Source organism: Nocardioides allogilvus (assembly GCF_003047285.1).
Taxonomy (GTDB): domain Bacteria; phylum Actinomycetota; class Actinomycetes; order Propionibacteriales; family Nocardioidaceae; genus Nocardioides; species Nocardioides allogilvus.
Window position 1 is genome coordinate 1 of record NZ_PZYX01000008.1, and the last position, 56,374, is coordinate 56,374.

At 70.5% G+C, this 56,374-nt stretch carries 53 protein-coding genes (1 of these 53 cut by a window edge); 18 read left to right on the forward strand and 35 right to left on the reverse strand.

Features of this window, described 5'->3' with window-relative positions:
* Positions 1-216: 216 nt before the first annotated feature.
* The 3 genes from guaA to C9J87_RS12620 all read right to left on the reverse strand — a co-directional run bounded on the left by guaA (position 217) and on the right by C9J87_RS12620 (position 5,400).
* Positions 217-1,788: a glutamine-hydrolyzing GMP synthase gene (gene guaA / locus C9J87_RS12610; protein WP_107705695.1), complete on the reverse strand. Its 1,572-nt coding sequence runs from the start codon at positions 1,786-1,788 to the stop codon at positions 217-219.
* Between the two features lie 277 nt (positions 1,789-2,065).
* Positions 2,066-3,787: a GMC family oxidoreductase N-terminal domain-containing protein gene (locus C9J87_RS12615; RefSeq protein WP_010833968.1), complete on the reverse strand. Its 1,722-nt coding sequence runs from the start codon at positions 3,785-3,787 to the stop codon at positions 2,066-2,068.
* Entirely contained in the window at positions 3,784-5,400 is a 1,617-nt protein-coding gene (locus tag C9J87_RS12620; protein WP_010833969.1) for a succinic semialdehyde dehydrogenase, read from the reverse strand. The genes C9J87_RS12615 and C9J87_RS12620 overlap by 4 nt, the downstream gene beginning before the upstream one ends.
* A 101-nt stretch (positions 5,401-5,501) precedes the next feature.
* Here C9J87_RS12620 and C9J87_RS12625 point away from each other — a divergent pair, with 101 nt between their 5' ends.
* Positions 5,502-5,975 (forward strand): hypothetical protein, encoded by a 474-nt coding sequence (locus tag C9J87_RS12625; RefSeq protein ID WP_107705696.1) that lies wholly within the window; start codon positions 5,502-5,504, stop codon positions 5,973-5,975.
* Between the two features lie 12 nt (positions 5,976-5,987).
* Here the strand turns inward: C9J87_RS12625 and C9J87_RS12630 are convergent, their stop codons facing one another.
* Positions 5,988-7,667 carry a glycerol-3-phosphate dehydrogenase/oxidase gene (locus tag C9J87_RS12630; RefSeq protein WP_107705770.1) on the reverse strand — a complete coding sequence of 560 codons (1,680 nt, stop codon included), beginning with the start codon at positions 7,665-7,667 and terminating at the stop codon, positions 5,988-5,990.
* A 180-nt stretch (positions 7,668-7,847) separates the two neighbouring features.
* Here C9J87_RS12630 and C9J87_RS12635 point away from each other — a divergent pair, with 180 nt between their 5' ends.
* Complete coding sequence (locus tag C9J87_RS12635) at positions 7,848-8,687, forward strand: pseudouridine synthase (protein WP_198652352.1); 840 nt, start codon at positions 7,848-7,850, stop codon at positions 8,685-8,687.
* Between the two features lie 16 nt (positions 8,688-8,703).
* Here the strand turns inward: C9J87_RS12635 and C9J87_RS12640 are convergent, their stop codons facing one another.
* The 5 genes from C9J87_RS12640 to C9J87_RS12660 form a co-directional block, all read right to left on the reverse strand.
* On the reverse strand, positions 8,704-9,627 hold the full coding sequence (locus tag C9J87_RS12640) for a methylenetetrahydrofolate reductase (protein ID WP_107705698.1): 924 nt from the start codon (positions 9,625-9,627) through the stop codon (positions 8,704-8,706).
* Between the two features lie 9 nt (positions 9,628-9,636).
* A complete protein-coding gene (locus C9J87_RS12645; RefSeq protein ID WP_107705699.1) occupies positions 9,637-11,022 on the reverse strand; it encodes an HNH endonuclease signature motif containing protein in 1,386 nt (461 codons plus the stop codon).
* 129 nt (positions 11,023-11,151) lie between these two features.
* Positions 11,152-11,961, reverse strand: a complete 810-nt coding sequence (locus tag C9J87_RS12650) for a phosphotransferase enzyme family protein (RefSeq protein WP_157953188.1) — start codon at positions 11,959-11,961, stop codon at positions 11,152-11,154.
* Positions 11,958-13,106, reverse strand: a complete 1,149-nt coding sequence (locus C9J87_RS12655; RefSeq protein WP_107705701.1) for an MFS transporter — start codon at positions 13,104-13,106, stop codon at positions 11,958-11,960. Before C9J87_RS12655 ends, C9J87_RS12650 begins: the two co-directional genes overlap by 4 nt.
* 7 nt (positions 13,107-13,113) lie before the next feature.
* A complete protein-coding gene (locus tag C9J87_RS12660; protein ID WP_010831798.1) occupies positions 13,114-14,220 on the reverse strand; it encodes a GuaB3 family IMP dehydrogenase-related protein in 1,107 nt (368 codons plus the stop codon).
* Between the two features lie 42 nt (positions 14,221-14,262).
* Here C9J87_RS12660 and C9J87_RS12665 point away from each other — a divergent pair, with 42 nt between their 5' ends.
* The 3 genes from C9J87_RS12665 to C9J87_RS12675 are packed head-to-tail and all read left to right on the forward strand — an operon-like array spanning position 14,263 to position 17,252.
* Positions 14,263-15,270 (forward strand): AraC family transcriptional regulator, encoded by a 1,008-nt coding sequence (locus tag C9J87_RS12665; RefSeq protein WP_010831797.1) that lies wholly within the window; start codon positions 14,263-14,265, stop codon positions 15,268-15,270.
* Between the two features lie 39 nt (positions 15,271-15,309).
* Positions 15,310-16,434: an MBL fold metallo-hydrolase gene (locus tag C9J87_RS12670; protein ID WP_107705702.1), complete on the forward strand. Its 1,125-nt coding sequence runs from the start codon at positions 15,310-15,312 to the stop codon at positions 16,432-16,434.
* Positions 16,431-17,252, forward strand: coding sequence for an SDR family oxidoreductase (locus C9J87_RS12675; protein WP_107705703.1), 822 nt, complete (start codon positions 16,431-16,433; stop codon positions 17,250-17,252). The genes C9J87_RS12670 and C9J87_RS12675 overlap by 4 nt, the downstream gene beginning before the upstream one ends.
* Here the strand turns inward: C9J87_RS12675 and guaB are convergent.
* On the reverse strand, positions 17,237-18,739 hold the full coding sequence (gene guaB, locus C9J87_RS12680; RefSeq protein WP_010831794.1) for an IMP dehydrogenase: 1,503 nt from the start codon (positions 18,737-18,739) through the stop codon (positions 17,237-17,239). The genes C9J87_RS12675 and guaB overlap by 16 nt on opposite strands.
* Positions 18,740-18,785: 46 nt before the next feature.
* Here guaB and C9J87_RS12685 point away from each other — a divergent pair, with 46 nt between their 5' ends.
* The 3 genes from C9J87_RS12685 to C9J87_RS12695 all read left to right on the forward strand — a co-directional run bounded on the left by C9J87_RS12685 (position 18,786) and on the right by C9J87_RS12695 (position 22,287).
* Positions 18,786-20,339: a hypothetical protein gene (locus tag C9J87_RS12685; protein WP_156887138.1), complete on the forward strand. Its 1,554-nt coding sequence runs from the start codon at positions 18,786-18,788 to the stop codon at positions 20,337-20,339.
* Positions 20,340-20,410: 71 nt separating this feature from the next.
* Complete coding sequence (locus C9J87_RS12690) at positions 20,411-20,947, forward strand: SigE family RNA polymerase sigma factor (RefSeq protein ID WP_010831792.1); 537 nt, start codon at positions 20,411-20,413, stop codon at positions 20,945-20,947.
* Positions 20,941-22,287: a hypothetical protein gene (locus C9J87_RS12695; RefSeq protein WP_107705704.1), complete on the forward strand. Its 1,347-nt coding sequence runs from the start codon at positions 20,941-20,943 to the stop codon at positions 22,285-22,287. Before C9J87_RS12690 ends, C9J87_RS12695 begins: the two co-directional genes overlap by 7 nt.
* A gap of 60 nt (positions 22,288-22,347) precedes the next feature.
* On the opposite strand, the gene groL is transcribed toward C9J87_RS12695, so the two are convergent.
* The 3 genes from groL to C9J87_RS12710 form a co-directional block, all read right to left on the reverse strand.
* Positions 22,348-23,970, reverse strand: coding sequence for a chaperonin GroEL (gene groL / locus C9J87_RS12700; RefSeq protein WP_010831789.1), 1,623 nt, complete (start codon positions 23,968-23,970; stop codon positions 22,348-22,350).
* Positions 23,971-24,062: 92 nt separating this feature from the next.
* Positions 24,063-24,356 (reverse strand): co-chaperone GroES, encoded by a 294-nt coding sequence (gene groES, locus C9J87_RS12705; RefSeq protein ID WP_010831788.1) that lies wholly within the window; start codon positions 24,354-24,356, stop codon positions 24,063-24,065.
* Between the two features lie 186 nt (positions 24,357-24,542).
* Positions 24,543-25,580, reverse strand: a complete 1,038-nt coding sequence (locus C9J87_RS12710) for a hypothetical protein (RefSeq protein WP_107705705.1) — start codon at positions 25,578-25,580, stop codon at positions 24,543-24,545.
* Positions 25,581-25,642: 62 nt separating this feature from the next.
* Here C9J87_RS12710 and C9J87_RS12715 point away from each other — a divergent pair, with 62 nt between their 5' ends.
* Positions 25,643-26,827: a class I SAM-dependent methyltransferase gene (locus tag C9J87_RS12715; RefSeq protein ID WP_107705706.1), complete on the forward strand. Its 1,185-nt coding sequence runs from the start codon at positions 25,643-25,645 to the stop codon at positions 26,825-26,827.
* Here C9J87_RS12715 and C9J87_RS12720 read toward each other — a convergent pair.
* From C9J87_RS12720 to C9J87_RS19680, 6 genes are read right to left on the reverse strand one after another with little or no spacing between them, the layout of a single operon-like run.
* Positions 26,824-28,605, reverse strand: coding sequence for a glycoside hydrolase family 3 N-terminal domain-containing protein (locus C9J87_RS12720; protein ID WP_107705707.1), 1,782 nt, complete (start codon positions 28,603-28,605; stop codon positions 26,824-26,826). The genes C9J87_RS12715 and C9J87_RS12720 overlap by 4 nt on opposite strands.
* 22 nt (positions 28,606-28,627) lie before the next feature.
* Positions 28,628-29,236: an MBL fold metallo-hydrolase gene (locus tag C9J87_RS12725; protein WP_010831784.1), complete on the reverse strand. Its 609-nt coding sequence runs from the start codon at positions 29,234-29,236 to the stop codon at positions 28,628-28,630.
* Positions 29,236-30,321 (reverse strand): S-(hydroxymethyl)mycothiol dehydrogenase, encoded by a 1,086-nt coding sequence (locus C9J87_RS12730; protein ID WP_010831783.1) that lies wholly within the window; start codon positions 30,319-30,321, stop codon positions 29,236-29,238. Before C9J87_RS12730 ends, C9J87_RS12725 begins: the two co-directional genes overlap by 1 nt.
* Before the next feature lie 16 nt (positions 30,322-30,337).
* Positions 30,338-30,937, reverse strand: coding sequence for a hypothetical protein (locus C9J87_RS12735; protein ID WP_036490098.1), 600 nt, complete (start codon positions 30,935-30,937; stop codon positions 30,338-30,340).
* Entirely contained in the window at positions 30,934-31,536 is a 603-nt protein-coding gene (locus C9J87_RS19675; RefSeq protein ID WP_157953189.1) for a hypothetical protein, read from the reverse strand. The genes C9J87_RS12735 and C9J87_RS19675 overlap by 4 nt, the downstream gene beginning before the upstream one ends.
* The gene (locus C9J87_RS19680; protein ID WP_157953190.1) at positions 31,533-32,150 is read right to left on the reverse strand and encodes a hypothetical protein; all 618 of its coding nucleotides are present in this window, start codon (positions 32,148-32,150) and stop codon (positions 31,533-31,535) included. Before C9J87_RS19680 ends, C9J87_RS19675 begins: the two co-directional genes overlap by 4 nt.
* A gap of 164 nt (positions 32,151-32,314) precedes the next feature.
* Between C9J87_RS19680 and C9J87_RS12750 the strand changes: the two genes are divergently transcribed.
* Together C9J87_RS12750 and C9J87_RS19995 are read left to right on the forward strand one after the other, a co-directional pair.
* Entirely contained in the window at positions 32,315-32,752 is a 438-nt protein-coding gene (locus C9J87_RS12750) for a hypothetical protein (protein ID WP_107705710.1), read from the forward strand.
* Positions 32,752-34,269 carry a hypothetical protein gene (locus tag C9J87_RS19995; protein ID WP_198652346.1) on the forward strand — a complete coding sequence of 506 codons (1,518 nt, stop codon included), beginning with the start codon at positions 32,752-32,754 and terminating at the stop codon, positions 34,267-34,269. The genes C9J87_RS12750 and C9J87_RS19995 overlap by 1 nt, the downstream gene beginning before the upstream one ends.
* 10 nt (positions 34,270-34,279) lie before the next feature.
* Here C9J87_RS19995 and tsaD read toward each other — a convergent pair whose 3' ends face one another.
* The 10 genes from tsaD to glmS form a co-directional block, all read right to left on the reverse strand.
* Entirely contained in the window at positions 34,280-35,326 is a 1,047-nt protein-coding gene (gene tsaD / locus C9J87_RS12760) for a tRNA (adenosine(37)-N6)-threonylcarbamoyltransferase complex transferase subunit TsaD (RefSeq protein WP_010831777.1), read from the reverse strand.
* Complete coding sequence (locus C9J87_RS12765) at positions 35,323-35,781, reverse strand: GNAT family N-acetyltransferase (protein ID WP_010831776.1); 459 nt, start codon at positions 35,779-35,781, stop codon at positions 35,323-35,325. Before C9J87_RS12765 ends, tsaD begins: the two co-directional genes overlap by 4 nt.
* Positions 35,778-36,425, reverse strand: coding sequence for a tRNA (adenosine(37)-N6)-threonylcarbamoyltransferase complex dimerization subunit type 1 TsaB (gene tsaB, locus C9J87_RS12770; protein WP_198652347.1), 648 nt, complete (start codon positions 36,423-36,425; stop codon positions 35,778-35,780). Before tsaB ends, C9J87_RS12765 begins: the two co-directional genes overlap by 4 nt.
* A 14-nt stretch (positions 36,426-36,439) precedes the next feature.
* Positions 36,440-37,327 (reverse strand): tRNA (adenosine(37)-N6)-threonylcarbamoyltransferase complex ATPase subunit type 1 TsaE, encoded by an 888-nt coding sequence (gene tsaE, locus C9J87_RS12775; RefSeq protein WP_107705712.1) that lies wholly within the window; start codon positions 37,325-37,327, stop codon positions 36,440-36,442.
* On the reverse strand, positions 37,324-38,355 hold the full coding sequence (locus C9J87_RS12780; RefSeq protein ID WP_107705713.1) for an alpha/beta fold hydrolase: 1,032 nt from the start codon (positions 38,353-38,355) through the stop codon (positions 37,324-37,326). The genes tsaE and C9J87_RS12780 overlap by 4 nt, the downstream gene beginning before the upstream one ends.
* Positions 38,356-38,365: 10 nt before the next feature.
* Positions 38,366-39,493, reverse strand: coding sequence for an alanine racemase (gene alr, locus C9J87_RS12785; protein WP_107705714.1), 1,128 nt, complete (start codon positions 39,491-39,493; stop codon positions 38,366-38,368).
* Positions 39,494-39,513: 20 nt separating this feature from the next.
* Entirely contained in the window at positions 39,514-40,890 is a 1,377-nt protein-coding gene (locus C9J87_RS12790; protein WP_107705715.1) for an NAD(P)H-hydrate epimerase, read from the reverse strand.
* Positions 40,891-40,978: 88 nt separating this feature from the next.
* A complete protein-coding gene (locus tag C9J87_RS19685; RefSeq protein WP_157953191.1) occupies positions 40,979-41,542 on the reverse strand; it encodes a LysM peptidoglycan-binding domain-containing protein in 564 nt (187 codons plus the stop codon).
* Between the two features lie 80 nt (positions 41,543-41,622).
* Positions 41,623-41,976 (reverse strand): holo-ACP synthase, encoded by a 354-nt coding sequence (locus C9J87_RS12800; RefSeq protein WP_010831769.1) that lies wholly within the window; start codon positions 41,974-41,976, stop codon positions 41,623-41,625.
* Between the two features lie 24 nt (positions 41,977-42,000).
* Entirely contained in the window at positions 42,001-43,857 is a 1,857-nt protein-coding gene (gene glmS, locus C9J87_RS12805) for a glutamine--fructose-6-phosphate transaminase (isomerizing) (protein ID WP_107705716.1), read from the reverse strand.
* Between the two features lie 64 nt (positions 43,858-43,921).
* Here glmS and coaA point away from each other — a divergent pair, with 64 nt between their 5' ends.
* On the forward strand, positions 43,922-44,890 hold the full coding sequence (coaA, locus tag C9J87_RS12810; protein ID WP_036490081.1) for a type I pantothenate kinase: 969 nt from the start codon (positions 43,922-43,924) through the stop codon (positions 44,888-44,890).
* A gap of 6 nt (positions 44,891-44,896) precedes the next feature.
* On the opposite strand, the gene glmM is transcribed toward coaA, so the two are convergent.
* From glmM to rplM, 3 genes are read right to left on the reverse strand one after another with little or no spacing between them, the layout of a single operon-like run.
* Positions 44,897-46,243, reverse strand: coding sequence for a phosphoglucosamine mutase (glmM, locus tag C9J87_RS12815; RefSeq protein WP_010831766.1), 1,347 nt, complete (start codon positions 46,241-46,243; stop codon positions 44,897-44,899).
* Between the two features lie 9 nt (positions 46,244-46,252).
* The gene (rpsI, locus tag C9J87_RS12820; RefSeq protein ID WP_010831765.1) at positions 46,253-46,762 is read right to left on the reverse strand and encodes a 30S ribosomal protein S9; all 510 of its coding nucleotides are present in this window, start codon (positions 46,760-46,762) and stop codon (positions 46,253-46,255) included.
* Positions 46,763-46,779: 17 nt separating this feature from the next.
* Positions 46,780-47,223, reverse strand: coding sequence for a 50S ribosomal protein L13 (gene rplM, locus C9J87_RS12825; protein ID WP_107705717.1), 444 nt, complete (start codon positions 47,221-47,223; stop codon positions 46,780-46,782).
* 260 nt (positions 47,224-47,483) lie between these two features.
* Between rplM and C9J87_RS12830 the strand changes: the two genes are divergently transcribed.
* The 5 genes from C9J87_RS12830 (at position 47,484) to C9J87_RS12850 (ending at position 53,601) form a co-directional block, all read left to right on the forward strand.
* Positions 47,484-48,794: a citrate synthase gene (locus C9J87_RS12830; protein WP_010831763.1), complete on the forward strand. Its 1,311-nt coding sequence runs from the start codon at positions 47,484-47,486 to the stop codon at positions 48,792-48,794.
* A 136-nt stretch (positions 48,795-48,930) separates the two neighbouring features.
* Complete coding sequence (locus C9J87_RS12835; RefSeq protein ID WP_010831762.1) at positions 48,931-50,088, forward strand: S1C family serine protease; 1,158 nt, start codon at positions 48,931-48,933, stop codon at positions 50,086-50,088.
* 69 nt (positions 50,089-50,157) lie between these two features.
* Positions 50,158-51,309: an acyl-CoA dehydrogenase family protein gene (locus C9J87_RS12840; RefSeq protein WP_107705718.1), complete on the forward strand. Its 1,152-nt coding sequence runs from the start codon at positions 50,158-50,160 to the stop codon at positions 51,307-51,309.
* Between the two features lies 1 nt (position 51,310).
* On the forward strand, positions 51,311-52,450 hold the full coding sequence (locus tag C9J87_RS12845; RefSeq protein WP_010831760.1) for an acyl-CoA dehydrogenase family protein: 1,140 nt from the start codon (positions 51,311-51,313) through the stop codon (positions 52,448-52,450).
* Positions 52,450-53,601 (forward strand): acyl-CoA dehydrogenase family protein, encoded by a 1,152-nt coding sequence (locus tag C9J87_RS12850; RefSeq protein ID WP_107705719.1) that lies wholly within the window; start codon positions 52,450-52,452, stop codon positions 53,599-53,601. Before C9J87_RS12845 ends, C9J87_RS12850 begins: the two co-directional genes overlap by 1 nt.
* A gap of 34 nt (positions 53,602-53,635) precedes the next feature.
* Here C9J87_RS12850 and C9J87_RS12855 read toward each other — a convergent pair whose 3' ends face one another.
* Together C9J87_RS12855 and C9J87_RS12860 are read right to left on the reverse strand one after the other, a co-directional pair.
* A complete protein-coding gene (locus tag C9J87_RS12855; protein ID WP_107705720.1) occupies positions 53,636-53,914 on the reverse strand; it encodes a hypothetical protein in 279 nt (92 codons plus the stop codon).
* Positions 53,911-54,138, reverse strand: a complete 228-nt coding sequence (locus tag C9J87_RS12860) for a hypothetical protein (RefSeq protein WP_107705721.1) — start codon at positions 54,136-54,138, stop codon at positions 53,911-53,913. The genes C9J87_RS12855 and C9J87_RS12860 overlap by 4 nt, the downstream gene beginning before the upstream one ends.
* 295 nt (positions 54,139-54,433) lie before the next feature.
* Here C9J87_RS12860 and C9J87_RS12865 point away from each other — a divergent pair, with 295 nt between their 5' ends.
* Positions 54,434-55,252, forward strand: a complete 819-nt coding sequence (locus C9J87_RS12865; RefSeq protein WP_157953192.1) for a hypothetical protein — start codon at positions 54,434-54,436, stop codon at positions 55,250-55,252.
* Between the two features lie 3 nt (positions 55,253-55,255).
* Here C9J87_RS12865 and C9J87_RS12870 read toward each other — a convergent pair whose 3' ends face one another.
* Positions 55,256-56,374 carry the 3' portion of an ABC-F family ATP-binding cassette domain-containing protein gene (locus tag C9J87_RS12870; RefSeq protein WP_107705723.1) on the reverse strand. It continues 570 nt past the right edge of the window, so 1,119 of the gene's 1,689 nt are visible here — the last part of the coding sequence; the start codon falls outside the window, past its right edge; its stop codon occupies positions 55,256-55,258.

Genomic DNA, 56,374 nt, shown 5'->3' on the forward strand with positions numbered 1-56,374 from the left:
CAGATCAACTCCACAAACGCCTCACGCACTTCAACCGGGAATGTCTTCGGCATACAACGCTCCTTCAAGCGTTGCTTCGACCATATGAATCCGCCACGTGGACACCCCCTGACTGTTCGGTAGGGCGGCCAGGAACCGTTCCAAGCCTGGATCACTCCACGGCCAGCGCGACCGGGAGGTCGGCGACCCAGAGGTCGAGGTGGTGGACCGCCCGGCTCACTCCCACTCGATGGTGCCCGGCGGCTTGGAGGTGATGTCGATGGTGACGCGGTTGATGTCGGCGACCTCGTTGGTGATGCGGGTGGAGATCTTCTCCATCACCTCGTAGGGCAGCCGCGCCCAGTCGGCGGTCATCGCGTCCTCGGAGGTGACGGGCCGCAGGACGACGGGGTGGCCGTAGGTGCGGCCATCGCCTTGTACGCCGACGGAGCGGACGTCCGCCAGCAGCACGACCGGCATCTGCCAGATCTCGCGGTCGAGCCCGGCACGCGTGAGCTCCTCGCGGGCGATCGCGTCGGCCTCGCGGAGGAGGTCGAGCCGCTCGCGGGTCACCTCGCCGATGATGCGGATGCCCAGGCCGGGGCCCGGGAAGGGCTGGCGCCAGACCATCGTGGAGGGCAGGCCGAGCTGCTCACCGACGGCGCGCACCTCGTCCTTGAAGAGCGTGCGCAGCGGCTCGACGAGCTCGAACTGCAGGTCGTCGGGCAGGCCGCCGACGTTGTGGTGGGACTTGATCGTGGAGGTGCCGGCGCCGCCGCCGGACTCGACGACGTCCGGGTAGAGCGTGCCCTGGACGAGCCAGGCGGTGGCGTCGCCGCCGGCCAGGCCGCCGAAGACGCGGACCTCGGCCGCCTCGAAGGTGCGGATGAACTCGCGCCCGATGATCTTGCGCTTCTCCTCGGGGTCGTGGACCCCGGCGAGCGCGTCGAGGAACTGGTCGGCCGCGTCGACCACGTCGAGGGCGTCGAAGACCTCCTCGAAGTCACGCTTGACCTGCTCGGTCTCGCCCTTGCGCATCATCCCGTGGTCGACGTAGACGCAGGTGAGGCGGTCGCCGATCGCGCGCTGCACGATCGCGGCGGCGACGGCGGAGTCGACACCACCGGACAGGGCGCAGATGGCGCGTCCGTTCTCACCGATCTGCTCGCGGATCCGCTCGACCTGCTCCTCGACGATGTTGACCATCGTCCAGGTCTGGCGACAGCCGGCGATCTCGTGCAGGAAGTGCTCGAGCACCTGCTGGCCGTGCTCGGAGTGCAGCACCTCCGGGTGCCACTGGACGCCGGCCAGGCCGCGGGCGACGTCCTCGAACGCGGCGACCGGGGTGACGTCAGTCGAGGCCAGGACCGTGAAGCCCTCGGGGGCGCTGGCGACGGAGTCACCGTGCGACATCCACACGTTGTGGGTCTCGGGGATGCCGGCCAGGAGCGTGCCGGGGGTCGTGACGGAGACGGGCGTGCGGCCGTACTCACGCGCACCCGTGTGGGCGACCTCGCCGCCGAGGCCGCTGGCCATCAGCTGGAAGCCGTAGCACATGCCGAAGACCGGTACCCCCGCCGTGAAGATGGCGGTGTCGATGCCGGGCGCCCCGTCGGCGTAGACCGAGGACGGGCCGCCGCTGAGGATGATCGCCTTCGGCTTGCGGGCCAGCATGTCGGCCACCGGCAGCGAGTGCGGAACGATCTCGGAGTAGACCCTGGCCTCGCGCACCCGGCGGGCGATCAGCTGGGCGTACTGGGCACCGAAGTCGACGACGAGGACGAGGTCGTGGTCTGGGTTCGCGGTCACCCGCGGAGTCTATTCGGAAATAGCACCAGGGCCTGACCGGGGATTGACGGCTGAGCGTCAGGCCGGGCCGCAAACCACCGGGAGAAATAGCACCAGGGCCTGACCGGGGAGGGAGGATGGTCAGGCCCTGGGTAGTCCCGAGCCGCTGCTGGACAGAGCCTGGAACGAAAGACCCGGCCACTGGGAGGGAGCGTTGCTTGCCGGGTCTCTCTCCTTGGCAACGACCCCCACCACGGTGGGTTACGCGGTTATTGCGGAAAGTTCCGCGCGAAATGGCTCAGCTGACGCCGACGATGGGCAGCCGCAGGGCGGCGGGCGCGTCGACGGGCACGACCGGGTTCTTGGGCTCGACGGGCGCGATCTGCTGGTAGGCCGAGCCGAGGGCCGGCCTCGGGTCGGCCTCGCCCTTGTTGGGCCAGAAGGCCATGGCGCGCTCCGCCTGGGCCGTGATCGTCAGCGACGGGTTGACGCCCAGGTTGGCCGAGATCGCCGAGCCGTCGGCGATGTGGACGCCCGGGTGCCCGTACATGCGCTGGTAGGCGTCGACCACACCGGTCTCGGGGCTGTCCCCGATCGTGCAGCCGCCGATGAAGTGCGCCGTCAGGGGCCGTTCGAAGGGCTCGCCGATGTTGCCGCCCGGCTCGCCGTTGATGACCTTCGCCATCCGGCGGACCGCGTCGTAGGCGACCGGGATGTAGGTCGGGTTGGGCTCGCCGTGGCCCTGCTTGGACGACATCCGCCAGCCGAAGCGGCCCTTGACCCCGACGGTGGTGATCGAGTTGTCGAGGGTCTGCATGACGAGGGCGACGATGGTCCGCTCGGACCAGTGCTTCATGTCGTAGAGGTCGAGGGCCTCGCGTCGCTTCTTCCACAGCTCCTTGCCCCACGTCTTGAGGCGGGCCTCCCCCGGCACGTCATCAGCGAGGACGGTCTGCATGAAGGCCATCGCGTTGGAGCCCTTGCCGTAGCGGACCGGCTCGATGTGGGTGTGCTCGTCGGGGTGGAAGGACGAGGTGATCGCCACGCCCTCGGTGTAGTCGGTGGAGAGGTCGGGCGCCAGCGCGCCGAGGATTGCCTCGGAGTTGGTGCGGGTCAGCACTCCGAGCCGGTCGCTGACCTGCGGCAGGTCGCCCTCGCCCTTGAGCTTGTGCAGGAGCTTCTGGGTGCCGAGCGCGGCCGCCGCGAAGACGACCTGGTCGGCGGTGAAGGTCTTGGTCGCCGTACGCCGCGAGAGCTTGGCCTTGGTCCACCGCGTCTCGATCGTGTAGCCGCCGTCGGCGCGCGGGGCCACGCGGGTGACCGTGGTCAGCGGATGCACCACGGCGCCGTTCTGCTCGGCGAGGTAGAGGTAGTTCTTCACCAGGGTGTTCTTGGCGTTGTGGCGGCAACCTGTCATGCACTCGCCGCAGCCGATGCAGGCGTTGCGCTCGGGACCGGCACCACCGAAGTAGGGGTCGGAGTGCGAGACGCCCTGACGATCGGACTGGTCCTGGGGACCACCGAAGAACACCCCGACCGGAGTCGGGTGGAAGGTGTCGGCCACTCCCATTTCCTCGGCGACCTGCTTCATCACCTCGTCGGAGGGTGTGTGCCACGGCGTGTCGACGACGCCGAGCATCCGCTTGGCCTGGTCGTAGTAGGGAGTCAGCTCGGACTTCCAGTCGGTGATGTGCGACCACGACGGGTCGCGGTAGAACGCATCGAGCGGTTCGTAGAGGGTGTTGGCGTAGACGAGGGAGCCGCCGCCGACGCCCGCGCCGGCCAGGATCATGCAGTCCTTGACCATGTCGATGCGCTGGATGCCGTACATCCCCAGCGCCGGCGCGAAGAGGAAGCGCTTGGCGTCGAAGGAGGTCGCGGGGAAGTCGCCGTCCTCGAAGCGGGCGCCGGCCTCGAGCACGCCGACCTTGTAGCCCTTCTCGGTCAGCCGCAGCGCGGTGACCGAGCCGCCGAAGCCGGAGCCGATGACCAGGACGTCGTAGTGCACCGGCTCGGTCATGCCCGGCCCAGCTTCTTCAGCACCCGCAGGCTGGCCGTCAGCACCTTGGCGTTGGCCTTCTCCGACATCCCGAACACGGGCGCGATCGGGATGACCCGCTGGGTCGCGACCGACTGGGCCTCGGTGTAGCGGTGGATGCCCTCAGCGCCCTGGCGACGGCCCATCCCGGACTCGCGCATGCCGCCCATCGGCGCCGCGAGCGAGCCGAAGGTCGCACCGTAGGCCTCGTTGATGTTGACGGTGCCGCACTTGATCTGGCGGGCCAGCTCGCGCCCCCGGCTGCCGTCCTGGGTGTAGATCGCGGCGTTGAGGCCGTAGGTGCCCTCGTTGGCGCGGGCGACGGCGTCGGCCTCGTCGTGGAAGCGGTAGATCGACACGACGGGCCCGAAGGTCTCGTGGCCGAAGCAGGTCATGTCGGGCGAGACGCCCTCCAGGATGGTCGGCTCGAAGTAGAACGGGCCGAGGTCGGGACGGGCCTTGCCGCCGGTGAGCACGCGCGCGCCCTTGGCGACCGCGTCGTCGACGTGCGCCTGCACGGTGTCGAGCTGGTCCTGGGAGATGAGCGAGCCCATGTCGACGGTCCACTCGAGGCTGGCGCCCAGGCTCATGGCCTGCGTGCGTGCCACGAACCGGTCGACGAAGCGGTCGTAGACCTGGTCGGCGACATAGAGGCGCTCCATCGAGACGCAGAGCTGTCCGGCGTTGGAGAAGACGGCGCGTACGGCGCCCTCGGCCGCCTTCTCGACGGAGGCGTCGCGCAGGACGAGCATCGGGTTCTTGCCGCCGAGCTCGAGCGAGCAGCCGATGAGGCGCTCGGCGCACTGGGCGGCGATCAGCTTGCCCGTGGCCGTGGAGCCGGTGAAGCAGATGTAGTCGGAGCCCTGGATGATCGGGGTGCCGAGCTCGCGACCGGGGCCGGCGACGACCTGCCAGAGGTCGCGCGGCATGCCGGCCTCCTCGAGCAGCTTGATGGCCAGCAGCGCGGTCAGCATGGTCTGCGCGTCGGGCTTCGCGACCACGGCGTTGCCCGCGAGGATCGCCGGCAGCCCGTCGCACACGGCCATCGTGAGCGGATAGTTCCACGGCGAGATGATGCCGACGACGCCCTTGGGCACCCGGTTGATCTCGGCGCGCGTCAGCGTCGGGAACATGCCCGGGACGCGGCGGGTGTCGAGGTGGTCGTGGGCGGTGCGCGCGTAGTAGCGAGCGGTCAGCGCGAGGTGGGCGACCTCGAGGAAGGCGTCCTTGCGCGACTTGGCGGACTCCAGGCCCACCAGGTCGAGGAGCTCCTCCTGCCGCTCGAGCAGCAGGTCGTGGTAGCGCAGCAGCACGGCGGCGCGCTCGTCGATGGACGTCTTCGCCCAGGCCGCCTGCGCCTTGCGGGCGCGCACGAATGCCTCGGCCACGTCGTCGGGGCTCGACTGCGGGATCACGGCCAGCGGCTGGCCGTTGAGGGGTGAGTCGAGAGGGGTCGCGGCACCCGTGGACGTCAGGACGCGCTCGGTCAGAGCGGCGACGTAGTCAGGCTCGAGGGCGTAGGACGCCCGCGGGTCGTGCTCGGGGTCTGCGGGACCGTCGACGAGGTGACCGGAGGATGAATTCTGCTCGCTCATGTGTCGAGCGTAGGCCGCACTCCCACTCACTGCTACCCGTCAGTCACATTGTCCCGCCATTTGACATATCAAAGATCTTTGTAAACGACTAGGGTCGCGCCATGCTTTCGTCCCTGCGCACCGTGGTCAGCGCCGTCATGAGCTCCCTGGTGATCATGGCCGTCGCCCTGTGGTTCGTCCTGCCCCGCCGCACCGAACTGCCCGACGTGCTGTGGCTCGCCGTCGTCGCGGCGCTCGGCGCCGGCGCGGCCAGGCTGATCCGGTCCGTGGGCTTCCGGGCTCCTGCCATCGCACCGGGTGCGACGAGCGAGGAGTCCGCCGAGCAGGCGCGGAAGGCGTTCCAGTCGGGCACCTTCAGCCGGATGGCGATCGCCGAGACTCCGGCGATCGCCTCGATCGCGCTCGCCTTCGTCGCCGACGAGGGCGGCCTCGTGCTCTACCTGCTGGGGGCCGTGATCTCGCTGGGGCTGCTGGCGACGTACGTCGTGCCGTCCGCGGCCACCATCGCGCGCACCCAAGAGAGCCTGGAGCGCGACGGCGGCCGCGTCGACCTCACGACTGCACTGGGCGCCTGAGCGCCTCTCCCCTCAGACGATGTCGGGCGCCTGCACGCGCGCCTCGTCGGCCTCCTGGTCGGTGATCTTGAGCTGGGACTGGCGCTCCGCCTCGACGCGGCGCAGGTAGTGGTCGACCTCCTCGTCGGCGCGCTCGATGCTCCAGCCGAGCTCGCCTGCCATCAGGTCGGCCGCCGGGCGTGCGGAGGCGATGCCGCGGTCGAAGGTCTCGATCGAGATGCGCGTACGCCGCGTGAGCACGTCGTCGAGGTGACGCGCGCCCTCGTGGGTGACGGCGTAGACGACCTCGGCAGCGAGGTAGAGCGGGGCGCCCTCGAGCGGCTCGGCCAGCTCGGGACGGGACCGGATGAGCTCGAGCACCTCGTCGACGAGGCCGCCGTAGCGCCCGAGCAGGTGGTCGATCATGCCGATCTCGATGCCCGACTCGCGGGAGAGGGCGACGCGCTGGTTGGTGCGCGCCTCGTAGCCCCAGGCGCCGACGAGCGGAACCCGCTCGGTGATGCTGGGGGGCGCGACCCGGAAGTCGCCCCCTCCCTGTGGACGCAGTGCGTGGTCGACCGCGTCCTTGGCCATGACCCGGTAGGTCGTGAGCTTGCCGCCCGCGATCAGGACCAGGCCCGGCACCGGGTTGGCGACGGTGTGCTCGCGCGAGAGCTTGGTCGTCTCGCCGAGGTCGCCCTTGGGGCGCTTGACGACGGGCTTGAGGAGCGGCCGAAGGCCGGCATAGACACCGACCACGTCGCGGTGGTCGAGCGGGTCCTTCAGCAGCGCGTTGAGGTGGCCCAGGACGTAGTCGATGTCGGTCTTGCTGGCTGACGGGTGCGCGAGGTCGAGGTCCCAAGGGGTGTCGGTGGTGCCGATGATCCAGAAGGCACCCCACGGGATGACGAACAGGACCGACTTCTCGGTCTTCGTGATGAAGCCGCAGTCGGAGCGGATGCGGTCGCGCGGGACGACCAGGTGGATGCCCTTGCTCGCGTCGACGTCGAGGGTCGCGTCGCCGCCGATGAGCACCTGGACCTCGTCGGTCCACACCCCGGCGGCGTTGATGACGACCTTGGCGCGGACCTCGAACTCGACGTCGTTCTCGAGGTCGAGCGCGGTCGCTCCGACGACGCGGTCGCCCTCACGCAGGAAGCCGGTGACCTTGCAGCGGGTCGCGATCTGGGCGCCGTTGTTGGCCGCGGTGCGCGCGATGGTCATCACGAGCCGCGCGTCGTCGACCTGGCAGTCGTAGTAGCGGATCGCGCCGTGCAGCTCCTCGGTCTTGATGTCGGGCGCCATCCGCGAGAGCTGCTTGCGGAAGATGTGCTTGTGACGGGGCACGCCCATGTCGTACTTGCCCGTCATCGCCATACCGTCGTAGAGCGCGACGCCGGCGCCGACGTAGGGCCGCTCCCACGCGTGCTTGAGCGGGTAGAGGAACGGCACCGGCCGCACGAGGTGGGGGGCGAGCTGCGTGAGCAGCAGGCCGCGCTCCTCGAGGGCCTCCTTGACCAGCGCGAAGTCGAACATCTCGAGGTAGCGCAGCCCACCGTGGACGAGCTTGGAGCTGCGCGAGCTCGTGCCCGAGGCCAGGTCTCGCTGCTCGAGCAGGCCGACGCTCAGCCCGCGGGTGACGGCGTCGAGCGCCGCGCCCGCGCCGACGATGCCGCCGCCGACGACCAGCACGTCGAGCTCGGTGGTCATCATCGCCGAAATCGCACTCGCGCGGTGGTCGGGACTGAGTTGGTAGGTCACGTCGTCATCTTGTCAGGCCCTAGCATCGCCACGGTGCCCCCTCTTTCGCCGTTGCCCGCCCGCCACGGCCTGAGCGCGGCGTGGGTGCGGACTCCCGATCGGGTGGCCGCGCCGTCCCCACCGTGGCCGACCATGGCCGCCTGGCTGAGGGACAAGCTGCCGGCGCACGTCGACGTCTCCGCCTTCCTGGCCGCAGAGCGCTTCGTGTACGGCGACGGCAGCCCGGTCCTCGCCGACGATCCCTACCGCCCGCACACCTTCGTGTGGTTCCACCGGGACCTGCGCGACGAGGTCGAGGTACCCGGCTCCTTGACGATCGTGCACCGCGACGAGCGCATCATCGTGGTCGACAAGCCGGCGTTCCTGTCCACCATCCCCCGCGGCCAGCACGTCCTGCAGAGCGTCGTGGTCAAGCTGCGGGACTCGCTGGGACTGCCCGAGGTCTCGACGTTGCACCGGCTCGACCGGGTGACCTCGGGCCTGCTGCTGCTGGCCGTCGAGAAGCGCTGGCGCGGGCCCTACCAAGTGATGTTCGAGCACGGCACCGTTCGCAAGACCTACCGCGCGCTCGCGCCCTTCCGCCCCGACCTCGAGCTGCCGGTGACCGTCCGCAACCACATCAGCAAGACGCGCGGTGAGTGGCAGGCCGCTGTCGTCGAGGGTGCTCCGGTGAACGCGGAGACGCTCGTCGAGCTGGAGTCCCGGGTGGGCGACGACCTCGCGGTCTATCGGTTGACGCCCCGCACCGGGCGCACCCACCAGCTGCGCCTGCACCTCCACGGTCTCGGCATCCCGATTGTCGACGACCCGCTCTATCCCGTCGTCCACGAGACCGACATCGACGACTTCTCCCGACCGCTCCAGCTGCTCGCGAGCGAGCTGGCGTTCACGGACCCGGTCGACGGCACCGAGCGGTCGTTCGTCAGCTCTCGGCGACTGCCGCTGCTGCCGGAGCCGGACGCCCTGGGCTGATCACGCCCCTGGTCGGTCAGAGGACCTCGGCACGCACCCGGTGCGCGAGGGTGACCGCGGCATCGATCTCGGCCTTGCGGATCGAGACGCTCTCGACGCTGAATCCGAAGGGCATCCCGAGCGAGCGGCAGAACCCCGCGAGGTCGTGGGCCGTGGCCAGGCAGTGCGCCAAGGACGCCTCGAGGGTGTCGTCGCTGTGACGCAGGGAGTTCTCCATCCATCGCGGCACCTGCACTCCCAGCCAGCGCAGGAACTCGAGCGTCCTGAGCGATCCGCAGACGGACAGCGTGAAGATCACGGGCGCCGGCTCGGTCCCGCTGTCCCGGCACGCGTAGTAGTAGTCGGAGACCAGGTTGCGGGCGGCCTGCGCGTCGTAGACGACCTGGGTGATGAAGAACGAACAGCCCCGCTCCGCCTTGGCGAGCAGCCTGGCGTGTTCCTCGGCTCCCGCCGCGTGACGCTCGGGGATCGCTACGGCCCCCAGGAGGACCTCCGGTCTCGAACGACCCCGCAGCTCCTGGGCGTCGGCCAGGGTCGTCTGCACCGCGAGCTCTCGTGAGGCAGCCCCGACGAAGACGGTGGACACCCGCTCCGGGTCCTGGTCACGCAGCCAGGTCTCCAGCTGGGGTTGGGTGTACTTGCCGACGCAGCGATAGACGACGACCGACCGCTCCCACGCACCCAGGTGGTTCGCGAGGTAGTCGGCAGGATCGATGGTCGGGAGATAGGGGAAGGGACGGCTCTGGTCGGTCCGGTCGCTCTCGTCGACGATGTCGTAGAGCAACAACCCGTCCAGGTCGAGCGCGCCGAGGCGTTCCAGGGTGACGTCGGCGATCCGCTGCGCCTCCTCGGGAACGACCGAACGTCGCGGCGGGGTGAGACCGAACAGCAGGTATCCGCTGTCCCGGCGGGCGAGTCGGGCAGCCAAGTGATCAGGCACAGCGGCAGCCTATTGGCGGTTGACCTGGTGTCGGCAGCCTGTGCCTCTGCGGTGGTCGGTGGGGGTGACGTCGGTGGTGCCGTCGGGGTCGCGGAGGAACTGTTGGCCGTGGGGGTCGGACCAGAGCCAGGTGCCCCTCTCGAGGGGCGTGTAACGCCACCCGGCGTGGGTCTTGAGCTGGTGATGATGGCGACACAGGGGCGCGATGTTGCAGTCGCACGACGTGCCGCCCGTGGTGGGGTCGTGGTGGTCGAACGGGACGATGTGGTCGTGGTCGCAGGCCCGGGCGGGTCTGGTGCACCACGGGAAGACGCAGGTCCCGGCGATCAGGTCGGCGCGGAGGCGGGTGCGGGTCTTGATCTGGTGCACGGACGTCTGGTCGTGGTCGGCGAGGTCGAGCACGGGCTGGATGCTCAGGTGGGTGTCGGTCCGGCTGCACCAGTCGCGGACGAGCTGGTCGAGCACGGCGCGGTCGCGGGTGAGGTTGCGGGCCACGGGGTCGAGGCCGACGAGGTTGGTGTCGGTGATGTGCAGCACCAGCTCGGTCCGCTTGCTTGGGGCGGGGGCGTCGTCGCCGGCGAGGAGGGCCAGCGCGGCGGCGGGGTCGGCGAGGATCCCGATGGCACGCGATCGGCGTACGTCGAGGGACTCCGCCGGCAGGCCCAGGGCCGCGTCCCTCGCGGCGATCGCTGCCGCGACCCGGGTGGCGGCGCGGTCGAAGTCGAACAGGTCCTTCCAGTCACCACGGATGGCCATGTCGGCGATCCCGGTGTGGTTGATCGAGGCCTCGTCGAGGCGCACGAACCGCCGGTCCAACGCTTCGAGCTGGTCGGCCTCGCGCTGCTCGGGGTAGAGCCGCAGCATCGCCTCGTCGATCTTCTTCTCCAGCGCGACCTCACCGATCTTGTGCGCGAGGTGAGCCACGTGGGTGTCGATGTGGTCCGACACGTCACGCGGGCGACCCATGATCGAGCGCGCGAGCATCCTGGCCTTCGTCGGCTCGACCTGGCCGGCGAGCACCCGGTCCCAGAGCCGCGGCAGGCGGTGTCGCACGATCAGCGCATCGCGGATCAGGCACGACGCGGCGTTGGTGGACCGCCCGATCGCGCCACCGAACGCCGCCGGGGCGTCCCACCGCACCGAGGGGATGAACGGGTCGTCGAACCCGTCCGGGTCACCGACACAACCATTCGCGCAGCCGCCGCCGAAGTCCTCACCCGGCAGACCCGTGGTCGGGCAGCCGTGGATGCACGCACCACTCGCCTTCTCGTCTGGGTGGGCATCGGCCCACTCCGCTGCCAGCACGAACACCCGCGTCTGCGCCGACCGCAACGTTGCGGTCGTCTCCCGGAGCTCCGCGATCATCGCGGTGGGAGTGACGGTGTCGGTGGCCATAACCCATTCTCCCTCGAACATCTGTTCGAGTCAAGAGGTTTCGGTCGTCCTTTTCGCGGTGCGTGGGGCCTCACGAGGGCCGCTGGTGGCCTGCGAGGAGGGCCGTGGGCTGAGGGGCGCTTGCGCGACTCAACGGTCGCGTTGCCCCAGGTGGGCCACGAGCTCCTGATGGAGCGCAGGCTCCTCATAGCCGCCGACCAGCAGGCTCGCCAAGATCTGGAGACGACGTAGGTCACGGCAATCGGCCAACCGGAGTCGGTCGATGGGACCGGGATAGGCGGCCACGGCGTCGTCCGTGATCGTCATCGAGGCCAAGTCCCACTCCAGTGGCCCGACGCACACGTCTTCGAAGTCCGTCCACACCGGCCCGCCCGGGGTCATGAGGACGTTGCCGGTGTGGGCGTCTCCGTGCAACGGGCGTTGCGGCCAGGTCAGCGCCAGTGGAACCAGCTCGCCCGCGGCCCGGTGCAGCATCGGATCCGAGGACACCGTCAACGCCGTGGCGATGTCCGTGAGCGGGCCGACCAGCGGCGGCAGGTCGCCGGGGTAGGCGTCCAGCGCCGAGTGCAGTCGTCCCAGCATCGCGCCGAACTGAGCTGCCGACACCACGGTCGAGTCGTGCTCGGCCCAGTGCCACAACGACACCTCCAACCCTTCGGCCATGTACGGCCCCGCGTCCGCCCACGGGGCGACGACCGGTAGCCCGGTCGCCGCGAGGTAGTTCGCCACGGACACCTCGCGCTCCAGCCACGGCCAGGGGTCAGGACGCAGCTCACGCCCGATGGTGACGACGCGGGTGACCACCGCGGCAGGCCGCAGCCGCACCCGCACGCTGTGGCCCTCGGCGATCACCTCCGGGTCGTCGGCGGGCAGTCCCAGCGCTCGCGCGCAGGCGACTGACGCCGACACAGCATCTGCGGTGCTGGGTGCCGAAGTCATGCCGTCACAGGCGTACGGCGGGTGCTCAGCCACCCCACCCAGATGGCCCCGACGACGGCGAACCCGGCGCCGGTCATCAGCGCTGCGGGGATGCCCCCGGACCGGGCGACGAGGCCCAGGCAGATCGGGCCGAAGCCCAGCCCGAGGTCGATGAAGGCGGAAGCGGTCCCGGCGGCCGCGCCGCGCTCGGAGGGGGCGGCGGTGGCGAAGATCGCGGAGAAGAACGCCGGCGTCGAGAACGTCACCCCGACCGCGGTGATCACCACGCCGACCATCAGCCCGACGGGCGTCAGCCACAGCGACATGACACCGAGCCCCACCGCCATCGCCAGCAGCGAGGCCATGCCGAGGGGCAGCGCCGGCAGCCGGTCCGGTACCCGCGCGAACACGATGCGGCAGACCACGACGACGAGGCCGTAGACCAGCAGCGCCAGCGACGTGTTGCTCATGCCGACCTGCGCGCTGTGCAAGGACGCGAAGGCGAGGAAGCCGCCGACCGCGGCCAACGAGGCGAAGAACCCGAGCGAGGCTGGGATGCCCGGGCGGTGGATCAGCTTCCCGTGGCCGACGAGGGAGCGATCGCGCGCGGGTTCTCCGATCAGCAACGTCAGGCCGACCGAGACCGCGCAGAACACGGCGGCGCCGGTCCACGCGACGTCGTACCCCCATCGAGAGAGGAGCGCCTCGCCCAGCGGCGGCCCCAGCGCGAGCCCGAGGTAGAGCCCGAGCGAGTTGTAGGAGACCGCCTCGCCCATGCGCTCCGGCGGGGCGATGTCGGCGAGCAGCGCGAAGGACGCCACGAAGAACGCCGCCTCGGCGACTCCCTGGAGCAACCGGATCGCGACCAGCGCCTCCAGCGAGGCGACGAACGGGATCAGCAGCATGCCGACGCCCGCGAGCACCGCGCCGAAGATCATCAGTGGGATCCGGCCGCGGCTGTCGGACAGCCGCCCGACATGGGGCCGGCACAGCAGCGCCGTCACGCCGAAGGCGCCGAACGCCAGCCCGGCGCCCGCCTCGTCCGAGCCCACCGGACCGGTCGTGTAGAGCGGCAGGGTGTGCACGGCGACGCCGACTGCCGTGAAGTACGCCAGGTTGGCCACTCCCAGCAGGACGAACGGCCGGTTCAGCAGTCGGGTCTCCACCTGGTCATCAGCCGATGACGACCTCGACGCGCTGGAACTCCTTGAGCTCCGTGTAGCCCGTCGTGGCCATCGAGCGGCGCAGCGCGCCGATCAGGTTCATGGTGCCGTCGGCGACCCGCGAGGGTCCGAAGAGGATCTCCTCGATCGTGCCGACCCGCTCGAACTCGACGCGCTCGCCGCGCGGCAGCTCGGGGTGGTGCGCCTCGCCGCCCCAGTGGAAGCCGTGGCCGGGGGCGTCGGTCGCACGCGCCAGCGGCGAGCCGACCATCACGGCGTCGGCGCCGCAGGCGATCGCCTTCGCGACGTCGCCCGAGCGGCCGATGGAGCCGTCGGCGATCACGTGGACGTAGCGACCGCCCGACTCGTCGAGGTAGTCGCGACGGGCCGCGGCGACGTCGGCGACCGCCGATGCCATGGGTACGGCGACGCCCAGCACCGTCCTCGTCGTGTGAGCCGCTCCCCCGCCGAAACCGACGAGCACCCCGGCAGCGCCGGTGCGCATGAGGTGCAGCGCGGCCTGGTAGGTCGCGCAGCCACCGACGATGACGGGCACGTCGAGCTCGTAGATGAACTCCTTGAGGTTCAGCGGCTCGAACTGCGAGGAGACGTGCTCGGCGCTGACCGTGGTGCCGCGGATGACGAACATGTCGACGCCGGCGTCGACGACGGCCTTGGCGAACTCCTTGGTCCGCTGGGGCGACAGCGAGCCGGCGACGGTGACGCCTGCCTCGCGCATCTCCTTGAGTCGGGCGGTGATGAGCTCGGCCCGGATCGGCTCGGTGTAGATCTCCTGCATGCGTCGCGTCGCGTCGCTGCCCCGGAGCCCGGCCACCTCCTCGAGCAGGTCGGACGGGTCGTCGTACCGCGTCCAGAGGCCCTCGAGGTTGAGGACGCCCAGGCCGCCGAGCTTGCCGAAGGCGATCGCGGTCGCGGGCGACATCACCGAGTCCATCGGCGCGGCCAGCACGGGCAGCTCGAAGCGGTAGGCGTCGATCTGCCAGGCGGTGCTGACCTCTTCGGGATCGCGGGTGCGCCGCGAGGGCACGATCGCGATGTCGTCGAAGGAGTAGGCGCGACGGGCGCGCTTGGCTCGGCCGATCTCGATCTCAGTCACTGCCGCAGCCTATCGGCAGAACAGCCACCTATCGTGTGCGGCATGGGGCCGATGATCCGGACCGCGAGCCTGCGCGGCTTCGCACCGCTCATCCGCGAGCTGGGCGGCGACCCCGCAGCGTTCCTCGCCCGGTTCCACCTCCCTGCGGACGCCCTCGACTCCGACGACGGCCTGATCGGCATCACCGAGCACGACCGAATGCTCGATGCCGCCGCCGACGACCTGGACTGCCGTGATCTCGGCCTGCGGCTGGCCACGTCCCAGGACCTCACCATCCTCGGTCCGCTGGCCCTCGCCATCGAGTCGTCACCGACGGTCGCCGACGCGCTGCAGTGCGCCTCGCGGTTCATGTTCGTGCACAGCCCCGCGCTGACCGTGGCCCTCGAGCCGGACCCGCGCGGGGCGCGCGGTGTGGTCGCGCTGACCTACCGCAAGGACCTCCTGGAGTCGCCCTACTCGCCGCAGGCGATGGAGCTGGGCCTCGGGCTGTTCCACCACGTGGCCGACCAGATGATGGACGGGATCACCGGGCTCAGGTCGGTGGAGTTCCCGCACCAGCCGCTCTCCCCCATCCGTCGCTACACCGAATTCTTCGGGGTCGACGTCAGGTTCGGCGCGCCCACCGCCGCGCTGCGGATCGAGCGGCGGGTGCTCGACGCGCGATTCGCCGGCGCCGACGACACCATCCGCGAGGTGGCGCTCGACTACCTCGCGCGCCACTACCCCGAGCCGACCTCGCGCGTCGCCGTGCAGGTCCGCCGCGCGCTCGCGGAGAGCCTGGGCCTGCGCACACCGAGCCTGGCGCACGTCGCGCGGCTGTTCTCCCTGCACCCGCGCACCCTCCAGCGACGCCTGGCCGCCGAGGGCACCTCCTTCGAGGCGACCCTCGACGACGTCCGCCGCGACGCCGCCCACCGACTCATCACGACCACCGACCTTCCGCTCAGCCAGGTCGCGGCCCTCCTCGGCTTCACCGAGCAGTCCACCCTCGCGCACGCGGTGCGACGCTGGCACGGCGTCACGCCCCGCCAGCTGAGATTGTCGCGCTGAGACAAGTCTTTCCGGGGTGCGCGTCGCACCCTTGTCGCCATGACGCTGACCAACTCCCTGTCCGACATCGGCGCCCGAGCGATCCCCGAGTTCGACGGCGTCCACGACGTGTGGCCGCGCGGGGACCGGCTCCGAGCCGTGCGCGAGGCAGCAGCGGCGTACAAGGTGCGCTTCAAGGCCCAGGGCCAGATCCGCGCGGTGAAGTCGGTCGACATCGCCGCGGCGCCCTATCCGGTCAACTACGCCTTCCACGACGCCGTCTCGGTGCCGACGCTGCCGCTGATCTCGATGATCAACCGGATGATCGTGGTGCAGTACGACGACTTCGACGGCCGCGCCCGCACGCTGGTCTTCGAGCCCACGATGCCTGAGGGCTCGGCCGAGGCACCGTTCTACGCCAACCTGCAGGCGCTGATGGCGAAGGTCCCCGGCGCGACCAAGTTCGCCGAGACGCTGATGCTGAAGTACTACAACGAGCCCGGCGACGTGCTCGACCAGCTCGGCCTGCGCCCCGAGGACATCGACTTCTGCACCTTCGACCACCTGCACGTGCAGGACCCGCGGATGATCCTCGGCTCGACCGAGGTCATCGACGGTGAGAGCGAGCCGCGCCAGCCGCTGTTCGGCGACGCGAAGATGCTGGTGCACAGCCGCGAGCTCGCCACCTTGCAGTCGCTGCACCCGATGCAGTGGGCGTGGTACGTCGACGGCGGGCTCGGCGGCGTCGACCCGTCGAAGCTCGCGACCTTCGACGGCGACATCGAGCTCGGTCCCGGCATCGCGCTGCTGTGGACGCCCGGGCACACCGACGGCAACCACTCGCTGGTGCTCAACACCCCCGACGGCGTGTGGGTGTCGTCGGAGAACGGCATCTCGCTGGACAACTGGCAGCCGGAGCTCTCCAAGATCCCCGGCGTGCGGAAGTACCACGAGCACTTCGGTCGCGAGATCTGTCCCAACGCCAACACGCTCGAGGACTCGCTCGACCAGTACGACTCCATGATCAAGGAGAAGACGATGGCCGACCCGTGCAAGGCCGACCCGCGCTGGCTGCAGATCCTCCCGTCGACCGAGCTGGTCCCGTGGAAGCGCTTCTGGCCGGTCGTGCCGACCTTCTGCCACGGCGGCATCTCGTACGGCGAGATCCAGGCCGGCCTGCGATGAGCAGCTCCGGCGCGGTCGTCACCGGAGCCGGGCGAGGCCTGGGCAAGGAGATCGCCCGCCTGCTCGTCGAGCGCGGCCACACCGTCCTGGTCACCGACGTCGACGAGGGAGCCGCCACCGCCACCGCGGCCGAGCTCGGCGAGCGGGCCTTCGCCCGCGTCGTCGACGTGCGTGACCCCGCCCAGGTCGAGGCCGCGCGCGACGAGGTCGTCGAGCGCGCCGGCCGGCTCGAGGTCTGGGTCAACAACGCCGGCATCCTGATCACCGGCCCGGCGTGGGAGCAGGACGCGGCCGCCCGCCGGCTGATGCTCGAGGTCAACGCCCTCGGCACGATCAACGGCACGGTCGCTGCGATCGGGGCCATGCGGGACGGGGGCGGAGGCCACGTCGTCAACATCGTGTCGCTGGCCGGCCTGACGGCAGTCGCAGGTGAGGCGGTCTACGCCGCGTCCAAGCACGCCGCCATGGGCTTCAGCCTGAGCACGATGGCCGACCTGCGTGCGGCCGGGATCAAGGACATCGACATCTCGTGCATCTGCCCCGACGGCATCTGGACGCCGATGCTGTTCGACAAGCTCGACGACCCGGGCTCGGCCCTGTCGTTCTCAGGCAAGCTGCTGCAGCCCGAGGAGGTCGTCGACGCGGTGCGCAAGGTGCTCGACAAGCCGCGCCTCGTGACCGCCGTGCCGGGCTGGCGCGGGATCGTCGCCAGGGTCGGCGACGCCGTACCGTCCTTCGGGCTGGCCGCGGTGCCCCTCGTGGTCAAGCAGGGCGCGCGCGTCCAGCGCAAGCTGCTGAAGGCTCAGGCTCCCGAGTAGTTCGGCGCCTCGACCGTCATCTGCACACCGTGGGGGTGGCTCTCCTTGAGCGAGGCCGACGTGATCCGGACGAAGCGGCCCTTGTCCTGGAGCTCGGGCACGGTGCGCGCGCCGGTGTAGAACATCGACTGGTTGAGCCCGCCGATGAGCTGGTGGGCGACAGCGCCGAGCGGGCCGCGGTAGGCGACCTGGCCCTCGATGCCCTCGGGCACGATCTTGTCGTCGCTGGCGACCTCGGCCTGGAAGTAGCGGTCCTTGGAGTAGGACTTCTTGCCGCGGCTGGACATCGCGCCGAGCGACCCCATGCCGCGGTAGGACTTGAACTGCTTGCCGTTGACGAAGACGAGCTCGCCGGGCGACTCCTCGCAGCCGGCGAGCAGCGAGCCGAGCATGACCGCGTCGGCGCCGGCGACGAGCGCCTTGGCGATCTCGCCGGAGTGCTTCATGCCGCCGTCGGCGATGACCGGGACGCCCGCGGGCTTGCAGGCCAGCGAGGCTTCGTAGATCGCCGTGACCTGGGGGACGCCGACACCGGTGACGACGCGGGTGGTGCAGATCGAGCCCGGACCGACGCCGACCTTGACCGCGTCGGCGCCGGCGTCGACGAACGCCTGCGCACCGGCGCGGGTCGCGACGTTGCCGCCGATGACCTGCACGTGCTTGGTGGCGGGGTCGGTCTTGAGCCGGCGGACCATGTCGAGCAGGAGGTGCACGTGCCCGTGGGCGGTGTCTGCGACGAGTACGTCGACGCCCGCCTCGACCAGCGTCGTGGCGCGCTCCCACGCGTCGCCGAAGTAGCCGATCGCGGCACCGACGAGCAACCGTCCGTCGTCGTCCTTGGAGGCGTGGGGGAACTGCTCGGACTTCACGAAGTCCTTGACCGTGATCAGTCCGCCGAGGCGACCGTCCGGCTCGATGAGCGGGAGCCGCTCGCGCTTGTGCGCGCGCAGCAGGGAGGTCGCCTCCTCGCGGGAGACCCCGACCGGACCGGTGATCAGGCCCTCGGAGGTCATCACCTCGTTGACCTTCGTGGTGGCCCACTCGGCGACGGGCGTGAAGCGCAGGTCGCGGTTGGTGATGATGCCGAGCAACCGGTTGTCCACGTCGACGACAGGCAGCCCGGAGACGCGGTATTCGCCGCAGATGCGGTCGAGGTCCTCCAACGTCGCGTCGGGGCCGATGGTGACCGGGTTGGAGATGATGCCGGTCTGGGTGCGCTTGACGAGGTCGACCTGGTAGGCCTGGTCCTCGATGGAGAGGTTGCGGTGGAGCACGCCGATGCCGCCCTCGCGAGCCATCGCGATGGCCATCCGCGACTCGGTGACGGTGTCCATGGCGGCGCTGACGAGCGGCACCTTGAGCGAGATATCGCGCGTCAGCCGTGACGTCGTGTCGATGTCGGCCGGGGCCAGGTCGGACTCACCCGGCAACAGCAGGACGTCGTCGTAGGTGAGGCCCAGCGCGGCAAACTTCTCGGGGATCTCCACCCCCCAGAGTCTAACGGCCCACTGGTGCACCCAGCACAATGGGCCGATGCCGCCCCTGCCACGACCGTCACCCCGCGTGGTGGTCGCGCTGGCGATGGTCGCGGCCGTGGTCGGGCGGGTGCCGTCGCTGCAGTGGCCGCTACGCCCCGACGAGGCCGGCTTCCTGCTCGTGGCCCGCGCCTGGCGCCCGCAGCCGGACAGCATGTTCGGCACCTACTGGGTCGACCGGCCACCGCCGATCATCGCGCTCTTCAAGCTCAGCGACTGGATCGGCGGGCCCTACTTCATCCGGGTCGTCGCCGCCCTGGCCGCGGCCCTGTTCGTCCTCGCCGCGGCCGGCACGGCCCGCCGCCTCGCGGACTACGCCGGGGCGCGCGACGCCGCGCGGATCGGCGCATGGGTGGCCGTCGCGACGGCGGCGCTGACGTCCCATGCCGCCATCGACTCGGTCGCCGCCAAGGGCGAGATCCTCGGCCTGCCGGTGGTCATGGCGTCGTGCTGGTTCGCGACCGACGCGCTCCTGCGCCGTTCCTGGCTCCACGCGGCCGCGGCGGGGGCGCTGGCCACCCTCGCGATCGGGGTGAAGCAGAACCTGTTCGGGGGGCTGGTCTTCGGTGGCGTCCTGCTCGTCGCCGCACTGGTCACGTCCCGCCTCGAGCGCCGCGACTTCCTCCGGCTCGCGGGCGCCGCGCTTGCCGGAGCACTGCTGCCTGTCCTCGCCACCGTGGTCTGGTGCCTGGCCGCGGGCGTCCACCTGTCCACGCTGGCCTACGTGACCCTCGGCTTCCGGCTCGATGCCAACACGGTGCTGGCCACCCAGCCGTCGAGCACGATCGACGCCCGGATCGACACCCTGCTCCAGATCGTCCTCGACACCGGCCTGGGGGCCCTGGGCGTGTGGTTCCTGCTCCGCCTGCCCCGCCTGCTCCGCCGTGCGAGCGTCCCGGCGGCGGCGGTCGTGGCGATGCTGGTCGTGGACACCGCCGGGGTGTTCCTGAGCGGCAGCTACTGGCGCACCTACCTCCTCGTGCCGATCGCCCCCGCCGCGCTCTGCCTCGCCCTGCTGCTCGCCGACGAGACGCTGATGACCCGGCAGTGGCGGCACTGGACCGCGATCGTCACGCGGGCGGTGATCGTGTTCACCGTGATCGTCTCAGTGCTGTCGCTGGCCGAGTGGAAGCGCACCGTCGGCAGCTATCCCCCGACCGAATATCGCACCGGTCGTGCCATCGCGGTCGCGGCCGAGCCCGGCGACACCCTCGTCGTGTACGGCGGGCGCGCGGACATCCAGTGGGCGAGCGGGCTGCCGTCGCCGTACGAGCACCTGTGGTCACTGCCCATGCGCACGCTCGACCCGGACCTCAGCGACCTCGCGAGCGTGCTGGACGGGCCGCGCGCGCCGGCCTGGTTCGTGCAGTCCAAGCGGCTCGACGAGTGGTCGGAGGCGGGCACCGACAAGGTCCGCCTCGACCTGCTCGAGGGCTACCAGCTGGTGGCCATCGCCTGCAGCGCCTACCGCGTCTACCTCCGGCGGGAGCTGGACCGCCCGACGCTCAGCATCGACTGCGACGCGACCTTCGACGAAGTGGTGCTGCCGTAGGTGCAACCGTTTGCCCGGTCCACCTCGTTCACCCAGCATGGATCGCACCAGCACCCTCGGGAGGGCCTCGCATGAAGCCCGCTGACGAGATGGCCTTCGTCGAGTTCGCGCAGTCCACCCAGCCACGCCTGCGCCGCGCGGCCTACCTCCTGTGCGGGGACTGGGACCGGGCGGCGGACCACGTGCAGGAGGGACTCATCCGCGTCTACGTCGCGTGGCCGAAGATGCGGCGCTCGGGTGGTGAGCACGCCTATGCCCGCAAGGCCGTCGTCAGCGCCTTCCTCGACTCCGCCCGCAAGCGCTCGAGCACGGAGTATGCGACCGAGGCCGATGCCTCGGTGGCCACCGGCGAGGACGTGGCGGAGGCGGTGACCGCCCGCAGGGCACTGGTCGTCGCGCTCGAGAAGCTGCCACCCCGACAACGAGCCTGCGTCGTGCTGCGCTACTTCGAGGACCTCGATGTCGCCGCCACGGCCGCCGCACTCGGGTGCAGCCAGGGAACCGTCAAGAGCCAGACCTCGCGTGCCCTGGACTCGTTGCGGTCCATGTTCGACGAGTCGCCGACCGGCGAGCTCGTGATTCTCAACGAGGGGACCTCGTCATGGTGAACGAACTCCGCAGCCTGCTCAACGAGACCAGTGACAACCCGCCGTACGCCGCCTTCGACGCCGCCGCCGTGCTGCGCTCCGGGCGCTCACGGGTCCGGCGCCGCCGCGCGGCCGTGATCGGCGCGACAGGACTGGCCGCGACCGTGGTGGTCGGCTCGACCCTCGCGCTCGACGGCTTCCGCTCTCCCCCGGACCTCGCCTCCGCAGGCGTCCCCACTCCTGCGGGAACCGTGCTGCGCCTGGCCGACGCGACTCCGGCCGTCGAGGGCGACGACTACCGCGTGCTCACGACCTACACCAACGAGGACCTCGACTCGGACAACGGGCAGTACCTCGACGGGCTGACCGACGACGGTCTGGTGCTCTTCCGCGACGCCCCGGACGCCCAGGACCGGACCAACCGGCTGGCGCTCATGGACCCGGCCACCGGCGAGAAGGACTGGCTGCCAGCCCCACCCGAGAGCCTCGAGCAGATCCGTCCGGTCGACCTCGGCACGGACCGCCTGCTGTGGAGCACGATGCACTACGAGGGCGACGGCGGCGAGCTCCGCGGCGACCTGCGGCTGCTCACCTTCGACCGCCAGAGCCGCGAGTGGTCCACCATGTCCTGGCCCGGGCTGCCCCGGCTCGAGTTCCCCTCGGCCCAGCTCGGTCCCGACGGTCGGTTGTACGTCGGGGTGCCGGCGACGCAGGGGAAGCCCCCGCCCGGCGGGTGGCCCATCCAGCCCGGCGGCGACGCGGAGGACGCCGATGCTCAGGGCGACAGCCATGACCTGTGGTCGGTGTCGCTCACCGATCCCGATGACGTCCGCGACGAGGGCGTGCGCTTCGGTGACCTCGCCTTCACCGACGAGTCGATGGTGTGGACCGATCGCACCAACGGCGACAGCGGGCTGGTGCACGTGCGCGACCTGGCCACGGGCGAGGAGACCGAGTTCGATCCGCAGTCGGGCGAGAAGTGCAACCTGTTGGCCTTCGGCGCCACCGACGACCGGATCGTGCTGGGGCAGTACTGCGGCACCTACGAGGACGGGGTCCGCGACGACCGGGTCCAGGTGCTCTCGACCACGGGTGAGCAGGTCGTCACCATCCAGGACAGCGACATCGACGGCTCCCTGGGCAGCGGGGGCGAGCCCGGCCTGGTCCGGGTGCGCGCCTTCCAGCGCGGCTCGGAGGGCTACTACGTCTACGACCTCTCCGACGACAGCTTCGTCCGCGTCAGCGAGTCGGTGTCGAAGTGGGAGCTCGGCGGCGCGGCCCCGGCCGGCCACGTCATGTGGGACACCTCCGCCAACCGCGGCAACGGCGCCACCCAGGTCCTTGCGGAGTGGCAGGACTGAGCACACGCACGACGCCCCGCCCGGATCACCGGGCGGGGCGTCGTCGTGGAGCTGGGTCGATCAGTGACCGTGGCCGTGGCCGTGACCACCGGCGGCAGCCGGCTCTTCTTCTTCGGGCTTCTCCACGATCAGCGTCTCGGTCGTGAGCAGCATGCCCGCGATCGAGGTGGCGTTGACCAGTGCGGAGCGGGTGACCTTGACCGGGTCGAGGACGCCCTGGGCCACCAGGTCGCCGTACGTGTCGGTCGCGGCGTTGTAGCCGTTGCCGAGGCCGAGCTCGCGGACCTTGGTGGTCACGACGTAGCCGTTGACGCCACCGTTCTCGGCGATCCAGCGCAGCGGCTCGTCGGCGGACTTGCGCACGATGCGCACGCCGACGGCCTCGTCACCGGTCAGGCCGAGGTTGTCCTCGAGCACGGAGACCGCGTGGATGAGCGCGGAGCCACCGCCGGGGACGATGCCCTCCTCGATCGCGGCGCGCGTCGCGGAGACGGCGTCCTCGATGCGGTGCTTCTTCTCCTTCAGCTCCACCTCGGTGGCGGCGCCGACCTTGATCACGCAGACACCGCCGGCGAGCTTGGCGAGGCGCTCCTGGAGCTTCTCGCGGTCCCAGTCGGAGTCCGAGGACTCGATCTCGGCCTTGATCTGGTTGACGCGGCCCTCGACGGCGCTGGCGTCGCCGGCACCCTCGATGATCGTGGTGTTGTCCTTGGTGATCACGACGCGACGGGCCTGGCCCAGCACCTCGAGACCGACCTGGTCGAGCTTGAGGCCGACCTCGGGAGCGACGACCTGGCCGCCGGTGAGGACGGCGATGTCCTGCATCATCGCCTTGCGACGGTCACCGAACGCGGGCGCCTTGACCGCGACGGCGTTGAACGTGCCGCGGATCTTGTTGACGACCAGGGTCGAGAGCGCCTCGCCCTCGACGTCCTCGGCGAGGATGAAGAGCGGCTTGCCGGCGGCGATGACCTTCTCGAGCAGGGGCAGCAGCTCCTGGATCGAGCCGATCTTCCCCTGGTGCAGGAGGATGTAGGCGTCGTCGAGGACGGCCTCCATGCGCTCGGGGTCGGTGACGAAGTAGGCCGAGATGTAGCCCTTGTCGAACTGCATGCCCTCGGTGAACTCGAGCTCGGTGCCCATGGTGTTGGACTCCTCGACCGTGATCACGCCGTCCTTGCCGACCTTGTCGAAGGCCTCGGCGAGCAGCTCGCCGATGTGGGAGTCGCGCGAGGAGATCGTGGCGACGGACGCCATGTCCTCCTTGGACTCCACCTCGCGGGCGGCCTCGCGCAGAGCGTCGCCGACGGCCTCTGCCGCAGCGTCCATGCCGCGCTTGAGGCCCATCGGGTTGGCGCCGGCCGCGACAGCGCGGAGGCCCTCGTGGACCATCGCCTGCGCGAGCACGGTCGCGGTCGTCGTACCGTCACCGGCGACGTCGTTGGTCTTGGTGGCGACCTCCTTGCACAGCTGTGCGCCGAGGTTCTCGAACGGGTCGTCCAGCTCGATCTCACGCGCGACGGTCACACCGTCGTTGGTGATCGTGGGGGCGCCCCACTTCTTGTCGAGGACGACGTAGCGACCCTTCGGGCCGAGGGTCACCTTGACGGCGTTGGCGAGGGCGTCGACGCCGCGCTCGAGGGCGCGACGGGCGTTCTCGTCGAATTCCAGAATCTTGGGCATTCAGATGCTCCTAGTGAAAGAGAAACCGCCCGGGACGTCATGGGGCCTGGTCGTCGAGACGACCGCTTCCCATGACGCTCCGGGCGGATGGATCAGGAAACGACTGCGAGGACGTCGCGGGCGCTCAGGATGAGGTACTCGCCACCGGCGTACTTGACCTCGGTGCCGCCGTACTTGCTGTAGATGACCTTGTCACCGACAGCGACATCGACGGGCACGCGGTTGCCGTTGTCGTCGACGCGACCCGGACCGACAGCCATGACCTCGCCCTCCTGGGGCTTCTCCTTGGCGGTGTCCGGGATGACCAGGCCAGAGGCCGTGGTCTGCTCGGCGTCGAGCGGCTTGACGACGATGCGGTCCTCGAGGGGCTTGATGTTGACCGACACTTGTCGACCTCCACTTTCCACGTTGGGCTGAACTGGGACTCGAGAAACGGATGTTCCTCGCACGCTTGGGCTTGCCGTGATGCGCGCCGTCGCGGGGATCGCACGTCATTGCAAGCGCTGGCACCCTCATGGCGAGAGTGCCAGCCCAGACGTTAGCACTCCCCCCTTCCGAGTGCTAGCGCAGACTCAGACGAAGGCCCCCAGCGCGACCAGCGCCTCGAACGTCCTGGTCCGCCCCTTGCCCTTGCCCTGCTTGGCGGTCGCCACCTCGGTCTCACCGGTCAGGCTGGTGCGGACCTCGAACTGGCCGGTCGGGCGGTCCGGGGCGACCTCGAAGACAAGGACCTGCGGGTCGTTGGCGTCCTCGACCGCACCGGCGGGCAGAGCGTCGTTGAGCGCGAAGGCCTCGTCGGGCGCCTGCCCGTCGAGGAGGTACGTCGACTCCGACTCGGCCACGTCGTAGGTGCCGTTCGGACCTGCGAACTCGGTGGGTGCGCCGCCCAGCAGCGTGACGACCAGCCAGCTGCGGCCCTCCGGGGCCCAGCCCAGGCCGGCGACGTAGGGACGCTGGGCCGACGAGGAGACCAGGCAAGTGGTGACGGCCTTGCCAGCGTCGGAGGCCTCGGGGCTCCACAGGGGGTCGCCGCACGGCTGGGCACCGGCGGCGAAGCCGAGCTGGTAGAGCGGCTCGGCGGCGGACCGGTCGAGCGTCCCGGTGAGTCCGTCGACGACCTGGTCGACGCCGTCGTAGCCCACCCGCAGGGCGATCTCGGCGGGCTCACCCTTCAGCGCGACGTACTGGCGCCGCGCGACCTGTGCGACCTGATTGTCCTTCACCCAGCCGTTGAGCCCCTCGAGGAGGAACTCCTCCCCGTCCGCGACCAGCGTGAAGGTCGGGTCCTCCAGCGCCCCGTCGGGCAGCCGGTCCGCCACCAGCAGGTCCTCGGGGCCGTCCAGGGCGACCTGGACCCCGACGAGGCTCGCGTCATGTCCGGCCTGCGTGCCCTCGGCGGTCTCCGCGAGCGGCTCGGACACGGTCACCTGCAGGCTCCCCCAAGGCACCCTGACCTCCGCGGTGCGACCCACGAGTGCGTCGACCGCGTCCTCGGCGATCAGCGTGCCCGCCTCCAGCCCGTCCCGCTGCTGCTGGGAGAGCCACACGGCGCCTCCGGCGAGCGAGGCGATGAGGATGACCAGGGCCACGGGCCAGAGGGACTTGCGCACGAGGAAGACCCTCCCATCTCCGCCCTGTCGGGACGCCACGAACCACCTGACAAGATGCGCGGATGGACGTCTCCACGCTCGAATGGCTGCTCACCGATGCGGGCCGTGACCTCCTCGAGGTGGCGATGGGGGCGTACGTCGACGCGGCGGGCGATCCCGTCCGCGCCGCGACCGCTGTGCGCAAGGCGGAGCCGGACCCCGAGCGGGCCGCGGCGGCACTGACCCAGGCCGAGCTGCGGACGCGCGCGGTGGCGAAGTTCGGCGACCTGGCACCCCACATGTTCTTCACACCGGACGCGCTCGAGCAGGCGACGCGACTCCGGGTGGCCGACCACCGCGCTGCCCGACTGGCGGCGGCCCAGCCGACCAGCGTCATCGACCTGGGGTGCGGCATCGGCGGCGACCTGATCGCGTTCGCCCGTGCGGGCCTCACGGCGGCCGGTGTCGACCTGGACCCCGTGCGCGTGGCCGCGGCTCGCGCCAACCTGGCCGCGCTCGGGTTGCCCGGCGCGGTCGAGGTCGCGGACGTGGCCGCCATCGACCCCAGCGGTTTCGGGGCCGCCTTCGCCGACCCCGCCCGACGAGGTGCCCGGGGCCGCGTCTTCGACGTGGACGGCTGGACGCCGCCGTGGCCCTTCGTGCTCGACCTGCTCGCCGGACGCGGCGTCGTGAAGGTCGCCCCCGGCATCCCCCACGACGTGATCCCGGAGGGCGTGGAGGCCGAGTGGGTCAGCGACGGCGGCGACGTCAAGGAGGCGGTGTTGTGGGCGCCGGTCTTCGCCACCACCGACCGCCGCGCGACGGTGATCGGCGACGGTGGGCTCGCCACCCTCACCGACGAGGACGATCCCTTCACCGGGCTCGCGCGCCCGGTCCGAGAGCTGGGCGGTTTCCTCTACGAGCCCGACGGCGCCGTGATCCGCGCGGGTCTCGTCACCGCGGTCGCGGCCGGCGTCGACGGCGGGCTGCTCGACGAGCACATCGCCTACGTCACCAGCGACTCGTCGTTCCGCACCCCCTTCGCCCGGTCCTACCGGGTCCTGGAGGAGGTCCCCTATCGCGAGAAGCCGCTCAAGGCAGCGTTGCGCGAGCGCAGCATCGGCTCCCTGACGATCAAGAAGCGTGGCGTCGAGGTCGTGCCCGAACAGCTGCGCAAGCGCCTCGACCTGCGCGGCGACAACACGGCGACGCTGGTGATGACCCGCGTCGCGGGCTCCGGCACTGCCCTGCTCGTCGAGCCCTTCTAGCAGCCCTTGCGCTCGACGCCCGGCACGGGCACCGGCAGCGAGCCCTTCGCGCGCGCCTTCCCGAGCAGCACGTCGACCAGCGCCGACATGGCGCCCGGTGTGTCGCCGTACGCCGCGATCCGCACCGGCGCCTGCAGCTGGCCGAGCACGTAGGGCGTGTTGGTCGCGACCGCGATCTCGCCGTCGTGGGCCGCGTCCTGGTAGCCGCTGAACCCGATGTTGGTGCCGCTGGCGAGCCGGGTGTCCTCGGCGGCGACGAACCGGCTGAGCGCCGAGGCGCGTTGCCGCTCGCGTGCCTGCCAGGCCTGCTTGCGCCGCGCGAAGGCCTTGCGGCTCTCCTTCTTCTTGCGCGCGGGCGCCGGTTCGATGTCGGTCAGCGACGCGGGTGGGGCCTGTCGCACCAGCACGGTCAGGCCCGCTGCGCGCGCGGCGCTCGAGAAGTTCGCAACCGCGACCGGGTCGCCGACCGGGGTGACCGAGGAGCCCACCAACCGGCCTCGGCAGCTGCCCGCCACCACCGTCAGCGCCGCCGCGCTCAGCGCACGGGAGGCCGCGCGACCGGCGCCCGGCGGGCGACCTCGTTGGTCTCGGCGGTCCCCCTCGTAGTGCAGCAGCAGCGCGATCTGGCGGGCCGCGGCCTGCTCGAGACGGGCCCGCTTCAGCCGCCCGGCCTTCACCGCGGCCACGATGCCGGCACGGGCCGCCGCCGGCGAGGGCGGCATCAGCAGGACGTCGTTGCCGGCGCGCAGCCCCTGCACGGCCGAGCGCGCCGCGTCGTACGTCGCCCGCACCCCTGCCATGGAGAGCGAGTCGGTGACGACCAGCCCGTCGAAGCCGAGCTCGCCGCGCAGCACGTCGGTGACCAGGACCTTGGACATCGAGGCCGGCACCTTCGGATCCAGGGCGCGCACGTCGATGTGGCCGGCCATGATCGCCGGCACGCCCTGCTCGACGGCCGCGGCGAAGGGCGCCAGGTCGACCGCGCCGAGCTGCTTGCGCGTCCGGGTCTGCACGGGCAGCGTGAGGTGGCTGTCCTGCGGGACCGAGCCGTGTCCCGGGAAGTGCTTGAGCACCGGCACCAGCGCGGCGGCGGTGTAGCCGTCGACCGCCGCACCGACGTGCTCGATCACGGTGGTGACGTCGGAGCCGACCGAGCGCGAGCCGATCGTGGGATCACCCGGACCCGAGGTGACGTCGGCCTCGGGAGCGAAGACCACGTCGAAGCCGAGCCCGCGCAGCTCGGCCCCGCTGGCGCGGGCCGCGTTCTTCGTGAGCCGCACCTCGCCGGCCGCGCCGGCGCTCATGAACGTCGGGAACCGCGTCGCGTCGCTCTTGATCCGCTCGACGATGCCGCCCTCCTGGTCGACGGAGAGGAACAGCGGCCACGTGCGGCGTACGGCGCGCTCGAGCGTGGCATTGACGTCACGGATCTGCTGGGTGGACGAGACGTTGTCGGCGAAGGCGATGACCCCGCCGAGGTGCAGGTCACGCACCATCGCGACCGGCGGCGCGGTACCTTGCCACTCCGCGACGATGACCTGCCCGGCGAGGTCGGGCAGCCGCATCCGGCCGACGATGCGGGCTGCGCGCTCGAGCTCCGCGGTCGTCGGGCCCCAGCCCTCGACGAGACCGAGGCGCTCGGCAGGTGTCGGAGGTTGCGTCGCCTCGGCGGTCGGCGCCGACGATCCGGACGGAGTCGGCTCCCCTGCCTCGGGGTCGCCCGAGCACGCCGAGCCCAGCAGGCTCAGCGCAACGATCAGGGGGAGGAACCGGCGCACCGGCCCATCCTCTCAGCCGGGCTCAGCCGAGGTTGGCCCGCTCGGCGCCGATGGTGGTGTCGGAGCCGTGGCCGGTGTGGACGACGGTCTCGTCGGGCAGGTCGAAGAGCCGACGACGGATGGACTGCTCGATCACGCGGGCGTCGCTGAACGAGCGGCCGGTCGCGCCCGGCCCGCCCTGGAACAGGGTGTCGCCGGTGAAGACGCAGCCGAGGTCGTGGACGTAGATGCACACCGCACCCGGCGCGTGTCCCGGCGTGTGCAGGACCGTCAGCGCGGCGCCGCCGACCTTGATCGACTGGCCGTCGGTGATGTCGACGTCCCACAGCTCGTCGGCATGGGTGAGCTCCCACAGCGGACGGTCGTCGGGGTGCAGCAGGATCGGCGCCCCGGTGGCCACGCGCAGGGCGGGGGCGACGCGGACGTGGTCGTCGTGGGCGTGGGTGCACAGGATCGCCTTGACGGTGCGGCCGTCCACCACCGCGAGGATGTCCTCGACCGAGTGCGGCGCGTCGATGACGATGCAGTCGGTGTCGTCACCGATCACCCAGATGTTGTTCTCGACCTCGTGGATCTCGCCGTCGAGCGAGAACGTGCCGGAGGTGACGCCGTGGTCGACACGGACGGTCATCAGAACACCACCACCGAGCGGAGCACGCTGCCGTCGTGCATCTTCTCGAACGCAGCCTCGACGTCGCCGAGGCCGATCTCCTCGGTGACGAACGCGTCGAGGTCGAGGCGTCCCTGTTGGTAGAGGTCGACGAGCATCGGGAAGTCCCTGGACGGGAGGCAGTCGCCGTACCAGCTCGACTTGAGCGCCCCTCCGCGGCCGAAGACGTCGATGAGAGGGATGTCGGGGATCTTCATGTCCGGTGTCGGCACACCGACGAGCACGACGGTGCCGGCCAGGTCGCGGGCGTAGAAGGCCTGCTTCCAGGTCTCGGGGCGGCCGACCGCGTCGATCACGACGTCGGCGCCGTTGCCGTCGGTGAGGGCCTGGATCGCCGCCACCGGGTCGATGCCCTTCGAGTTGATCGTGTCGGTGGCACCCATGCTGCGGGCCCACTCGAGCTTCGTGTCGTCGATGTCGACGGCGATGATCTTCGAGGCGCCCGCGAGCGCCGAGCCCGCGATGGCCGCCATCCCGACACCACCGCAGCCGATCACCGCGACGGACTTGCCGCGGCTCACGTTGCCGGTGTTGATGGCCGCACCGAGGCCGGCCATCACGCCGCAGCCGAGGAGGCCGACGGCAGCCGCGCGGGCGGACGGGTCGACCTTCGTGCACTGGCCAGCGGCGACCAGCGTCTTCTCGGCGAAGGATCCGATGCCCAGGGCCGGGGACAGCTCGGTGCCGTCCTCGAGCGTCATCTTCTGGGTCGCGTTGTGCGTCGCGAAGCAGTACCACGGCTCGCCCCGGTGGCACGCACGACAGCTGCCACAGACGGCACGCCAGTTGAGTACGACGAAGTCCCCAGCCTCGAGCCCGGTGACACCGTCTCCGACGGACTCGACGATGCCGGCCGCTTCATGGCCGAGCAGGAACGGGAACTCGTCGTTGATCCCGCCCTCGCGGTAGTGCAGGTCGGTGTGGCAGACCCCGCAGGCCTGGACCTTGACGACCGCCTCACCCGGACCCGGGTCGGGGATGTTGATCGTCTCGACCGTGACCGGCTGGCCCTTGGCGCGGGCGACGACGCCCTTCACCTGCTGCATGTCGTGCTCCTTCGGATCAGGGGTTGAAGTCCCACGTGGCGAGCATCGAGGCGATGATCTCCTTGGCCTCGGCGATGGTGCCGTACTCCGTCGTGAACGAGAACTCCAGGACGTACTCGATGTTGCCGATCAGGGAGCCGTAGGTCTCGTCGTAGGTGACCGAGTTGACCCGACCCGCCAACCTGTAGGCCCTGGTGCCGTCGCCGAGCACGACGTCGTCCATCCTCTTCACTCCCGGCTCGGCCCCGATGCGGAGCTGGCGCTTGGCGATCCGGTCCAGCGAGGTGGCCTGGTCGTCCTCCCCGCCGAGCTCGGAGAAGGTCAGCGCGCCGAAGGTGTCGGCGCCCTGCCGGATGAACGGCACACCGAAGTTGTCCTGCTCCGTCCAGCCCTTCGGCATGGTGATCTCGGCGAGGTCGTGCTTGAGCTTGCGACCGTCGGCGGGCTCCACGGTCGGTGTCGTCTCCGACGGGCTCGGGGTCTCGGCCGACGCCGCGGTCGACTCGGTGGAGGTCGTGCTCGGGCTGGCTGGATCAGCCCCCGCATCGTCGCCGCCGCAGGCCGCAAGGCTGGCAACACACATGAGGGAGGCGAGGGCGAGCCGGGCACTGGTCACTGCTTCACCTCTCGATAGTCGACCGTCGCGAGAACACTGGCAATGATCTCGTCACGCGTCGCCTTGTCCTCGCCGTTGACGAACTCGAACGTCACCGTCAGTCGGTCGTCGTTCAAGATCGCACCGAACCGCTCGACGTGTTCCCCGGGATTCGACTTACCGGCCACGTGGAAGGCCGGCTGGCCGTCCAGCTCGAGATCGTCGAGACGCTTCAGCGGAAACTTCCAGCCTCCGCTCCTGCGCGATTCCTCCCCGAGCCCGTCCAACGTCAGCTGGCCGCTGTTGGGGAAGCGGAACACATAGACCGTCGTCCCGATCGCATCTCGTGGCGCAGCCCCGGACATGACCGCATAAGCGGGAGTCGCCACCCATCCCTCAGGGGCGTTCGCCCGAACCCCGCGCACAGCGATCCTCGGCCCGGTTGCGGGAGCCACCGACGGGCTCGGGGACTCGGAAGCCGACTGGGTCGACGCCTCGGTCGACTGGGTGGAAGTCGTGCTCGGGTCGGCTGGATCCGCCCCGGCATCGTCGTCGCCACCACAGGCCGCGAGACCGGCAACACACATGAGGGAGGCGAGGGCGAGCCGGGCACTGGTCACTGCTTCACCTCTCGATAGTCGACCGTCGCGAGAACACTGGCAATGATCTCGTCACGCGTCGCCTTGTCCTCGCCGTCGTGGAACTCGAAGAAGATCAACAGGTGGTCGTCGTTGACGATGGAGCCGAACGTCTCGAAGTATTCGCCCGGGTTGGCCTTCCCGGCGACGTGGAAGGAGGTCTGCCCGTCGAGCTCGACGTCCTCCAGTCGCTTCAGCTTGAACTTCGCACGGCTCTGGCTGCGGTAGCTGTCGCCCAGCTCGTCCACGGTGAACAGGCCACTGTTGGGGAAGCGGTAGACGGAGGCGATCGTCTCGGTCGCCCCGGGCGGAACCGCCGACGCCATGACCGCATAGGGGCGGGTGGCACGCCAGCCCGCGGGGGCGTTCACGCTGAGCCCGCGAACGGCGAGCCTGGGTCCCGTGGCCGGGTCGACCGCCGCGGTCGTGGAGACCTCGGTCGGCGACTCCGTCGCTGTCTGCGTCTCAGCGGCGGACCCGCTGGTGGTGGGTGCCGTCTGCGGATCGGGCGCGGTTTCGCCCCGGTCCGACGCACAGCCAGCAAGGGCAAGCGCGAGAGCCAACCCGAGAACCATGCAGTTGACGCGTGAAGTCACGAGATTTCGCCTTCCGAGGTGACGATGAGAATCTGTTGAGCAGACTATGTCGGGAACATCCGGGTGCCAGGTTTGGGACCCGCGCTGACGGGGAATGAGCGCCAGCGCGGCGCCAGCCGCCACTCATACTTGTCCGCACCATGGAGCCACAGGGGAGGCACACCATGATCACGCTGTCAGACGTCGGCGGCCTGAGCGGTGTCAGAAACACGCTCAACGCCGTTGCGGTCCCGCCGGACGTCATCAACAACATCGTCTCGCTCCTCGAGTCAAACTCCTTGAATCTCAAGGGTGGGCACGGTCACTTCAAGAAGCCGGACGGCGAGGTCTTCGGTGGCACGTACGGCGCCCGCAACCTCGGGTCGCACACCGCGAGGGCACACCAGCACCTGTCCAACTCGGTGCTCGAGGCCGTGGCCAGCCTGCAGGCGACCGGCACCGCGATGAAGCAGTTCGACAAGGAGATGTCGTCCGCCGACGCCGACTCCGAGGCAGCTGCCCGCGCCCTGCTCAACCGCACCCAGGCCGCGGTCGACGGCCTGGACGACAACCGCTACACCCCACCCGTTGCGCCGGTCGACGAACCCGGGAGTGATCACTGATGGCAAGCCGCTACTACCGCGACCAGCTCCAGGCGGCGCTGAGCAGCGCCAACGACGAGTCCATCAGCTCCTCGTCGACCGAGTGGCGCACCAATGCCCTGCTCCTGAGCCGGGTGGCCGAGAGCATCCGAACGGGATCGAAGACGCTCGACAGCGAGATCGAGGGCGAAACCGGCAGGGCGATGGTCACCAAGTTCAGGCAGATCAGCGACAAGCTCGAGTCCGACGCGAAAGACATGGAGAAGGGCTCCGCAGCCCTGGCCGTCGCGCACGACGCCGCGCTCGAGGCCATCAAGGTTCGCAACGGGATCCAGCTGTCCGGCCCGATGAACCAGATGCCCACCAAGCCCGAGGGCCCACTGCCCGGCGCGCAGCCCACACCGGCGGAGACACGAGCCCTGGCGAGCTACAACGCCGGAGTCACCCAGTACGAGGCGAACGAAGCGGCGGCCGAGGAGAAGGCGCGGATCGCGCTGACGAAGCTCGACCAGGACTACGCCGAGGCAGCCGTGGTGATGCAGGAGATCCACGGAGAGTCCGACCCGGAGCCGTCCGGTCCCGGTGGTCCCGGTGGTCCCGGTGGTCCGGGTGGTCCCGGTGGTCCGGGTGGTCCCGGCGTCCCCCTGACGCCGACGCCTACTCCGACGCCTACTCCGACGCCGACCCCCACGCCGACGCCGACCCCCACGCCCACTCCGAACCCGACGCCCAACCCGACGCCCAACCCGACGCCCAACCCGACGCCCAACCCGACGCCCAACCCCACGCCGAACCCCGGGCCGACGGGAGCGCCGGTGCCCACCGGTCTCAACCCGGTCGACGTGCCGACGGGCAACGTCCAGGGCACCACCGACGGCGGCACCACCTACCAGGGCATCAACCCCAGCGCCCCGTCCACGGGCGGAGGTGCAGGCGGTGCCAGCGCGGGCATCGGCGGCGCGGCCGTGGCCGGTGCAGCCGGCCTGGGTGGGGGCATGATGAAGGGCGGCGCGCCGCTCAGCGGTTCGGCCAAGGCGCCCACGGGCGGGTCCGTGCGTGGCATCGGCACCGGTGGCCGTTCGGGCAGCGCCAGCTCTTTGACCCGCGGCGCCACCGCGGCTTCCACCTCGCGCAGTTCCGCCGCCGGAGCACGCGGTGCCGCCACTGGCGCCACCCGCGCCGGAGCAGCCGGAGGCACCCGCGCCGGAGCAGCCGGAGCCGCCGGCTCCTCGCGTTCAGCCGGCGCCGGTTCGCGCGCCGGTGCCGGCGGTCGTGCGGGGGCAGCCGGAGCATCAGGCGCTGGCACCAAGGGCAGCGCCAACCGCACGGGCGCAGCCGGTGCCACCGGCTCCAAGAGCTCGGGCAAGGGCTCGGGCAAGGGCAAGATGAAGGGCCTGTTCCGCCGGGGCGCCAACGGCTCCACCGCGGGCGGTCGCTCGAACAAGAAGAACGACGAGCGCTCCACCCAGCGTGACGCCCTCGTCTACGAGCAGGACTGGCTCGGCGACGACACCACCGCGCCGGGCGTCCTGGACTGACGCAGCAGGCTCAGGCCACGACAGTGGTGATGGGCTGGGAGGAATCGGCTGGGAGGTCGAGCGCCGACGGCGCTCGACCTCTCTTCACGAGCTCTGCTCCCAGGGCCGCGACCATCGCGCCGTTGTCGGTGCACAGGCCCGGCCGCGGGACCCGGACCCGGATGCCCCGGGCCTCGGCACGCTCGGTGGCCATCGCCCGCAGCCGACTGTTGGCGGCCACCCCACCGCCGATCAGGATGTCCTCGATCCCGTGGAACTGGGCAGCGTCGAGGGCCTTGCGGGTGAGCACGTCGCAGACCGCCTCCTGGAAGGACGCAGCCACGTCGGCGACGTCGATGGTGATCCCGTCGCGCTGCTGCGCCTCCACCCACCGGGCGACGGCGGTCTTGAGCCCGGAGAACGAGAAGTCGAAGCGGTGGCGCTCGAGGTCCTTGCGCGCCGTGAGTCCTCGCGGGAAGTCGATCGCGACGCTGTTGCCGCTGGCCGCGGCGCGGTCGATGTGCGGACCACCGGGGAACGGCAGGCCGAGCAGCCGGGCGACCTTGTCGAAGGCCTCGCCCGCGGCGTCGTCGATGGTGGACCCGAGGGGGTCCACGCCGACCGTCACGTCCTCGACCTTGAGCAGGCTGGAGTGGCCGCCCGAGACGAGCATCGCCAGGCACGGCTCGGGGAGCGGCCCGTGCTCGAGCTGGTCGACGGCGACGTGGGCGGCGAGGTGGTTGACGCCGTACAACGGCTTGCCGAGCCCGATCGACAGCGCCTTGGCGCTGGCGACCCCCACCAGGAGGGCACCGGCGAGTCCCGGACCGGAGGTCACCGCGATGGCATCGATGTCACGCAGGCTGACGCCGGCGGTCTCACAGGCTCGCTCGATGGTCGGCACCATCGCCTCGAGGTGGGCCCGGCTGGCGACCTCGGGCACGACGCCGCCGAAGCGGGCGTGCTCCTCGACGCTGCTGGCCACCGCGTCGGCCAGCAGCGTGTGTCCGCGCACGATGCCGACGCCGGTCTCGTCGCAGGACGTCTCGATGCCGAGCACGAGGGGTTCGTCGCTCATGTCCCCATCCTCCCCGATCCCTGGTCGGCAACGAGCAGGGCCCGGCCCAGCACCAGCGCGTCCGAGCCGTCGCGGTAGTAGCGGGGTCGGACGGACAACCGGGTGAACCCGTGGCGCAGGTAGAACGCGATCGCGGCGTCGTTGCGGGAGCTGACCTCCAACATCATCCGGTCGGCGTCGCCGGGGTGGGCCAGCAGGTCGGCGAGCAGGGTCGCGGCGATCCCCTCGCGCTGGCGGGACGGGGACACCGCGATGCGCTGCAGGTCGACGACGTCCCCGATCGACCTGGACACGGCGTAGCCGGTCAGTTCCTCCTCGACAGCGACCACGAACCGGCGGCCCGGGCCGTGGACCTCCGCACGCAGGGCCACCTCGTCCCAGGCGTCGGGGCCGAAGAGCTCCGTCTCCAGGACGGCAACCTGCGGGAGGTCCTCCTCGGTGGCCGGCCGGATCATGCGGGCGGGAGCACGGGCTTGCGGGGGCCGCTGACGACGGCGTCTGGCCGGCGCAGGTAGAGCGGCTCGGGGTCCAGCAGCTCGGCACGTTCCTCGGCCACCACCCGGGCCAGCCAGCCTGCACTGGGACGCGTCGGTGCCACCCCGCGGGGGAAGTGCTCGGGGTAGAGCAGGGCACCCTCCCCCGCGACGGGGAGGTCGCTGGCCAGGTCGGCCGGCCTGGCCACCACAGGACCGTCCGTGCGACGGCCGCGGTCGTCGTACGCCGCGAGGTAGACCTCCTTGCGGCGTGCGTCCGTGGCCACGAGGAAGTCGCCCGTCACCGCACCGGTGTCGATGGCCTCGATCGCGACCACGTCGAGCGTGCAGACGCCATAGACCGGGATCTCCAGGACGTGGGCCAGCGTGCGGGCCGTGACGAGGCCGACGCGCAGCCCGGTGAACGGTCCGGGGCCGACGCCCACGGCGATCGCGGTGAGGTCCTGACGGACCAGCCCGTTGTCGGTGAGCAGTGCTTCGATCAAGGGAGCGAGGTGCTCGCCGTGCTTCATGGGGCGCTCGGAGAGCCGCTCGTCCACGACGTCCTGGCCGTCGTGGAGCGCAGCAGTCACCAGTGAGGTCGCGGTGTCGAACGAGAGGAGCACGATGGCGAGGTTACTCAGCCACGCACACGGCGCGCGTGGACCACCCGTGGATCCAGCTCGGCGTCGGCTGACTCATCGGCCAGCGCCCGGGTGATCGTGACCTCCAGCCGCGAGTCCGCCAGCCCGTCGGCGAGGCCCGCGCCCCACTCCACCACCGTGACGGCGTCGTCGAGGGAGGTGTCGAGGTCCAGGTCGTCGAGCTCGGCGATGCCGCCGAGACGGTAGGCATCGACGTGCACCAGATCAGGTCCGCCGACCAGCGACGGGTGCACGCGCGCGATCACGAAGGTCGGCGAGGTGACTGCCCCGCGCACGCCCAGGCCGATGCCCAGGCCCTGCGTCAGGGTCGTCTTGCCGGCCCCGAGCTCCCCGGTGAGCACGACGACGTCGCCGGCGTGCAGCGAGCGCCCGAGCCGCTCACCCAGCGCGCGCATCTCCTCGGCGTCCACGGCCTCCCACGAGGTGGGCAGCGGTCGACGCAGGACGACGTACGGCGCTCGCCGCTCGGTCTCCTGGAAGCCGTGTCCCTCCCAGAACGCCACGGTGGCCGGCAGCTCCTCGCGCGCGAGGACCGCGAGCGCGGAGTGGCCGAGGGTGTGCTCGATCGCGGCCTGGACCAGGGCGCGGGCCACGCCCCTGCCCTGGGCAGTCGGCACGACCCCGAACCTGCGCAGCACCATGTCGTCGCCGTCGGGCCGGAACAGCAACGCGCCGACCGGTTCCCCGTCGAGGGTGGCCAGCAGCCCGCCGTGGGCCCGCAGCTCGGCCGCCACGCTGGCCTCGGTCTCCGACAGGGCGTCGGCGGGCGGGTCCAGCACCGGCCGGGCGGCGAACGCGGTCCCGATGACGTGCAGCACGTCTGCGGCGGCGGCGGCTCCCACACGGCGTACGTCGAGGCTCACGAGGCCTCGGGCCCGTGCTGGGCCAGCGCGATGAGGTCGTCGAGCTCGGCGTTGACGTCGACGTGCCGCTCCAGGATCACCATGTGACCGGCGCCCTCGCACTCCAGCAGGCTCGAGCCCGGGATCTGCGCGTGCAGCTTGCGGGCGTGGCCGATGGTGGTGATCTTGTCCTCGGTCCCGCAGATGACGGCGGTGGGCACCCGGCCCAGCACCTCGACGTGGTCGAACTTGTCGAGGCTGGCGAAGGCCGGATAGAAATCGGCGACCACGGAGAAGGGAGTCGCGTCGAGCATGTCGTAGACGAAGTCGACGTAGTGCCCGGGCACGTCGTCGCCGAAGGCGTAGCGCTCCGTGATCACGTCGGCGAACGCGTGGCCCCACTTGCGCACGAGGTCGACAGCGCGGTGCCCGAGGTGCAGCGTGCGCACGGTCCGGCTCATCACCTTGCCGCCGATCCCGAGCGGCACCATCGGGAACAGGATCCGACCCGGGTCCAGGCCACCGGCCGTGGTGGAGATCAGGCCGACCCCGACGACCTTGTCACCGAAGAGCTCTGGGTGCTGCTCGGCGAGAGAGACGATGCTCATCCCGCCCATCGAGTGACCGATCAGCACGCACGGACCAGGTGAGGTCTGCTCGATGACACGCCTGAGGTCGCTGCCGAGCTGCTCGATGGTGGAGCCCGCCTCGCTCGAACGGGCCGAGCGCCCGTGCGAGCGCTGGTCGTAGAACACCGTGCGGATCTGGCCGCGGTAGCCCGCCCGCTGGAAGTGCCAGCAGTCGAGGTTGAGGGAGTATCCGTGCGCGAAGATCACGGTCAGCTCCGACGGGGCCTCGTCGATCTCGGCATACAGGTCCGTGGCGTCGTCGGTGATGATGTGCAGCGGCTCGCTGCGCAACGAGCCGAAGGGGGTCTCGTCGCCGGCTCCGCGCCGCGCGATGACCCGGCTGCGCTGGGCCACGCCGACGGCCATGCCGGCAGCGGCGATTCCGGCCGCAGCACCGATCAGCCTGCGGGTGATGCTCATGCGACTCTTCTCATGCTGGGTCCGGGTGCACGTGTCGGCGGCGGAAACGACCACCGATCCGGGTCACGATCTCGTAGTTGATGGTCTCGAGGGCCTCGGCCCAGTCCTGCGCGGTGGGTTCCCCGCCGGTGCCCGGCCCGAAGAGCACAACCTCGGTGCCCGGCGGCGGCAGGTCACCGTCGAGGTCGATCATGAACTGGTCCATGCAGACGCGTCCGCGGATCGCGCGGAGCCGGTCGCCGACCCAGACCGAGGCGACGTTGCCGGCGGCGCGGGGCACGCCCTCGCCGTACCCCGCAGGCACCAGGCCGACGGTGGTGTCGCGGTCGGCGACCCAGGTGTGGCCGTAGGACACACCCTCGCCGGTGGCCACGGGCTTGCTCAGCACCAGCGCGGCACGCACCGTCATCGCGGGCACCAGGTCGAGGTCCTGGGTCACCCCCGGGGCCGGGTCTAGGCCGTAGGACGCGATGCCGCACCGCACGAGGTCGAAGCGTGCGGACGGCCGGAGCACCGCGGCGGCCGAGTTGGCGAGGTGGCGCAGGCCGGGCCGCACGCCGAGGACATCCGCGAGCTCGACCGCCTCGCGGAAGGCGGTCTCCTGCGCGTCGTTCGCGGGGTGGTCGGGCTGGTCGCTGGCCGCGAGGTGGGACCAGATGCCGGTGATGTCGACGCGTCCCGCCTGCTGGAGCTCGGCGGCGCGCGCGAACAGGTCGCGCCAGTCGGCGCGGGCGGCGCCGCCGCGCGCCAGGCCGGTGTCGACCTTCAGCTGCACCCGCGGTCGCGGGCCGGCCTGCGCGATCTCGTCGAGCTCGGCTCGTGAGTAGGCCGTCAGGTCGATGTCGGCGGCGACCCCAGCGGCATAGTCCTCCCCCGGCACCGCGAGCCAGCACAGCACCCGACCGGTGTCGCCGCCCGCCCGCAGGGCCAGCGCCTCGTCCAGGGTGGCCACGCCGAGCCAGTCCGCCCCGGCCTGTCGTGCGGCCCGCGCGACCTCGACCATGCCGTGACCGTAGGCGTCGGCCTTGACCACCGTCATCATCGCGACGTCGGGGCCGACCAGCTCGCGCAGTCGGCGCACGTTGTGCCGGATCGAGGCCAGGTCGACCACGATCTCGGCGCGCGCGGTCGACGTCATGCGGGGGATTCTTCCATCCCTCAACCCAGGGTCCGCAGCACGCCGCCCAGAGCGTGCGCGACGTCTCCCGCGACGATCGGCCCGCCGCCCGACGCCTCGGTCGCTGCGGCGCCGTGCACCCACGAGCCGACGGAGGCCGCATCCCAGGCGTCGAGCCCGGCCGCGAGCAACGCTCCGACCAGCCCGGCGAGCACGTCGCCCGCCCCTGCGGTCGCCAGCCACGGCAGCCCCGTCGTGGTCACCCGGACCTGGCCGCCCGGCCGCGCGACCAGGGTGTGCCGACCCTTCAGCAGGACGACGGCGTCGTAGCGGTCGGCAGCGAGCCGCGCGTGCTCGAGCGGCCTGGCCTCGACGGTCTCGCGGGGCACCCCGAGCATCGCGGCCAGCTCGCCTGCATGCGGCGTCAGCACGGTCGGTACGGCGAACGGCCCGTCGACCTCGGCCAGCGCATCGGCGTCCACCACGAGCGGGACGCCGTCGGCCAGGGCAGCGCGCAGGGCCTCCCCCGCACTCTCGCCACCGCCGGGTCCGACGACCCAGGCCTGGACCCGACCCGGCCCCACCACCTCGGGGTGCACGACCCGGACACGGTCGGCGACGGTGTCGGGACCGACGTAGCGCACCATCCCGGCAAGCCCGCACGACGCACCCGCGACGCACAGCAGCGCGGCGCCCGGATAGGTGTCGCTGCCCGCCTGGACCCCGACGACTCCTCGGGTGTACTTCTGGGCGTTGCGGGCAGGCCGCGGCAGGAGAGCTGCCACGTCGTGCTGCTGCAGCGCCTCGACCTCGGCAGGTGGCAGCGACAGGCCGATGTCGACCAGGTGGATCGCGCCGCTCGCGTCGGCGGCCGGGTCGACGAGGTGGGCCACCTTGTGGGTGCCGAAGGTGACGGTGAGGTCGGCGCGGACGTGCGGCCCCTCGACCTCGCCCGTGTCGACGTCCACCCCGGAGGGGACGTCCACGGCCACCACCGGGATGCCGTCGAGCTCGGCCACCGCGGCAGCGGCGTCCGGGCGCAGCCCGGGACGTCCGCCGATGCCGACGATGCCGTCGACCACGACGTCCGGCGCCAGTCCCTCGAGGCTGTCCACGACCTGGCCGCCTGCCGCGCGCAACGCGGCGATCGCGGCCACGTGGTGGCTCGACCCCAGCAGCAGCGCGCTGACGGCCACGCCGCGGCGGCACAGCAGCGCTCCGGCGTACGCCGCGTCGCCGCCGTTGTCACCCGAGCCCACCAGGAGCAGCACGCGGCGCCCGTAGCCGCCTCCGAGGAGGTCCAGCACGGCGTGTGCGAGTCCCGAGGAGGCCCGCTGCATCAGGGCCCCGTCGGGCAGCTCACGCATCAGGGCGGCCTCGGCGGCACGCACCTGGGCGACGGTGTGGGCTCGGCGCATGCCCGGCACGCTACTCACTTCGCGCCGCTCGTGGACGCAGACGACGCCCCGGCCGATGGCCGGGGCGTCGTCGAGATGGTGCGTCGGATCAGTTCTTCGGGATCCGGAACACCTGGCCCGGGAAGATGAGGTCCGGGTTCTCGATGTTGTTCAGCCGGGCGATCTCCTGGTAGGAGACGCCGAAGCGGGCGCCGATCTCGGAGAGCGTGTCGCCGGACTTGACCGTGTAGGTCTCGAACTCGGCCTCGCGTGCGTCCTCACGCTTCTCGCGCGCGTCCTCGCGGGCCTCCTGACGGTCCTCCTTGCGCTCCTGGCGGTCCTCGCGGGCCTCCTGGCGCTCTTCCTTGGCCTCCTTGCGAGCGGCCTTCTCCTCGGCCGTCTCGGTGGGAGCAGGCACGACGGAGTCGGCCGGCTGGACCGGGCCGGTGGTCGGCTCGGTGGTCGGCTCGGCCGTCGTGGTGTCAGCCTTGTCGGCGTCGACCGGGATGGTCGGCGGCGCGGGCGTCGCCTTGTCGTCAGCGGTCGTGGTGTCCGCCTTGTCGACGACGACGTCGTCCTTCTTGGCGGCCTCGTCCTTGGCCTCTTCGTCCTTCGACGCCTGCGTCGAGACGGCGTCCTTGAGCGCATCCTTGACGTTGTCCAGGAACCCCATGTCACTACCTCACTTGTGATCGTCACCCGAGTGACTCGCATTTCGGGGCCGTCGTCGACGGCGAGCCAACGCTAGCCCAGTCAGCCTTCGAGCACGACCACCGCCGACGCGATACCCGCGTCGTGGGACAGCGACACGTGCACGTGGCTGGCTCCCAGGGCCTCGGCGCGGGCCGCGACGGTCCCGCGCAGCTCGAAGCGGGGGCGACCGGTTTCCTCCGAGACGATCTCGGCGTCGTGCCAGGCCAGCCCGGCCGGAGCGCCCAGCGCCTTGGCGATGGCCTCCTTCGCCGCGAAGCGTGCCGCCAGCGACGCTAGCGGGCGACTCGCCTCGGCGGGAGTGAAGAGTCGCTCGCGCAGCGCGGGGGTCCGCTCGAGCGACTCGGCGAACCTCGCGACGTCCACCACGTCGATGCCGACGCCGACGACGGGCACGGGTGCTCCTTTCCGGGGTGGTGGCTATTCGACCGTGACGGACTTGGCGAGGTTGCGCGGCTGGTCGACGTCGTGGCCCATGCGGGTCGCCAGTTCGCAGGCGAAGAGCTGGAGCGGCACGACCGCCACGACGGGCTGCAGGAGGGTGGGCACCCGCGGCAGCCGGATCAGCTCATCGGCGTACGGCGTGATGGACTCGTCGCCCTCCTCGACCAGCACGATGGTGTGGGCGCCACGGGCGCGGATCTCCTGGATCGCGCTGACCATCTTCTGGTGCAGCTCGTCACGACCCTCGGGCGGCACGATGCAGAAGACCGGCAGCCCGTCCTCGATCAGCGCGATCGGGCCGTGCTTGAGCTCGCCGGCCGCGAAGCCCTCGGCGTGGATGTAGGCGAGCTCCTTGAGCTTGAGCGCGCCCTCGAGCGCGATCGGGAAGCCTGCGTGGCGACCGAGGAACAGCACCGACTTGGTCTCGGCGTGCTTGGCGGCGAGGTCGTAGATGGCCTGCGACCGGTCGAGCACCGTCTGGACGTGCTCGGGCATCTTGGCCAGCTCGTCGAGGACCTGGGAGATCTCGTCGCCGAACTTCGTGCCGCGCACCTGGGCGAGGTAGAGACCGAGGAGGTAGCAGGCGATCAGCTGGGTCAGGAAGCCCTTGGTCGAGGCGACGCCGATCTCGGGGCCGGCGTGGGTGTAGATCACCGCGTCGGACTCGCGCGGGATGGTGGAGCCGTTGGTGTTGCAGATCGCCAGCACCCGGGAACCCTGCTCGCGGGCGTGGCGGATCGCCATCAAGGTGTCGGCGGTCTCGCCCGACTGGCTCATGGCGACGACCAGCGTGTCCCGGGTCAGGATCGGGTCGCGGTAGCGGAACTCGTGGGAGAGCTCGACCTCGCAGGGGATCCGGGTCCAGTGCTCGATGGCGTACTTCGCGACCAGCCCGGCGTAGTTGGAGGTGCCGCAGGCGACGATGATGATCTTGTCGATCGAGCGCAGCTCGTCCTCGGACACCCGCACCTCGTCGAGCTGGAGCTTGCCGTTGCCGTCGTGACGACCGAGCAGCGCGTCGGCGACCGCGCGCGGCTGCTCGAAGATCTCCTTGCGCATGAACCAGTCGTAGCCGTCCTTCTCGGCAGCCGAGAGGTCCCAGTCGACGTGGTAGCGCTTGCCCTCGGCCGGGCTGCCGTCGAAACCGGTGACCTCGACGCCGTCGCGGGTGATGGTCACGACCTCGTCCTGACCGAGCTCGAGCGCCTCGCGGGTGTGCTCGATGAAGGCGGCGACGTCGGAGCCGATGAAGTTCTCGCCCTCACCCAGGCCGACGACGAGCGGGGAGTTGCGGCGTGCGGCGACGACGCGCGACGGGTCCTCGCCGTCGATCGCGACCAGGGTGAAGGCGCCCTCGAGTCGCTGGCACACGCGCTGCATGGCGGTGGTCAGGTCGGCGCCCGACTGCACCTCGAGCTCGAGCAGGTGGGCGGCCACCTCGGTGTCGGTCTCGGAGACCAGCTCGTGGCCTGCCGTCTCCAGCTCGGCCCGCAGCTGGGCGAAGTTCTCGAGGATGCCGTTGTGCACGACGGCGACCCGGCGCACCTGGCCGAGGTGCGGGTGGGCGTTGACGTCGTTGGGGGCGCCGTGGGTCGCCCAGCGGGTGTGGCCGATGCCGGTGGTGGCGGCGGGAAGCGGTGCCTCGCCGATCGCCTTCTCCAGGTTGGCGAGCTTGCCCGCACGCTTGTCGGAGGCGATCGTGCCGGCACCCGAGCTGGTGTCGATCAGGGCGATCCCGGCGGAGTCGTAGCCGCGGTACTCGAGTCGCCTCAGCCCCTCGATCACGACGTCCTGCGCCTGCTTCTCCCCGACGTAACCCACGATTCCGCACATGAGCCGGAGTCTACGCGGGCGGCCCCCGGTGCCCGGACACGCTGCCGGTGCAACAATCCTCGACATGTCGGACGCCACAGGGTTGGCCATCTCGAGCGAGTCCTCCCCTTATGTGGAGCTCGATCGGGGGGCATGGGCCGCGCTGGCCCGGGAGACCAAGAGCCCCCTCACGCCCGACGAGGTGCGACACCTGCGCGGCCTCGGTGACGAGCTCGACCTCCGCGAGGTCGAGCAGGTCTACCTCCCGCTCTCGCGTCTGCTCTCGAAGTACGTCGAGGCCGCGAGCCGGCTCCACCGCGAGCAGGAGGAGTTCCTGCACCGCCAGCAGCCGCCGCGCACGCCGTTCGTCATCGGCCTGGCCGGATCGGTGGCGGTCGGCAAGTCGACCACCGCCCGCGTCCTCCAGCAGATGCTGGCGCACTGGCCCGAGCACCCCAACGTCGCGCTGGTGACGACCGACGGCTTCCTCTACCCCAACGCCGAGCTCGAACGACGCGGCATCCTGCACCGCAAGGGCTTCCCCGAGTCCTACGACCGCAAGGCGCTGCTGCGGTTCGTCATCGACATCAAGTCCGGGCGCGACGAGGTGGAGGCGCCGACCTACTCCCACCTCGTCTACGACGTCGTGCACGACGAGAAGGTCGTCATCAAGCGTCCCGACATCGTGATCATCGAGGGCCTCAACGTGCTGCAGCCCGCACGCGTGCGCGACGACGGTCGCGCCGGCCTCGCGGTCAGCGACTTCTTCGACTTCTCCGTCTACGTCGACGCCGCGCTCGCCGACATCCGCAAGTGGTACATCGAACGCTTCCTGCGCCTGCGCGAGACCGCCTTCATGGACCCGGCCTCCTACTTCTCGAAGTACGCCGGCCTCACCCACGACCAGGCCGTCGAGATGGCCACGCACATCTGGGACACCATCAACGGCCCCAACCTCACCGAGAACGTCGCTCCCACCCGCGGCCGGGCGACTCTCGTGCTGCGCAAGGACGCCGACCACTCCGTGCGCTACGTGCGGCTGCGCAAGCTCTGAGCGGAGTCAGAGGGTGAGCTGGGCCTTGACGACGTCGGCGAGGCGGTGGGCGACGTCGTGGGCGATCTCGGCGGTGGGCGCCTCGACCATCACGCGCACGAGCGCCTCGGTGCCCGACGGGCGCAGCAGGATGCGCCCGGTCTCACCGAGCGCTGCCTCCTCCTCGGCGACAGCCGCGGCCAGCACGGCGTCCTCGTCGGCGCGGGCCTTGTCGACGTCGGGGACGTTGACGAGCACCTGCGGCAGACGGGTCATGACGCCGGCGAGCTCCTGGAGCGACTGGCCGGTCGCGGCCATCCGCTCGAGCACCTTGAGGGCGGTGAGGATGCCGTCGCCGGTCGTGGCGTAGTCGGAGAGGATCACGTGCCCGGACTGCTCGCCGCCGAGGGAGTAGCCGGAAACCTTCATCGCCTCGAGGACGTAGCGGTCGCCGACCTTGGTCTGGCGTACGCCGACCCCGGCCGCCTTCATCGCGCGGACGAAGCCGAGGTTGCTCATCACGGTGGCCACGACGGTGTCCTTGACGAGCTTGCCCTGGTCGCGCAGCGCGAGCGCGAGCACGGCGAGGATCTGGTCGCCGTCGACGATGTTGCCCTCGTGGTCGACCGCCAGGCAGCGGTCGGAGTCGCCGTCGAGGCCGAAGCCGGCGTCCGCGCCGTGCTCGAGGACGGCGCGCTGCAACGACTCCAGGTGGGTCGAGCCGCAGTTGTCGTTGATGTTGAGCCCGTCGGGCTCGGCGTGGATGGCGATCACGTCGGCGCCCGCGTCACGCAGTGCCTGGGGACCGGCCTCGAAGGCGGCTCCCTCGGCGCAGTCCAGCACGACCTTGAGGCCGGCCAGGGGCAGGGTCGTCGAGGCGACGAGGTGGGCGGCATAGTCGCGCACCGCATCGGCGTACGGCGACACGCGACCGACGGCACCGCCGGTCGGCCGGTTCCACTCCTCACGCATGCGCCGCTCGATGGCGACCTCGACGGAGTCGTCGAGCTTGTGGCCACCGCGTGCGAGGAACTTGATGCCGTTGTCCGGCATCGGGTTGTGCGAGGCCGACAACATGACGCCCAGGTCGGCGCCGAGCGCCCCGGTCAGGTGGGCGACGCCGGGGGTCGGCAGGACGCCGAGGAGGAGCACGTCGACACCGGCCGACGCGAGCCCCGCCACGACGGCGGCCTCGAGGAACTGCCCGGAAATGCGGGTGTCCCGGCCCACCACGGCCACGGGGCGATGCCCCGCGAAGTCACCGCGGTCGGCCAGGACATGTGCCGCGGCAACGGAAAGGTCCAGGGCCAGCTCCGCCGTCAGTGCGGCGTTTGCCAGACCCCGGACCCCGTCCGTGCCGAAAAGGCGTGTCATGCAGGCAGGTCAGCGCTTGCTGAACTGCGAGGCCTTGCGGGCCTTCTTGAGACCGGCCTTCTTGCGCTCGACGGCGCGGGCGTCACGCGTGAGCAGCCCGAGCTTCTTGAGCTCGGCGCGGTTGGCGTCGACGTCGATGGCGTTGAGCGAGCGGGCCACGCCGAGACGCAGGGCGCCGGCCTGACCGGCGATGCCGCCGCCGTGGATGCGGGCCAGGACGTCGAAGCGACCCTCAAGCTGCAGCGCAACGAAGGGCTCGTTGACGATCTGCTGGTGCAGCTTGTTGGGGAAGTAGCTGTCGAGCGTGCGGCCGTTGACCGTCCACTCGCCGGTGCCCGGGACGATCCGGACGCGTGCAACGGCTTCCTTGCGGCGGCCGGTGGCGGCACCCGGGGCGATCGTCGCGGGACGCAGCGGGGCGTCAGCGGACGGGGCGCTCTCGGAGCTGTAGGCGACGCCGTCGGCGTCGGTCTCGAAGGTCTCCTCGACCTCTGCGGTGTTCTCGATGTTCTCAGTCACGGTTCAGTCCTATGCGCTTACTGGGAGACCTGGGAGATCTCGAACGGGATGGCCTGCTGCGCGGCGTGCGGGTGCTCCGCACCGCCGTAGACCTTGAGCTTCTTCAAGACCTGGCGACCGAGCTTGTTCTTGGGGAGCATGCCCCAGACAGCCTTCTCGATGGCCTTGCGTGCGTCCTTCTCGAGGAGCTCACCGAACGGCGTCGAGGAGAGACCACCGGGGTAACCCGAGTGGCGGTAGGCAAGCTTGGTGACCTTCTTGTTGCCCGAGAGGGCGACCTTGTCGGCGTTGATGATGATCACGAAGTCGCCCATGTCCATGTGCGGAGCAAAGGTCGGCTTGTGCTTGCCGCGGAGAAGGTTGGCGGTCTGGACGGCGAGGCGTCCCAGGACCACATCGGTGGCGTCAATGATGAGCCACTCTCGCTGGATGTCAGCGGGCTTGGGGCTGTACGTGCGCACGGCTGTATCCCGTTCTCGTTCGTAGGTCCGGCGGGAAGGTGTTCCAACCGGGGTGTGACCGCGACTTCTGACGAACACTGCCTGGCTTCATTGCATCCAGGTCTGCACCGCTCCGGAGAGGGAGTTGGGCGCGGCAGGAGTCGCGACCAGCCAGATTACGCGGGCGGGCAGGAGGGGTCAAAATGGGGGCGAGTTCGCGCCCCGGCGAGGGTCGCCGCTAGGTTGGACGGACATCTCACATCCCGCCTCAAGGAGCCGACGTGACCGACGTAGCGGCCAACTCCACGGACTCCCTGACCGTTCGCGACAACCGCACCGGCCAGGAGTACGACATCCCCATCACCGATGGGACGATCAACGCCAAGGACCTCGGCCAGATCCGCACCGCCGAGGGCGAGCCCGGCCTGGCGACGTACGACCCCGGGTTCGTCAACACCGCCTCGTGCCGCAGCGCCGTCACCTTCATCGACGGCGACAAGGGCATCCTCGAATACCGGGGCTACCCGATCGAGCAGCTCGCCGAGTCGTCCTCGTTCCTCGAGGTGGCCTATCTCCTCATCCACGGTGAGCTGCCCACCAAGGCCGAGTTCGACGCCTGGGTGCACGAGATCACCTACCACACGTTCGTGCACGAGAACGTGAAGTCCTTCATGGAGGGCTTCCGCTACGACGCCCACCCGATGGGCATGCTGATGGCCTCCGTGGGTGCGCTGTCGACGTTCTACCCCGATGCCCGCAACATCAGCGACGCCGACAACCGGCACATCCAGATGGTGCGGATGATCGCGAAGATGCCGACCCTGGGCGCCTGGTCCTTCCGGCACGCGCAGGGCAAGCCGTTCATCTACCCCGACAACGACCTCGGCTACACCGCCAACTTCTTGTCGATGCTGTTCAAGATGAGCGAGCAGAAGTTCGAGGCCGACCCGCGCCTGGTCAAGGCCCTCGACGTGCTGTTCATCCTGCACGCCGACCACGAGCAGAACTGCTCGACCAACGCGGTCCGCTCGGTCGGCTCCAGCCAGGTCGACCCCTACTCCGCGGTCTCGGCCGGCGTCGGTGCCCTCTTCGGCCCGCTGCACGGCGGTGCCAACGAGGCGGTGCTGCGCATGCTCAAGCGCATCGGCACCAAGGAGAACATCCCCTCCTTCATCGAGGGCGTGAAGAACGGCAACGAGAAGCTGATGGGCTTCGGGCACCGGGTCTACAAGAACTTCGACCCGCGCGCGACGATCATCAAGAAGGCCTGCGACGACGTCTTCGAGGTCACCGGGGTCAACCCGCTCCTCGAGATCGCCAAGGAGCTGGAGAAGATCGCCCTCGAGGACGAATACTTCATCTCGCGCAAGCTCTACCCCAACGTCGACTTCTACTCCGGCCTCATCTACGAGGCGTTCCAGTTCCCGCCGGAGATGTTCACGGTCCTCTTCGCGATCGGCCGCACGCCCGGCTGGCTCGCGCAGTGGTCCGAGCTGATCCAGGACAAGGACCAGAAGATCGCGCGCCCCAAGCAGATCTACACCGGCGAGCGCCAGCTCACCTTCGTGCCTGCGTCCGAGCGCTGGGCCTGACACACTGACGAACGGCGGCCCGCACCCCTCGAGCAGGGATGCGGGCCGTTGTCGTTCGTACGGCGCCTCACACTTCTTCATCTTCCCTTCAGGTCCGCTCAGGCGGCTCACAGCCTCGCCGGGCACTGTCGGTGCCATGAGCGATGACACCTACTCCTACGGTCCTGCACCCGTCCAGCCCAAGAAGCGCCGAGCCGGACTCGCGGCGGCGGTGGTCGCGACCTCGCTGGTCGTCGGCGGCGGCGCCGGGCTCGGGGGCGCGGCCGCGTGGGACGCGACGCACGACGACACCCGGAGCCAGACGGCGTCCCAGCCCTCCGAGAGCGCGTCCCCGGTCGCGCAGGCCGAGGCGCCGGCAGCCGACGGCTCCGTCGAGCAGGTCGCCGCCGACGTGCTGCCCAGCGTCGTCAAGATCGACGTCGTCGGGCAGGAGGGGTCGGGCTCCGGGTCGGGCATCATCCTCACCTCCGACGGCACCATCCTCACGAACAACCACGTGATCGCCGTCGCCGGCGAGAGCGGTCGGATCACCGTCGACTTCGCCGACGGCAGCACGGCCGATGCGACCGTCCTCGGCGCCGACCCGCTGACCGACACCGCGGTGATCAAGGCTGAGGGGGTCGACGACCTGACCGCTGCGACCATCGGCAAGTCGGCCAACCTCGCCGTCGGCCAGGAGGTCGTGGCCGTGGGCTCGCCGTTCGGCCTCGACGCCACGGTCACCAGCGGGATCGTCAGCGCGCTGGACCGCCCGGTCAACGCCGGCTCCGACGGGGGCGGCAACTCCACGACGTACCCCGCGATCCAGACGGACGCGGCGATCAACCCGGGCAACAGCGGTGGTCCGCTGGTCGACATGACGGGAGCCGTGGTGGGCATCAACTCCTCCATCCGTACGGCGGCGTCCCAGTCGGGCTTCGGGGAGCAGTCGGCCTCCGGCTCGATCGGCCTCGGCTTCGCCATCCCCATCGACGAGGTGATGCCGATCGTCGACCAGATGAGCGCCGGCGAGACGCCGACCCATGCCCGCCTCGGGATCCAGGTCGGCAACCCGACCGCCGACAGCGCCGAGGGCGCGATCGTGCGCGAGGTGACCGCGGAGTCGACGGCCGACGAGGCCGGCCTCGAGAGCGGCGACGTCATCACCGGGATCGACGACACCCGCATCACCGACGCCAACTCACTCGTCGCAACCATCCGGTCCTACCGCCCCGGTGACACCGTCGAGGTCAGCTGGCTGCGCGGCGAGGAGGAGCAGAGCGCAGAACTGGTGCTGGACTCCGACGGCGAGTGACTGTCGCAGCCTTGCGCGCCGGGACATGATGGGGCGGTCCCCCGCCGGGACCCGACGCCGAGGAGCAGCATGCAGCTGGAACTGTCCGCCGAGGACGCAGCATTCCGTGACGAGATGCGGACGTTCTTCACCACCGAGTTCCCCCAGGACATCCGCGACACCGTCCTCGCGGGACGCCACCTGACCCGCGAGCAGATCGTGGCCAGCCAGCAGGCGCTCAACGCCGCCGGCCTCGCCGTCCCGCACTGGCCGGTGGAGTGGGGCGGCAAGGACTGGACCACCCTGCAGCGACACCTGTGGCACGAGGAGATGCAACGCGCCGGGGTCCCGACTCCGCTGGCGTTCAACGCCTCGATGATCGGCCCGGTGCTCGCGCAGTTCGGCAGCCAGGAGCAGAAGGAGCGCTTCCTGCCCAAGACGGCCAACCTCGACATCTGGTGGTCGCAGGGCTTCTCGGAGCCCGACGCCGGCTCCGACCTCGCCAGCCTGCGCACCACCGCGGTGCGCGACGGCGACGACTGGATCGTCAACGGGCAGAAGACCTGGACCACGTTGGGGCAGTACGGCGACTGGATCTTCACCCTCGTCCGGACCGATCCCGACGTGAAGAAGCAGGCGGGCATCTCGATGCTGCTGATCGACATGACGCTGGACGGGGTCGAGGTCCGTCCGATCGAGATGATCGACGGCGGCCACGAGGTCAACGAGGTCTGGTTCAGCGACGTGCGCGTCCCCGGTGACCTGCTGGTCGGAGAGCTCAACGGCGGCTGGACGATCGCGAAGTTCCTGCTCGGCAACGAGCGCGTCGGCGTGGCCCCGGTCGGTGCGACCAAGCGTGCCCTGGCGACGCTCAAGGAGAACGCCGGTGACCTGCTCGACGACCCGCTCACCCGGGCCCGGGTGGCTGAGCTCGAGAACGAGCTGCTGGCCCTCGAGCTGACCGCGCTGCGCGTCGTGGCCCACTCCACCGACGGCGCTCCCCACCCCGCCTCGTCCGTGCTCAAGCTCAAGGGCACCGTGCTGCAGCAGGCGGTCAGCGAGCTCGCGCTCGACCTCGCCGGCCCGGGGGCGCTGGCCTCCGGCGCCGACGACGACTCGCCGGTGCCCGGCTGGGCGAGACGCTCCGCCCCGACCTACCTCAACCTCCGCAAGGCCTCGATCTACGGCGGGTCCAACGAGATCCAGCGCCAGATCATCGCCCGCACGATCTTGGGACTCTGACATGGACTTCACGTATGACGACGAGCAGAAGGCGCTGCGCGAGGCCGTCCGCGGGCTCACGACCAAGGCGTACGGCGAGTTCGAGAACCGGCGCCGGGCGGTGGCCGAGGCTCCGGGTTTCGACGAGGGGCAGTGGGCCCGGCTCGCGGAGATGGGCGTGCTCGGGCTGCCCTTCAGCGAGGACGACGGCGGTGTCGGCGCGGGCCCGGTGGAGATCGGGATCGTCTGCCAGGAGCTCGGCCGGGTGCTCGCACCCGAGCCGTTCCTGGCCTCGGTCGTGCACGCCGGCGGCCTGGTCGCGGCGGCCGGTTCGCCCGAGCAGCGCGCCGACCTGCTGGGCCGGCTCGCGGCGGGCGAGATCGTGCTCGCTGCCGCCGACACCTCCCCCGGTGGGCGCTGGAGCTCCGAAGCGGAAGGAGTCACAGCCGCCCGGGACGGCGACACCTGGACCCTGACCGGGGTGCGCGACCCGGTGCCCAACGGCGCACGGGCCGACCACCTCGTGGTGAACGCGTCCCTTCCCGACGGCGGCACGGGCCTGTTCGTGGTCGAGGGGTCGGCGGCCACGCGGGCCGACCACGCCGTCTTCGACGGCAGCCGCGCGGCCCGCGTCGAGCTGTCCGAGACTCCGGCGATTCCCCTGGGCGAGCCGGGGCGCGACCTCACGGCGACCATCGCGACCATCAGCGACATCACCCGGATCATGGGCGCCAACCAGGCGCTCGGCGTGATGCAGGCCCAGGTCGCGGCGACCAACGCCTACCTCAAGAGCCGCAAGCAGTTCGGCGTCACCCTCAACACCTTCCAGGCGCTGACCTTCCGGGCGGCCGACATGTACGTCGAGCTCGAGCTCGCTCACAGCCTCGTCGACTGGGCGACGATGGTGGTCGCGGCCGGGAGCCAGGAGGACATCGCCGACGCGGCCGATCGCGTCGGCCTCCAGGTCGCACGCGCCAGCCGCCACATCGGCCAGGAGGCCATCCAGCTCCACGGCGGGATCGCGATGACGGCCGAATACTCCGTCGGCGTCGGGACCGCACACCTCGCCGTGCTCGAGATGTGGCTGGGCGGCGCCCATCACCACCTCACGCGGCTCGCCGACAGGGTCTCCGACCACGGCGAGGTCGAGGCGCTGGCCTGATGGACCTCTCCCTGTCCCCGGAGCAACGTTCCTTCCGCGACCTCGCCCGCAGCTTCCTCGACCGCGAGGCGGTCCCCCACCGCACCCAGTGGGACCGCGACGAGGCCGTCGACCTGGCCATCGTGCCCAAGATGGGCGAGATCGGGTTCTTCGGCCTGACCATCCCCGAGGAGTACGGCGGTCTCGGGGGCGACTACGTCACCTACGCGCTCGCCATGGAGGAGCTCGGCCGGGCCGACTCGGCGCTGCGCGGGATCGTGTCGGTGAGCAGCGGGCTGGTCGGCAAGTCGATCCTCTTCTTCGGCTCCGAGGAGCAGAAGCAGGAGTGGCTCCCCCAGCTCGCGACCGCCAGCAAGCTCGGCTGCTTCGGCCTGACCGAGCCCGACACCGGCTCCGACGCCGGCAACCTGACGTCGCGCGCGACGCGCGACGGCGACGACTGGGTGCTCAACGGGCAGAAGCTCTTCATCACCAACGGCACCTGGGCCGACGTGGCGCTGATCTTCGCCCGCACCAGCGACGACGGTCCCCGCGGGGTCACCGCCTTCCTCGTGCCCACCGACACTCCCGGGTTCGAGGCCCGCGAGATCAAGGGCAAGCTCGGCCTGCGCGGCCAGGCGACCGCCGAGCTCTTCCTCACCGACGTGCGGGTCCCGGCCTCGGCCGTGGTGGGCGAGGTGGGCCGTGGTTTCAAGATCGCGATGAGCACCCTCGACAAGGGCCGGCTCGCCGTCGCCGCGGGGTGCGTCGGCATCGTCCAGGGCTGCCTGGAGACGTCGGTGGACTACGCCACCACCCGCACCCAGTTCGGCAAGCCGATCGCGGCCTTCCAGCTGGTGCAGGACATGATCGCCGACATCTCCCTCGACGCCGACGCCGCGCGCCTGCTCGTGTGGCGCTGCGCCGACCTCGTCGATCGCGGCGAGCCCTTCGGCACGGCCGCGTCCAAGGCCAAGCTCTTCGCCTCCGAGGCCGCGGTCCGGGCGGCCAACCTCGCCATCCAGATCCACGGCGGTTCGGGCTACGTCGACGAGTACCCCGCCGCGAAGTATCTCCGCGACGCCCGGGTGATGACGCTCTACGAAGGAACCAGCCAGATCCAGAAGCTGCTGATCGGGCGCGCCGAGACGGGCATCAGCGCGTTCGTATGAGTGCACTGGACCAGCAATGCCGCGATCACGCCTGTCACGCGACCTTGTTGCCGTATCGCTGCCGCGCAGCCTCACCGCTGGTGCCGACCAGCGACCCGATCACAGACCAGGTCATCCCGGCCTCGCGTGCGATGCGCACCGCCTCAACTAGATGGCGCTCCGCCTCGGAACGTTCGACGACGGCATCTCGCAGCACGACCACAGCGCTGGCATCGAGTTCGTGTTCGGGATCTGGCTCATAGGACTCGAACCGAAGCGTGAGCTCTTCGGCGTGTTTCAGAATCTCGTCAACTGTGCGCGGCATCTTCGTCACCTCAGGAACTTCTCGCGGGCCCTCATGGCGTGAACGATGACGAAGGCCTCCCCGCCATCGACATAACCGACTTCACAGAGAATTCCGGCGTGGTTCGGTCCGAGGACCATGGTGAACCCATCGCCGAGATCCCAAGCCCGGATCGGGTGGTGGTACGCATGAAGAATCTCCTCTTCGCTCATTCCGTGCTTGAGCGCCGACTGAGCAATGAACAGCAGGCTCATCGCCTTTCCAAGATAACTTGTACCTTCGGGCGGATCAACGCCACCATCGTCGAAGTCATGCCGCAACGCTAGGAGCGCGCACGGACACTCCCGACGACGCCGCCATTTTCTGGGGAGAACTCAAACCTCGGAAGGGGTGTGGACGGAAAGTGGCCCATGATCAGCAGCCTGTGGATGACGGACGACGCCGCGTCCTCGATTTTGCTTCGATCGGTTCATGACACAGCCACACGAACCGAAGTTCCCCGGCCTCAGCGCCGCTGACACCCGCTGGCTGATCGGCGAGGCCCAACGCGTGCTCACCGACCTCGGCCACAGCTCGAGCGTGCTGGACAGCGTCGCGCTCACGCTCACGGACGGTCGCGAACTGGGGCTCGACAACCTCGCGCGCACGCTGAGCCTGATGCCGCGCAAGCGATGGCCACGCGCCGTTCGGGACCAGTTGTCAACCCTCATCGCCATACGGCCGGACCAGCCTCCGGCGCCCGCCGACCTCCGGGTGAAGCTGTGGCCCAAGGAGCGAGCAGATCGACTCCTCACCTACGACGCACTCGAGCCACTGCCCGGGCTCTTCGCCGTGCTGGCAGCGCAGGGCAAAGGGGCAAGCCATGAGTTCGGCGAGCTCGCCCTCATCGGCGACCGGGACAAGGCTTACGACGCAGCCCTCAGCAACCTTGCGGGACTACCCCTGCCACGTCACACCCGACGCCGAGTCGATCCACGCGTGGGGGGCTCATGGGTCGAGTTCCTCGACAGTCCCGACGCTTACGGCGCAGCGCGGGTGACAGTGCTGCCGGAGGTACTGCGACGCGTCCTGGGCACCGGCTTCCCGATCCACGGAGTCCTGGTAGCGGTTCCGACCAAGTTCGAGCTCTGGGTGCACGTGCCGGTGGATGAGGAGGCCATCCACACCGCACTCACGATGGCATGGTTGGCTCACAAGACTTGGAGCGAGGAGCCCTATCCGATCTCCCCGAACGTCTTCCTCGTCTCGCCCGACATGGATGCCGCGCGGTTGGTGACGTCTGACCTCGAGGGGTGCGACGTCAATGAGTCAGTCGCGCTCGGTCTGCTGAAGGCCTTGGAAGCTGGCCGAGAAAGAGAAGCGAGCTGAGTCCTAGCGCGACCGCACCACTCGCCCCTCGTCCCAGACCGGACCGTCGGACTCGTAGACCTCGCCGTCCTGGCCGTAGACCAGGAACCGGTCGAAGCCGCGGGCGAACCAGCGGTCGTGGGTCACCGCGAGCACCGTGCCGTCGAACGCCTCGAGCCCGGCCTCGAGCGCCTCGGCGCTCTGCACGTCGAGGTTGTCGGTCGGCTCGTCCAGCAGCAGCAGCGTGGCCCCGGACAGCTCGAGCAGCAGGATCTGGAAGCGCGCCTGCTGGCCGCCGCTGAGGGACTCGAAGCCCTGCTCACCTGCGTGCGCGAGCTCGTAGCGGTCGAGCACGCGGGCAGCCGCTTCGCGCCCCATGCCCGCGCGGCCACCGGGCGAGCCGTCGCCGCGGTGCAGGATCTCCAGCAGGGTGCGTCCCACCAGCTCGGGGTGCTCGTGGGTCTGGACGAACCAGCCCGGGCGCACGCGCGCGCCGAGCTTCGCCTTCCCCGTGTGGGGTACGGCGCTGGGCGGGTCGCCGACAGGCCGGTGCTCCACGTCGGGGTCGGTGCCGCCGGCGGCCAGCAGCCGCAGGAAGTGGGACTTGCCGGACCCGTTGCTGCCGAGGACGGCCACGCGTTCGCCGTACCAGACCTCGAGGTCGAAGGGCTTCATCAGTCCCGTGAGCTCGAGGCCCTCGCAGACGACCGCGCGCTTGCCGGTGCGACCGCCGCGCAGCCGCATCGTGACCTGTTGCTCGCGTGGCTGCTCGGTCGGCGGGCCGGCCTCCTCGAACTTGCGCAGCCGGGTCTGGGACGCGCGATATTGCGAGGACATGCCGTCGTTGTACTCCGCCTTGATCTTGAGCCGCAGCACCAGCGCCTTGAGCTTGGCGTGCTCCTCGTCCCAACGACGGCGCAGCTCCTCGAAGCGCGCGAACCTGTCGGTGCGGGCCTCGTGGTAGCTGGCGAAGTTGCCGGGGTGGGTCCAGACGCGGTTGCCCGCGCTGCCGAGCTCGACGGTGACGATGCGCGTCGCGGTGTTGTTGAGCAGCTCGCGGTCGTGGCTGATGAACAGGATCGTCTTGGCCGACTCGCGGATGCGCTCCTCGAGCCAGATCTTCCCGGGAACGTCGAGGTAGTT

What these genes read in the sequence shown, in the direction of transcription:
- C9J87_RS12615 (WP_010833968.1), bottom strand. Translation starts at nt 3,787, where the DNA reads ATGACCGAGCCGGTGCACTACGACGTCCTGGTCATCGGCTCCGGCTTC.
- C9J87_RS12690 (WP_010831792.1), top strand. Translation starts at nt 20,411, where the DNA reads ATGAAGCCCGCTGACGAGATGGCCTTCGTCGAGTTCGCGCAGTCCACC.
- groL (WP_010831789.1), bottom strand. Translation starts at nt 23,970, where the DNA reads ATGCCCAAGATTCTGGAATTCGACGAGAACGCCCGTCGCGCCCTCGAG.
- C9J87_RS12675 (WP_107705703.1), top strand. Translation starts at nt 16,431, where the DNA reads ATGAGCAGCTCCGGCGCGGTCGTCACCGGAGCCGGGCGAGGCCTGGGC.
- C9J87_RS12765 (WP_010831776.1), bottom strand. Translation starts at nt 35,781, where the DNA reads ATGATCCGGCCGGCCACCGAGGAGGACCTCCCGCAGGTTGCCGTCCTG.
- glmM (WP_010831766.1), bottom strand. Translation starts at nt 46,243, where the DNA reads ATGACACGCCTTTTCGGCACGGACGGGGTCCGGGGTCTGGCAAACGCC.
- tsaD (WP_010831777.1), bottom strand. Translation starts at nt 35,326, where the DNA reads ATGAGCGACGAACCCCTCGTGCTCGGCATCGAGACGTCCTGCGACGAG.
- glmS (WP_107705716.1), bottom strand. Translation starts at nt 43,857, where the DNA reads ATGTGCGGAATCGTGGGTTACGTCGGGGAGAAGCAGGCGCAGGACGTC.
- C9J87_RS12695 (WP_107705704.1), top strand. Translation starts at nt 20,941, where the DNA reads ATGGTGAACGAACTCCGCAGCCTGCTCAACGAGACCAGTGACAACCCG.
- C9J87_RS12685 (WP_156887138.1), top strand. Translation starts at nt 18,786, where the DNA reads ATGCCGCCCCTGCCACGACCGTCACCCCGCGTGGTGGTCGCGCTGGCG.
- C9J87_RS12635 (WP_198652352.1), top strand. Translation starts at nt 7,848, where the DNA reads ATGGCCGCCTGGCTGAGGGACAAGCTGCCGGCGCACGTCGACGTCTCC.
- C9J87_RS12715 (WP_107705706.1), top strand. Translation starts at nt 25,643, where the DNA reads ATGGACGTCTCCACGCTCGAATGGCTGCTCACCGATGCGGGCCGTGAC.
- C9J87_RS12845 (WP_010831760.1), top strand. Translation starts at nt 51,311, where the DNA reads ATGGACTTCACGTATGACGACGAGCAGAAGGCGCTGCGCGAGGCCGTC.
- C9J87_RS12790 (WP_107705715.1), bottom strand. Translation starts at nt 40,890, where the DNA reads ATGCGCCGAGCCCACACCGTCGCCCAGGTGCGTGCCGCCGAGGCCGCC.
- C9J87_RS12625 (WP_107705696.1), top strand. Translation starts at nt 5,502, where the DNA reads ATGCTTTCGTCCCTGCGCACCGTGGTCAGCGCCGTCATGAGCTCCCTG.
- C9J87_RS12650 (WP_157953188.1), bottom strand. Translation starts at nt 11,961, where the DNA reads ATGACTTCGGCACCCAGCACCGCAGATGCTGTGTCGGCGTCAGTCGCC.
- C9J87_RS12670 (WP_107705702.1), top strand. Translation starts at nt 15,310, where the DNA reads ATGACGCTGACCAACTCCCTGTCCGACATCGGCGCCCGAGCGATCCCC.
- C9J87_RS12840 (WP_107705718.1), top strand. Translation starts at nt 50,158, where the DNA reads ATGCAGCTGGAACTGTCCGCCGAGGACGCAGCATTCCGTGACGAGATG.
- alr (WP_107705714.1), bottom strand. Translation starts at nt 39,493, where the DNA reads ATGACGTCGACCGCGCGCGCCGAGATCGTGGTCGACCTGGCCTCGATC.
- C9J87_RS12630 (WP_107705770.1), bottom strand. Translation starts at nt 7,667, where the DNA reads ATGATGACCACCGAGCTCGACGTGCTGGTCGTCGGCGGCGGCATCGTC.
- C9J87_RS19685 (WP_157953191.1), bottom strand. Translation starts at nt 41,542, where the DNA reads ATGGGGTTCCTGGACAACGTCAAGGATGCGCTCAAGGACGCCGTCTCG.
- C9J87_RS12835 (WP_010831762.1), top strand. Translation starts at nt 48,931, where the DNA reads ATGAGCGATGACACCTACTCCTACGGTCCTGCACCCGTCCAGCCCAAG.
- C9J87_RS12860 (WP_107705721.1), bottom strand. Translation starts at nt 54,138, where the DNA reads ATGAGCCTGCTGTTCATTGCTCAGTCGGCGCTCAAGCACGGAATGAGC.
- C9J87_RS12665 (WP_010831797.1), top strand. Translation starts at nt 14,263, where the DNA reads ATGGGGCCGATGATCCGGACCGCGAGCCTGCGCGGCTTCGCACCGCTC.
- C9J87_RS12725 (WP_010831784.1), bottom strand. Translation starts at nt 29,236, where the DNA reads ATGACCGTCCGTGTCGACCACGGCGTCACCTCCGGCACGTTCTCGCTC.
- C9J87_RS12645 (WP_107705699.1), bottom strand. Translation starts at nt 11,022, where the DNA reads ATGGCCACCGACACCGTCACTCCCACCGCGATGATCGCGGAGCTCCGG.
- coaA (WP_036490081.1), top strand. Translation starts at nt 43,922, where the DNA reads ATGTCGGACGCCACAGGGTTGGCCATCTCGAGCGAGTCCTCCCCTTAT.
- C9J87_RS12620 (WP_010833969.1), bottom strand. Translation starts at nt 5,400, where the DNA reads ATGAGCGAGCAGAATTCATCCTCCGGTCACCTCGTCGACGGTCCCGCA.
- C9J87_RS12780 (WP_107705713.1), bottom strand. Translation starts at nt 38,355, where the DNA reads ATGAGCATCACCCGCAGGCTGATCGGTGCTGCGGCCGGAATCGCCGCT.
- C9J87_RS19995 (WP_198652346.1), top strand. Translation starts at nt 32,752, where the DNA reads ATGGCAAGCCGCTACTACCGCGACCAGCTCCAGGCGGCGCTGAGCAGC.
- C9J87_RS12750 (WP_107705710.1), top strand. Translation starts at nt 32,315, where the DNA reads ATGATCACGCTGTCAGACGTCGGCGGCCTGAGCGGTGTCAGAAACACG.
- C9J87_RS12730 (WP_010831783.1), bottom strand. Translation starts at nt 30,321, where the DNA reads ATGCAGCAGGTGAAGGGCGTCGTCGCCCGCGCCAAGGGCCAGCCGGTC.
- C9J87_RS12850 (WP_107705719.1), top strand. Translation starts at nt 52,450, where the DNA reads ATGGACCTCTCCCTGTCCCCGGAGCAACGTTCCTTCCGCGACCTCGCC.